Source organism: Bradyrhizobium sp. 482_C4_N1_8, assembly GCF_052075965.1.
GTDB classification, from domain to species: domain Bacteria; phylum Pseudomonadota; class Alphaproteobacteria; order Rhizobiales; family Xanthobacteraceae; genus Bradyrhizobium; species Bradyrhizobium barranii.
Genome location: NZ_CP197231.1, coordinates 2,254,619 through 2,312,289 on the forward strand (window position 1 = coordinate 2,254,619; position 57,671 = coordinate 2,312,289).

Sequence of the window (57,671 nt, forward strand, 5' to 3'; positions counted from 1 at the left end):
CATCGGCGACGGCATGTCGGTCGCCGAATCACGCACGTCGCGGATACCGGTTCTGATCGTCATCCAGATGTTGTAGGCGCCAATAATCGCACCGATCAGGAAGAGCAGGCCCCCGATGGCGCGCGCGATGTAGTAGGGATGCATCGCAATCAGCGAGTCGACGAAGGTATACGCGAGCGTGCCGCTCTCATTGTAGGTCCGCCACATCAGCCCCTGGATGATGCCGGAATTCCACATGGCGAAGACATAAACGACAGCGCCAGCCAGCGCGAGCCAAAAATGCATCTCGACGAGTCGCGGGGAGTACATGCGCTCGGTCTTCCAGAGCCACGGCACGATAGCGTAGATCGATCCGAACGTGATCATCGCCACCCATCCGAGCGCGCCGGCATGGACGTGGCCAACGGTCCAGTCGGTGTAGTGGGAGAGCGAGTTCACCGGGCGGATCGCAAGGAATGATCCTTCAAAGGTGGTGATGCCGTAGAACACCGCGGCCACCATCATGAAGCGGAGCGTCGCATCGTCTCGCACCTTGTCCCATGCGCCGTTTAGCGTCAGCAGCGCATTACCAGCTGACGCCCACGAGGGGATCAGCAGCATCAGCGAGAACGTCATGCCCAGCGTCTGCACCCATTGCGGCAATGCCGTGTAGTGCAGGTGGTGTGAGCCCGCCCACATGTAGAAGAAGGTGATGCCCCAGAAGCTGATGATTGACATTCGGTAGGAATAGATCGGCCGTCCGGCCCGTACCGGCAAGAAGTAATACATCATGCCGAGGAAGCCGGCGGTGAGGAAGAAGGCGACGGCGTTGTGACCGTACCACCATTCGGTCATCGCGTCTTGCACGCCGGAGAACAGCGAGTAGCTCTTGGCGCTGCCGAACGAGACGGGGACGGCGAGGTTATTGACGATGTGCAGGATCGCGATAACCAAGATGAAGGCCATGTAGTACCAGTTGGCCACATAGATGTGTGGTTCCTTGCGCCGCGCGAGCGTGCGCAGATAGATGGTGAAGTATACGACCCAGACCACCAACAGCCAGATATCTGCGTACCATTCCGGCTCCGCGTATTCCTTGGACTGGGTGATACCCATCATGTAGCCGGTAACGGCGAGCACGCAGAACAGATTGTAGCCGAGCAGCACGAACCACGGGCTGAGCTGATCGGCGAGGCGCGCGCGCGAGGTCCGCTGCAATACGTAGTAGGATGTAGCGATCAGTGCGTTGCCGCCGAAGCCGAAGAGTACGCTGGTGGTGTGAACAGGACGCAGCCGCCCGAAGCTGGCCCAGCCGGCATCAAGAGTGAAGTCGGGCTTCACCAGGAGCCACGCCACCCAATCGCCGATCAAGAAGCCGAACACAGCCCAGATCATTGCGAGAATGATGCCGAATTTCGTTGGATCGTCATAATAGCGGTTGAGGCGTTCATCGCCGGGTTCGGGATCGTAGTAGACCGAAATGACTTTGAAGATTCCGGCAAGTGCCGCGACTCCGATGAGCGCGCCGTGAACGCCGAGTGGATCGTGGTTGCCTGCTATGCCAAACATCAATCCGCATAGTGCGAGTCCGAGCAGGATCAATAGCGCGTACTGACGTTCAGTCTTGGTCAGTTGGCCGATCATTGTCTTTCTGCCCTCCAAAACCGGAATTGGTTTAGTCCGCGTTGGAAAATCAAAGGTCAGGAAGTGTTACAGGACGGAAAGCCGGTTCGACATCCAACGGCAGGACCCATGACTAGTTTGCTAACTGGATCTCAGCGTGACTCGGTAAGATCTGCGACAAAGCTAATCAGTTGTCGCAGTACACGACGAGCCGTTCCAATGATTGGCATGCATAGTTTCCATAGCAGCAGGTGCATTGGGGAGCGAGCCGGGATCGAGTTGATAGGTTGGCATCTCAAAAGCCAAGCCGTTCAAATGACCAACAAGCATATCCGCTATTTCTTAGAGTTGCTGGCGGAGTCGTCTCGCTCACGTCTCGTTCGACGCGCCGCTACTTCAACGTAGCAAGATAAGCAACGAGGTCCGTCCGATCTGTCGCATCCTTCAGCCCTGCATAGGGCATACTGTTTCCTGGGACGACCTTCTGCGGTGATTCCAGATACGCATCGAGAGTCTTCGTGTCCCAGACGATTGCGGAATTCTTCATGGCGTTGCTATAGCGGAAGCCCGGAACCGTACCCGCTTTCCTACCGACAACCTCTTCCAGACCCGGCCCGACACGATTGGCGTGGTCAGTTGCATGGCATGTCGCACAAGCCTTGAAGACGGCTTTGCCGTGTTGGGCGTCCTGAGCATGGCCCGGGCCAGCGACTGTGCACGTAAGCATGAGCACTGCGATAATCGCGCCGACAGTTTCCGTGTGCTTCATTGTTGAACTCCTTCTTTAAGATTTGGATCAATGCTGGCGCCGCCGCGCAAGGTAATCGTTGAGGTCGTGGTCGAGTGCAGGCGCGAGTATCTCGTCCGGAGCTCAGTGTGCCTGACGCCCGGTCGAGGTCGGGCCCGCCGGAGTCGCTCCATTGACCTAAGCGACTGTCGCCACGGTGCTGGCGACCAGCGAGACGGCGACAGCCAGGCCGACGGTCTTCGGTGATTTCATCGGGGACTCCTTTGCTGCCCGTTCTCGGCAAGGTGGCTCGGCGGAATGGCTTCAATCAATCTTGAGGAAGCCGCACGCCCTCGGCCGACCCAATGCATGTTAGTATCGGGCATAGTCGACGAAATTGGAAATTCCCTTTGGATATGCATTCGATAGTCCTGAGATATTGTCGCCTAAGAACGTTGTGCCCGCCGGCGAGCGAGCCTTTGCGACTTGGCGCGAGATCTCCACGACCGCCGCTATCGCTTGATCTCGAACTTCTGGGAATCGATTTCTTTCGGCTCAGAGGTCAATCAAATGTACGAGGCCGGACCGCGAGTTCGGAGTCGACTGTCCTGCGATGCCCTGCGTCATGGCTATACTCGCAATTCTGATCGCGGCGGGGCGTTCGCCGGCGCTTCTGCCTCACGACCGCGCTAGCGGCACTAGCGGTATTGCCGCGGAAGCCGCTGGTAAAGCTCTGATGTCGATAACCGCCCCTAATGCCGCGCGGCCGGCAGGATAACCAAGGGGAGGGACGTCTTCTCGGCCGCCAAGAGTGCCGCTTCGCAAGTCCTCGCAGCGAGACGCGGCGTACCCCGGGGCAGTGTCCCAGGCACCCTCAGAAATTCCTATAACGATCGGCTATCGACTTCATGGCGAGAGGTGATTTTCCTTTCGACCGTCAAAGACGCAATCTTCGAGCCACCGTCGCTCGTCCTCGTGTACGGGCCGGAGTCGGCATTCCGTTGAACGATCGCAGTCCAGGAGGTCCGACATGCAAATCAAAGAGGCAATCGTCGTTTCATTTCCCGGCTTTGTCGAAAGCCCACCGCTGGAGGATGTCGTCGTGCTCGCGGACGGCGCCGGCGTCGCGCTTGGAGTGCAACGTGCGTTGAGCGCAACGGTACAGGGCGTCCGCGATGGCGGTAGCGGCCTCATTGCGTCCAAGTGCGTGGAGATCCCGCTCGTCGGGTCCAACGGCGAGGTCTCGGGGGTTGGGCGTCACACCTGCGTGCGGTCCGACAGGGGTGACGTGGTCGCCCCTCGCGGACGGGAAAGAGTGAGCGCGATAGCGGACGTCGCGCCGTTCGTCGTCCATGATGTCAACAACCCTCTCGCCGTGATCGGCAGCGGCCGGCGACTGCTCGAGTGCCAGGACGATGCCGCCTACCGAAAGGCCATCGTCGGCAAAATGCAGGAGGCGATCACGCGAGCCGCGTTACTCGCCCTGCAGGTCCTTGACGCTGCGCGGCCGGGCTCCAAGTCGATCGACGGACTTGTCGAAGGCAGCCGCCTCGCAGCGATGGTGGGCTCGCTTGACCGGGCGTTGCGTCCGGACATCACGGTCCACGCCGAGATCGCCCCTGACTTATGGTCTTTCAATGCCGACCCGGAGGAGTTGTGCTTCGCTTTGTTGGACCTCTGCCGCAACTCGGCCGATGCTATGCCGAACGGCGGTGCGATCACCATCGTGGCGCGGAACGTCGAGTCTCTCGCTGGCGCGGCCCGGGAGCCGATCGAGATCATCGTCGCCGACGATGGAGAGGGCCTGCTCGAGGAGGTCCTCTCGCAGGCATTCACTCCGTACTCTACGACAAGGGCTCCGGATAGCGGAACCGGTCTCGGGCTCTCGCAGGTCGAGCGGCTCGCCGAAGGACGAGGCGGCGCGGTCTTTATAGAGAGCGAGCGGGGTGCCGGCACGCTCGTGCCCCTCTTGCTCCCGCGCGTGCACGCAGTTGGGCTTCCCAGCAGTATCGTCGGTACGGAGATCGCGTACACGGCGTCTTCCAACCGCGGCGAATTCCACGTTGTAAGCCCAGTGGCAACTATGCCGACGTCTTAGCCAGCACGAACACCTGGAGTCCGGTTCAGCGATGGAACTCATGATCCCGCCCGGCCGCCTCGACCGTCCGGTCGACCAAGAGACGGACCACGTGCTCGGCCCCGCCGATGCCGAGATCTCGCTCGTCGAGTACGGCAGCTATGCCTGCTCGCACTGCAGAGCTGCCAACGGGCGCATTGCGCAAGCGCGCGACCAACTCGGCGACCGCGTCTGCTATGCCTTCCGCCACCGGCCTCTCACGGACAACAGCGTTTCCTTTCGGGCCGCCGAGCTCGCTGAGCTTGCTCGGACGCCCGAGGCGTTCTGGTCCGCGCACATCAAGCTGATGACGAGGTCGATACAGCTCACAGAGGACGACCTCGTCGCGGTGGCCGCCGACCTCGGCGTGAACGCCGACTTCGAGCACGGCGACAGCGAAGCCATGCGGCGCGCGAGGGCGAGGGTGGAGGCGGACATCGCAAGCTCACGCGCAAGCGGCGTGAGACTCACGCCAACCTTCTACATCAACCGGCGGCGCTACGACGGGCCCTGGGATGAGAGCTCTCTCGTCGATGCGATGCTGGGCACGCTCGGCCACCGTGTTCGTACGGCGGCCCTGGACTTCGCGAGCTGGGGTCCGTCGGCCGGCATTTTACTTGTCCTCGCGACCGTGGCGGCGATCGTCTTGACGAACTCGCCGATCGGGCCGGCGTTCGAGGCGCTTTGGCGCCAGGAGTTCGGCGTGAGCTTGGGCAACGCAGCCTTTCGGATGCTGATCGTTCATTGGGTCAACGATGGCCTCCTGACGGTGTTCTTCCTCGTCGTCGGCCTGGAAGTGAAGCGCGAGATGACAGTCGGCCACCTCGCGAGTCGCCGCTCCGCCGCGCTTCCTATCGCGGCCGCGCTCGGCGGCATGGTCGTGCCGGCGCTTCTGTATGCGCTGGTCATCCCTGTAGGGACGTGGTCGTACGGATGGGGCGTACCGATGGCAACGGACACTGCGTTCGCGATTGCCTTAATCGCCTTGATGGGGGACCGCGTCCCCGTCGAACTGCGTATCTTCCTCACCGCGGCGGCCATCGTTGACGACATCGGTGCGATCGTCGTCGTCGCTGTGTTCTACTCTGGCGAGATCCACCCGGCCTACCTTGCCGCGGCCGCGGCGGTTGGGGTTGCGCTGGCGCTGCTGAGCCGATCGAAGGTCTACCTTCTCTCGCCTTACATCCTGCTGGGCGTTGGGTTGTGGGCTTTCGTCTACGCGAGCGGCCTTCATCCTACGCTGGCCGGCCTGGTGCTCGCGCTGTTCATTCCGACGCGACCGCCCGCCAACCTGGCTGCCCTGATGACCCAGGCCAGCACGATCATCGCCTCTGAGGCCCGGCACGACGGTGAAGTTCTCAGGCACGGCCCCTCCACCCCGGCGCTGCGCGCGCTCGACGCAATCTATGACAGACTTGAATCGCCCGCCGACCGGCTGCTGCGACACGCCGGCGCACGGTCGAGCTACGCTATTCTCCCGATCTTCGCACTGGCGAATGCGGGCGTAGCAATCAATCTGAACGTCTTTGTTGGGCATGGCTCGCTCATGGTGGCGATCGCCGCCGGCCTCGCCATAGGAAAGCCGCTCGGCGTCTTCCTCGCGGCCGCCGCGGCCGTGCGCGCAGGCATAGCTGTCAAGCCGGAGGAGTACACGTGGCGGCAGTTGGCCGGGGCAGGAGCCCTCGCTGGCATCGGCTTCACGATGTCGCTTTTCATCGCCGGGCAGGCGTTTCCAAACGCCACCGACTTCTCAGCCGCCAAGATCGCGGTGTTCGCCGCGTCGATTCTTTCCGCCGTCGTTGGGACTGCCCTGCTCTGGGGAGCTTCGCGCGAGGAGCTGATCGAAGAGACGCCGCAGAGCGCCGGCATGCAAGTATCATAGCCCGCCGATGTTTATACGAATCGTGAATGGGAGGTCTTTCGATGATTCTACCCACCGGTACGACAATAGCAGTCGCAGACGGCGACACGGTCCCCCTGTTCCACAACACAGGCGTGAACGCTGGGGTGCACTTGGTCGAGATCACGGCGGCTTCGGATGCGCGGCATCACACCGGCTCTGCTGACCCGATGGCAGGCGGCTCGTCGAGGACAACTTCGCGGCAGCGACGGCCGCGTTCCTGAACAAGCTCAGCCTGGACGGGACCACGAAACACCTGGTCGTCGTCTCCGACGCCAGGACCCTGGGGAGATGCGCAGGCACTTCGACAGCGACGCCAAGTCATAACTCGCGCAGATAACTCAAAGTTACCGACGACGATTACTGCTCTCGACAAAACTGAAGATTGGACATGAGGAAAAGCGAGAACGCGCCTGCGGTGACTTCCCGTCCGGCAGCGAAGCCGAGCAAGCGCGACGCTGCGGTTACGATTGAGAAGTGCGACCGAATACCTGATCGCGACACGATGGGCCGAGCGGGCGCTCAAGGCAGGCAATTGTGCGCCGTCCTTTCAATCGCGGGACCAGCACTGCCCCGAGGTCGCGTCGGAAACGCTGCTCAGACACAGCCCGCTGTTCCTTACCTTCTATACTGGCGCGGGGTGCCCGGCGTGCGACCGCGACTCGCAGGCGTTCGAGTCCCTCCAGCCATCGGTCGAGGCGCGTCTCTTGTGAGCGCCTCGCAGCAGACAGTCGCCGAGAACGCAAAAACGCGCGCGCATTTGAAGCCGGCTTTTACGATTTATCTCGGACCGAGGCGGCCGGATTGCACAGCTGTTGGCGTGCGCTGGCGCATTCCTAAGCCACGAGATGTGGGGATTGAGCCTCACTACTGCTTGGCAGCGCGCAATCTGCAAGGTGCGGAGATGACCTTATTTCCACTCATAATGACCTGGATGTGGTTTGAAATCTTCAAGACAGCACCGATTCCTTCTTTGGCACCTCGCGGTCGAGGACACCAGCAACGCTGAGGTATCGTGGCGAACCGTCGCATTTGAAGGAGGTTGAACATGACCCACGTATATTTCCACTGCTCGAACGTGAAGAACGTTTTCGTCGATCGGCGCGGCGCCCTGGTGGGCGATCTTGCTGAGGCGCGCGATCACGCGACCCGTGTCGTGCAATCACTCATCAACGAGCGCAGCTTCGAGGATTGGCGTGACTGGGTCCTGCATGTCAGCGACGACCAGGGCGATGAGCTCTTCGTTGTGCCCTTCACTTCCGTGCTCGGCAAGCCGAATTGAGGTCGCCATGCTCCTGGCGATTCTTTGGACCAAAGCGACGCACACACGCGAAGGCTCTCTTCAGCCTCGGCGCCGCAAGGTCGATGAGCGTGCGCATCTCGATCGGCAGAAACCGGTTGGTCGCATACGGGAGCGGAACGGCCAGCGGTGCAGGCTGGAATTCTTTAAGCGATCTCGGCCGACCCAGACAAAGGTCTGTCCTTCCAATATTCGGACCGTCACGCGTTCCTCGTTCCTTCGTGACCACCTACGTGGCTTCAACGTCGGCGTCAACAATCCCACGGGAGCGATCATGGGCGAGATTATCCGACTTGTCTCAAAATCCGAGCGCGAGCATATCCTTCTCATTCTAAAAGCGCGCGCGATATGCGACAGCGTTTTCCCGCCTGCCGATCCCATCGGCGAGCAGCGGGACAAGGGGCCGCAACTCTTGGGGCCCAGTGGCGCCAATGCTCAATGTAGCGAGGCTTTCTCGTGATCAAGATTTTTGCCGTGCTCTGCAGTCCAGTTACTCCGACGAATTTCCACGAGCAGACCGTCACCACCTCCGACCTCTCTGATATCTCCATGCAGTCCTGCTTGGAAGGTGTGCCGCAACTAGCGGAATGGATGAAGCAGCAACCGGCGGAGCGCCTTACGAGATGGCGCGTCATGATCGGAAATCAGGGTCGCGGGGGCGCATAGGAGGAAAGCAGAACACCTAACGCAGTGAACGTGCTCGATGCATTTGCGCATACACTCGCCGAGATTTGGATTACTTCACTCGCACTGTGCTCCTTGTCGCATTATCAATTTGCTTATCGGAGATAGACGACACTGCTAAGTGCCTGGCGCTCGGCGCTCCTTCCCTTCGCCGTGGCCTTCGCGGCCGGTCCTTTTCCACCCGGGGTCAGGCCGCCCCGTTCGCAGGGCCTTATAAGCGACGGTGTTGGATCGGAAGGGCATGGGGGAAATGTGGATCGGCGAAGTCCCAATCGTTGACCACAACCGGAAAGGAGATTTTGCTCCATGATCTATGATCATTTCTTCTCCGCGGTGCTTGCTCGCCTGCACGCCGAACGGCGCTACCGCGTGTTTGCCGACGTCGAGCGCATGGCCGGGCATTTCCCCCACGCAACATGGCATTCGCCGGACGGCCCGCGCCCGGTCGTGATTTGGTGTTCGAACGATTATCTCGGCATGGGTCAGCACCCGAGGGTGATCGGCGCCATGGTAGGAACCGCCATCCGCATGGGCGCTGGCGCGGGGGGCACTCGCAACATTTCCGGCACCAACCATCCGCTGGTTGAGTTGGAACGCGAGCTCGCCGGCCTGCACGGCAAGGAAGCGGCGCTAGTCTTCACCTCGGGGTACGTCGCTAACGAAACCGGCATTGCGACCATCGCCGGCCTGCTTCCAAACTGCGTGATCCTATCGGACGCCTTTAACCACAATTCGATGATCGAGGGCGTGCGGCGCGCCGGCGTGGAAAAGAAGATCTGGCGCCACAACGACGTTGGCCACCTCGAGGAATTACTGGCGGCGGAGGCGCAGGAGCGGCCGAAGCTGATCGTATTCGAGGCGCTCTACTCAATGGACGCCGACATCGCGCCGGTGAGCCGCATTTGCGACCTGGCGGAGCGCTACGGCGCCATGACCTATATCGACGAGGTCCATTCGGCCGGCATGTACGGACCGGCCGGCGCGGGCATTGCGGCGCGTGAGGGCGTCTTGCACCGCATCGACGTGGTCGAGGGTACCCTGGCGAAGGCGTTCGGCTGCCTCGGCGGTTACATCGCGGCGAGTGCCGATGTCATCGATGCGGTGCGCTCTTGTGCCCCAGGATTCATTTTCACGACCGCATTGCCCCCAGCAGTCTGTGCGGCTGCCACAACGGCGATCAGGCACCTGAAGGCCTCGCAATGGGAGCGCGACCGCCATCAGAACCGCGCCTCGCGGGTAAAGACCGTACTGAATGCCGCGGGCCTGCCGCTGATGACAACCGACACGCACATTGTGCCGGTAATGGTGGGAGATCCGGAGAAATGCAGGGAAGCGAGCGAGCTCCTGCTCGCCGAGCACAGCATCTATATCCAGCCGATCAACTATCCGACGGTCCCGCGCGGCACCGAGCGGCTGCGTATTACGCCGACGCCGTATCACGATGACGCGCTGATTGACGCGCTCGCTCAAGCATTGGTCAATGTGTGGAAGCGCCTCGGTTTGCCGCTACAATATCGGGAGCTTGCAGCGAAGTAGGTTGCCAGCACACGGAAGCATCGCAGAGAAGCGCTCAGGCTAGCAAGCTTTGCCGACGGTTGGTGCGCCCTCGGCGAGCAAAATTACCTTTTTGTCGCTCAAGATAGCCACCGAGTCTTCAAAGCAAGGGCGGAAAGCATCTGCCGGAAAGCGGCTCCGAGAGAGCAACCTCGCTGATGTCGACGGAGTCCATCAGCAAGTGAACGGAGATCGCGCCTACGAAGGGTTTAGTGTCGAAGCCTTGTTCACCGCCCTATCGAGCTGGCCGTCGGTGCGATATGAGGCGCGCGCATAGCATCCAATTAGATCCAGCTTCTGACAGGATTAGCAACCTCCGATTTATCCAAAAGGCCCACGAATTAAACCGAGGACACTGAGGCTTAACTGCTGACACTGCTCACAAGGGCACTGCGTCCGCGGGCTGGGAACAAACCAACGTATAATCAGACCATTCCGATTGTGGGATGCGATCCTCCCTCCGTACGATAAGGCGATACAAGTGCGCCATGGCCTCGGTTGTCGTTCTGAGATAGCAATAGTTAAATGGCTGGGTGCCGAGAATCGCAGCGGAATCGCATCCGCGAACCGGAAGTTGCAAGAAGAGGCCGGAGGCGTAACGCCCGTCGATCTTTCCCCAACTCCCCTTCGGATCATTGCGCGAGCAGAAGGGTCCTATGGTTATAGGATGGGTCGAATAGCAGCGACCGGGTAAGATGAGGGTCTCTTGAATGACAGACACTGAATAGCGCCGTTTCCCCGAGGTCGCCATGGATCAGATCTACCTCAGCATTAGTGTAATCGGTCTCACGCTGCTAGTCGGCATGTATGTGCTCGGCGTCGCGCTGGTGTAAAAAGGCCGCGATTCGGAATTGCGGCTGGCAGGTCATATCGTCACCATGGCCTCATTCTTTAAAAGCCGACAGATCGGGGGTTTAAGGATTACGCTTTGTTTCCGGGACACACCAACCCGCCTGCATCAAGGCCAAGCCCTGCGGGCGCTGCGCGGCTTTGACCCATCCGGCTTGGCGCGGTGAGGGGTTTGCCATGCGCTTAAAGCCGAGATGCGACTTGACGCGCTCGACACAAATTGCGGATGAGCGCTCGCGCGCTGGGCGCCAAAACGCGACCGACAGCTTTGCGTTTCGGGCGGTTGGCGCAGGTTTCGCGCCTTGCAGCTGTCTCGCTGAAGCGGATGCGGCGGTCTGGCGGTCTGCCAGTTATACTGGCTTCCCAAGAACATAAGGTCGTCATGCCCGGTAGCGAATTCAGATTGGCCTTTGCTCCTCCACGGTACGAGGCGCAGCCTTCAATATCTCCTCCGCACCTTGCTGAAGAAGTTTATGCCCGAGACTTCTGCCTATTGCGTCGGCTTGATCGGCCCGACCCACGCTTTCATTGGCAATCTTCGTTTGGCCATCCGGATGAGTCACCTGTCCTCGAAGCATTAACGTCCCGGCAAGCCATGTGGCAGAGACCCCGACGGGTAGGCTGCAACCCGCATCGAGGCTTCTCATCAACGCGCGTTCTGCATCCACTTCGGTGCGCGATCGCCGGTCTTCGATTTTTTGAAGCAGTGCTATGAGTGCCGTATCCCCCTCGCGAGCTTCGGCCGCGAGAGCGCCTTGGCCGACCGCATACGGGAAAACATGCGGGTCTAAAATCTGTGAGGCTTCATGTAGCAATCCTAGCCGGGACAACCCGGCCGCTGCCAATAGAGTCGCATCTATTCCCTCTCGGTTCTTTGCCTTACGCAGCCTTGGAGAAACGTTCCCACGGATGGGTCGAATATCCAGACCACTGCATAGAGCGAGAAGTTGAGCTTTGCGACGAATTGATCCAGTGCCGACGCGCAGTCCCGGTCGTAGCTGATCTAGTGTGACGCCACAAATCGCGTCGCGAGGATCCTCTCTTTTGGGAACGGCTGCCAATACCAAGCCGGGCTGCAATTTTGTCGGAAGATCTTTGAGGGAGTGAACGACCAGGTCAACTTCGTTGCGCAGAAGCGAGTCTTCGCTCGCCTTCGTGAATGCTCCGATGCCGCCAATCTGCTGAAACTCCGACCGTCGATCTTGATCGCCAACCGAACTAACGAAGACCATTCGTACCTCAGCGGTCGGCTCGACGCTACGAATAAGATCGGCGACGTGATTGGCTTGCCAGCGGGCCAAATCACTTCGCCTGGTACCCAGTCGAATTTCCACGATCAACCTCTTGCTTCTTGAGTAATTTGCCGACTTCTCAACAGCAGTAGGAGCACGCACGATTCGCAATAGGCCATAGGCGCCATGTTGGAAGGAGCGCTCCGCGCGGTGCTGGTCTGAACGCTGACGCCGACGGTGGTAAACGTCCCGAGATCGCGCCAGCGCCGTCCGAGCGCGATCGATTCATTGACCGAACCGCCGCTGGAATTGAGCACATCGTCGTACCGCAAAGCAGTCGGTCGCGCGCGAATTCATCGAAAATCCTCGGAGTATCGGCCGTCGCGATGCCGATCGCGCTGACCCAGCCTCCGCAATTCGACTGGCAAGCGACCCAGCTAAACTTCATTGGCAATTTGCGTAGTTCGAGAACGACACTGGCGCGCGCCGAACCACCGAGCAGCGCCGCCAGGCCGAGCAATGCGATGCAAAGGGCGGCAACGCCGAGCAGCATCCGGGTTGCCACCCGAGAAGCGTGAGCGCAGAGGCGAGGTCGCGGATGCGAGCAATTCCGAGGATTCTGTCCTTGAAATTGTCGCCAGATTGATCGAGAGCGAGAGGGCAAACAGGAAACCCCGCAACACGTCGGAACCTTGGCCCAGCTATCGGGCCGGGTTAGCCCCGTCGCAAGGGTGTATATCCATCGGCTGCGGCTGGTGCTGAGCGGGCGGCGATACGGCTTCAGAATGAAGTCGCAGCCAGGTCTGATGCTTGGCGCGCCGTCTAGGGCCGGGGCCACGCATGTCGTGCAGCCCGGGCCGGTAACAGTCGCGCACGTCCAGGATCAGATTGTGAACGACGCCGGCGAAGTCGGAGGCTGGCTTAGCCGTCTTGCGAGACATACCTGACAACTCGGTTGCATCTACGACTCTCATCGGTGAACTCTTGCTCTTGTCTCGCGGTTAGACACATCGGCGCGATTGTACCCAAGTGTAGTCACAGAGAAGTGGCCCAAACCATTGCATAGAAGGTTGATCCGTATGGTACTTCGGCTGAGAAGAGCATACCTAGGCTTAGGATCTGCGCACCTTAAGCCTTGCGACTGATTGGAACGTCGTACCTCGACCGAGCGACATCGATCGATCAGGAAGTGGCTCGGCGCAACTTCCAAAGACACGCGCGCGGGCTCGCGGACGCTATCGATATCTTGTTGATGAAGCCGGCTGTGTTCTATCGCTAAAGCAATCAGCTCCCGGGGCAGGCGCGCTATCAAGCGCGAGGTACCTCGCATGACGTGAAGCGTCATAAACCTTGGTGCCGGTCCCGCAATCCCTTTGGATGCCTGACTTTTCCTTACGTTCAATTGAGCCGTGGATCGCGATGCTCTTATGTGCGGCGCATGCGGTAGCGCCGCCGTCAGTCCCCAGGCCCCGCCGCTATCGCTGCCCTCCTTGGGCGCTTCCTCCCTAAACTTGGGTCCGCTTGTGGCAACACGGGCGGGCCCCTTTTTTTCGGTGCAGCTTCGTGTGCCGGTATTGCTCGTAACCTCTGACGAGACTGCGGCATCGCGTGGCCCACGCAAACGATCTTTTCAAAACCCATCGCCCGGCAGGAGAAAAAATCCGCGTTTTGCCTCGGGCAGCTTTACCACTTCGAGCGAGATCCCCTGCGCGGCGGCGTCCTCCACCGCAGCCTTATGCACGGATGATCGCTCGCGGGTGAGGGGCAATTTCGTCGTTTTCGCGCTGGTCTTTGGCGCGGAGAGCTTGGCCAAGTCAGCCGTCAGTGATTTGCGCAATCGAGGCGTAGCGAATTCCGTGAATCGCCGAAGCTTGAGGGGCAGGAGCGTCTAAAACACGCTTCGGCACACGCCGTTCGGCTTGCTGTTCTGGGATGAGCTTTTCGAATCCGGCCAGCTTCACAGAGTTTCGATTGGGTCCCACATTGCCTTCACGACCGGACCTTCCATCGACGGTTCGCCTCACAGATCGACGCTAAGCTCGCGGCGGTCAGGTCCAGATATGCGCTTCCGATCCTCGTGCGGAGCGTCACCACCAGATGGGGCCGGCCCAACGGAATCTTCGCTTGGGACCACGTGCAGATGGGCGCACTGCGTGCCTTGGTCGAAGGCGCCGGCGCGGACGGCTTGGCCGAGATTATTCGGGCGATGTGCGACGACTTCCGCGGCATGCGGGATGGCTTCCCCGACCTGATACACGTGCGCGACGGCAGTGTGTCCTTCGTCGAGGTCATGGCGGAGGGCGACGCCATCCGCCGCAACCAGCGGCATACCGGCCGAGATCGGCCGCGTGGACTATCGGTTCGACCCGGAGCAGGACTACGTGGTCGTCGACATCGAGACCACGGGAGCCTGGTCGTCCGGTGATCGCATCACCGAAATCGGAGCGGTCAAGGTCCGTAACCATCAGGTGGTCGACGAGTGGCAATCTCTTGTCAATCCGCAGCGGCCAATCCCTGCGAAGATCGTCGAACTGACCGGCATCACCAACCAGATGGTTCGGGATGCGCCCGTGTTCCACGAAGTCGCGGACAGTGTTATGGCGTTCATGGGTGACGGCATCTTCGTCACCCACAACGTGAGCTTCGACTATGGCTTCCTGTCGTACGAGTACGTTCGGCTCGAACGGCGTTTCCGCTTTCCGAAGCTGTGCACTTGCGCGGGAATGCGGCGTCGTTATCCCGGGCACAAATCGTATGGCCTCGGAAAGTTGTGCGCGATCTACGATATCGAGCTCGAAGATCACCATCGCGCGCTGTGCGACGCTCGGGCGGCGGCCCGGTTATTGAATCTCATTAACAAAAAGCGCGATGACGGTATCTCAGCGGAAGCGGCGCAGGCCGCTTAGTCGCACTCCGGACATGTATCGCCTATGCCCTCAATAACAGTCGCAGACTGCGGCGACCGCCGCTTGCGGCGAGATGCCGGGCGGTGGATCCTGCCTCGCAATATCGAAGGCGCGTTCGCGCGCGTGGGGATCAGCGCGATCCTGCGCCCAGCCGTGTTCCTCACACTCGCGGATAGCGCCGGTCTCCTGAAGGATACTTTGCGTCCATCCTTCCAGCGCGAGGATCGTTGGCGGTTGTTACTCCGTCATCAGCATTAGAAAAGGCTCCTGCCGGGACGAACTCTTGCTCCGGCTTGTAGTTCCGAGCGCTTGGCACAGAGCAGGGATTCGCAATCGGTCCTGGCCTATAATCTCACGCGGGTCATGAACATCGCCGGGGCCACTGATGGCTACGATCGTGGGCTGAGACTGAGCCGGTGCTGGCTTCTCACCGACTTCCGCGAAGGCGTTTTTACACAACCAAGATCCATTGCGGAAGTGGTCGGCTTTAAGGGGGAGCGCCCTAGACCTTCGTATCGTTCCGTCACCCCCATTGGATGCCGGACGGTTACCTACATTCAATTGAGCGGCTGATCGTAATCGTCTTAGGCTGCATGCGTTGGAAAGGCGCGCAGGCTCATCAAGTGCGACAGTGAAAAAGGATGATCGACGAATAGCTGCGATAAAGCCAAGAGGAGACTACAATGCTCAACTGCTCCGAAATCATTAAATCTGGCCGTGCCGCGCGATGCGCAGTTTGTGAAGGCAAGTTTGGTCTCGTCCGGCACTACTCGTGGCGAACAGCTCTTTGTTCCAAGAAGTGCGTCGATCGCTTCAGAGCTCGCAAGGAAAGTGACCGCAATTGGGTCCGCTGGCTCCGGGGCACCTTCAACCAGCTGCCAGAGCACCGCGCGAGGGCTTTGTGATGGTCCAGATCTCACAACGAGGCAAGGCATATTTAGAGACAGCGCGGACTTTGCTCCGCGCCGCCCAAACCATGACCGACTCAGCGATTGCGGGTCAGCTTAAGGCCCTTGCCGACGACTACGAGCGGCGAGCTGAGAAAGCTTCGCATGCTGATGCGGCCAAAGCATTCGCCCCATCGGCTGCTAGCGCCGAACGCGAATAGTGTGCATGACTTTTTTGCTGCTCCTCACCGCGTCGTATTGGAGACCCAGCAATGTGCCGCTTCCGGTTGACGTATACCCGGTTGAGATAATTCCCAACGTGCGCCCGAACTCAACTGGCCTGAGATAGCCAAAGGCCGATTGCGCTTGGATGCTCTCGGACTCTCGGAAAAGGCTCTCCATCGCGGCGTTCATGAGAGGGCTCGCGCAGTGTGGCGTGGCGCGTACGGATCTACTTTGCAAGAACCAATTCGTTGATTGGAAAAACGCTTCCGGTGCGTAAGCGCTGGGAGTGTTTGCGTCTGCGAGAACGAACGACGCCGGCAGCCCTATCACGTCGTACTCAAATGCCACCCCTTAGGGGTCATTCTCCTCGAACCGTTTCTGCGGCATCGACACTGGCGAAGACCTTGATTTGGTCGACGTCGCCGACCTGTTTGGCGGTGTTCACGTAGACGAAGACGGTCATTGATCCCTCTTCAGCTTGCGCCGGCTTGGGTCTTTGGAACGGATCGGACTTCCTGCGGGTTAAGCGCGACAACCCTGGGAGTTTGCCGTGAAACTAATCCTACTATTAGCAACCGGTTTGGTTGTCTCTATTGCTGCTGCGTCGGCGCAGCCCGCCGGCTCACCAAGCGGACGTGGTGCGGTCAATGGTGATCCCGCAGCCAGCTCGACGGCGCCGAGCAGAGACCCGCGTGGCACCACCGGCATGTCACCTGGTTCGAGTAGCGGAAGTGGTACGTCCACTTCTGGCGGCAAAGACGACAATGGAGATCAGGGTCGAGACAAAATGCCAGACAGCAACAAGACGGTCCGGCCCGAGAACCAGCAGCCGGCAAAGCCGCAGTAACGCCTAAATTCCCGCGTGGATCGACTCTCGTCCGAAGTTCTGGTGTCGCAATTCGGACGGAGCAAGCGACCTCAGCTTTGGAAGGGGGATAGCTGAGGCCGCTTGAGCTTCGGAACGGAGGCGAATCCAACCGACGCTCAGCGAGGGTAAGCTGCATCCATTCCCACGCATGGTCCACTTGTGAACAATGCCGCCGCGATGTTAGCGCGCGTGCTTTACGTCTCGTGAACGTCCTCCGTCTTGCGCGAAGGGCCTCACGTTGAACTTGCCGAATTTCGATAGGCTTCGGTATTTCAACGGAGGTGTGCTCGGCGTCATCCAGAACTATGTTGCCGCGCTCTGAAGTGAGCGAGGAAATGACGGGCCGCCGCAACAAGGACAATCCGCCTATCCTCATCTGCCAAGAATGTAGGCGACCGATGGTGTATCTCGCTACACTTCCGAAGATTGCTAGCCTGCCCGCAGTACACGCTTACTTGTGTCGACCATGCCAGCGGGTCGATAGCATTACGTTGAAGTAGGGCCGACGCAGGCATCTTTTAAGCTAGCCGTCCTGGTACCGAATGCCGAAATTGTCGCAGGTCAACGCAAAGGCTTCCTTCGCCTTTGCATCCTCAAAGCAGAAGCGAGTGCCGATGTCTGCGCGATCGGTCCACCACCCAATTTGGTGCCCTTCGCAATGCGAGCAGCTTCTCCGCGCAGCAAATCCAACTGTTTTCCAGCCGCGTGAACGACTAAGCAATTTTCCTTTGTCATGAATGCGGTCCTCAAAAATGAAGCAACGACACCATTTTGATTCCGACAAAAAATGAAAATAGTGTGGCGGCTGGGGTGCTAGAACGAAGGCCGCACCAGGGGGACTGCTGCGACCTCATTCTCGAAAAAAATCGGGTGAAATGATCTAAGTGAAATATGCAGCCATCCCCGGTGATCAACAACCTACCGCAGCTCGGTCGCAGCGCAATGTCAGCTAGGTCACACCGGGAAACCTATTTAATGCGCAGGCACGACTTGCTCAGAAGCCCTTCGCTTAGGCAGTCTGGACGGCTTCGTCGCGCGCTCCTCGTCATGACAATCCCTAATAATTCTTGACGGCCGGGCTAAACACCAGCCACAGCGCGACTGACACCAGCCCAAAGCAGCCGAGCAGCAGGAAGGTCGGGCCGTAGCCGATCCATTGCGCGATCCAGCCGCCGAGTGCGGGACTGAGGCTTGCGCCGATCCCCTGCACGGTGATCACGGCTCCCTGGCCGAGATTGATGCGGCCACTGCCGTTGAGCGAGCGCGCGACCATGCCCGGGACAGCGACAGTCTGCAGTCCGGTCCCGATGCCGTCGAGCACCTGCATTGGTACAACACCCCACCATCCCATGACGAAGAAAGCGAGCACGCCGCGAACAGGCAGCATCGTGAAAGAGACCAGCAGCACTGGCCAGTAGTTGCGCTTGCCCGCGACTTGCATGCCGACTAGCGATGTCGCGATCATCACGCCCTGCGCGATCACCACCGTGATTGCTACGAAGCTCGGACCGTCGGCCTGTGCTTCTGCGACGGCCGCAAGGCCATAGAGCGGGACGATCGCGGCGTTGCCGAGATGGAAGATTGCGAGCGCCAGCGCAAGCACGAGCAGCGGCTTGTGCTTGAACAGGATGGACAGACCACTCGGCGGGCTATCCGGATCGTCCTCCTTGCCGCCGCGCGCGGCGCGATCGTCGATCGCCTTGGCCGGGATCATCAATACGCAAGCCACCGCGATGGCGCCAAAAATCGCGGCGAGTACGAACACGGTCACGTAGCCGAATTTGTAACCGAGATAGCCCGACAGCGCCGCGCCGACCATGTTGCCGGCATGGTTGAATGCCTGGTTGCGTCCGTTCAGCGCATTAAAGCCTTTTTGATTAGCGATGCCGAGCGTGATGCCGGTTACTGCCGGCACAATCGCGGCACTCGCCAGCGATTGCGCAACCTGCGAGAACGTCACCGCCCAGAAATTCTGTGAGATCAGGATGATTGCGGATGCCAGAACGACACAGATGCCGGGGATGACGACCCACAGCCGCTTGTTGCGGCTAGAATCGATGAAGCCGCCGATCGGTGTCGTTACCAGCATGCCCGCGACATTGCCGATCGTCATCGCGGTGCCGATCAATCCGGTGGCCCAACCACGCTCCTGCAGGAATACGCCCACGAACGGCCCGATGCCCGACTGCATGTCGGCCATGAAAAAGTTGACGGCGTAGAGGGGCCAGATGCGGGAAGGGGAGCGCGATATCATAGAGAGGCCGAGCGTGAAGCTGCCGATCGAATAGAGTCTCGCGCAAGCGGACATGGCCCGCCGATGGCCGGAGCGGACTGGAAAATAACCTGTGCCCATCATGTTAGTTCCGCCGACCTTGGCGATTAGAGTGCAACGACGTCACCTCGCTAATGCCTCGCGCTCATTTCTGGATCTCTGCCATGCCTCTCTGGACCTGCGCGGACCCTCCCATGCGCGGTCCGTTTCCCGGCGAGAGGTTAGCTTATGGCGGCGAGCTCGAGGAGCTTCCGCGCGGCGGCCTTGGGTCCGGCGTTGGGACGTTCCCCGACGAGTTTTATATTGCGGCCAAATCTTCTTTCACGCCACGTGCCACGATTCGCAACGCGCCGTCTGCAAGCGGACGCTGAAGTTCTTTGGCTTCATCCCAAGGCGCCTTCATCCAAGTCTCAACTTCACCCGGCGTGGTCAAAACAACGGGCATCGCTTTCGGGTGGGCGGCGTATACCTCGGCGTTTGGCTCGGTGGTGAGAAATCCATCGAGGTCGTTGGTTGTCTCGCCTTCCTTGACCTTTCGCACTGAAGTCCAGTTCGTCCAGATGCCTCCGAACGCGAGCAGCGGGCGGCTCTCATCCGGAGCAAACCACACTGGCGCCTTCTCGCCGTCGATGGTGTCGTATTCGCTGAAGCTGGTGAACGGCACCAGACAGCGATTGTCTGGCCCGAGCCATCGCTTCCAATGCTTGCTGCTGGTGTTGCGGATGTTGGTCGTGCCACTGTCCGGCTCCAGCCGCAGCAGCTCCTTGAAGTCTACCGTCTTGCCCTTGGCTTCAAGTTTCTCTGCGCGTTTCCTGGTCGCATCCATGAGCGCCTGCGCCGAAGAAGGCATGCCCCAACGTGCCATGACGAGCTCGCGTCCCTCGGCCCCGTTGCGAACGATCGGCGCTGGGTAGTCCGGAAAGATGCCCGTCATCGACGGCAGGTTTCCGACGCGGCTGTTCAGCGCCCCGAACAAGCGGCGGATCGCATCTACGTTTTTGGTCATCGAATAGAGATTGCACACAGTCAGGTCTCCGGAACGGCCAGGCGGGAGCGCGATGCGAGTTGCAGAAGGGTAGCTGAAGGCCGGCGACCTGCTTTGCTACATTTGCTGCAGCGGAGGCGGCTCGCCAAGTCATGGACGAATGTGGTCGGTGGATGGCGCAGCGCCGCTAGGTCGACGTCTCGCCGGGTTTTGCACCGCGAGCACTCGATCTCAAGCCAGGCGTAACCGCCGTTGATGGCCTGATCGACGGTCGGCGATGGGTCGATCGGTCCTCCTTCGGCCCATATTTTCTCATTCCACGATTCGCAGAGCAGCTTGTCGGCTTGTCGGATGAGGATCTCGCCCTTGGCGCGGGCTTCGGCAGACTGGCCCGCGAGAATCGTCGTCATCGTGCGCGCCCTCCCCAATTCCTTGGTGAGCGCCTTGCGGTCGCCGCCGCTGAGGGGCGTCGGGTGATGTTTCGGTGCCATGGCAGCATCCAGTTCCGGCCGCGCCGGCGACTACTCGAACGCAGGCCAGCAGCCATCTTCCTCGTGGCGCCCGGTCCGCTGCGTGCAGGTATTGTCCAAGAGCCGCCGTCCGACATCCTTCCAGAGCGCCTCCCGACCATAAAGGCGGACGGCATCGACCTTCTGAATCTCGACGACCCTGGCGCAGCGCCGGCACCCCACCCTCAGAATATGTTGAGGAATCTGGCTCAACCGCAGCGCCCCTCCAGATGGGCCCGACCTGCTCTCTGCGCGAGGGTCGTCCAGAAGCGCCTGCCAGTATTCCGGCGGCAGATCAGCTTCCGGAGCCAATCCGGGCTCCCGAGGCACGTTTCTACCGACGAAAGCGGCCATCTTATCCATCTCCTTCGGGTTCGGCATGCGCCAGCTCACGGGTCGGTCCGTCATGCTTCAATAGAACATAACAGGAACAAAAGAGTCGATAGCCGGCATGAAAAATATCCTCTGGTGGGCCCGTCCATGCTGTCGGAACCATGCCCTGTCGTTCGTCTTGAATCCGAGCCGTCCCGAACTGGAGTTCTGCGTAACATGGCCCCGAGAGCCAACTGGAAAGGCTTCTTGCGTCTGTCGCTCGTCACCTGTCCGGTGGCTCTCTACCCGGCGACATCGGAATCCGAAAAGATCTCGTTCAATCAGCTCAATCGAGCGACCGGTCACCGGATCAAGTACGTGAAGGTCGACGCCGATACCGGTGACGAGGTCGCGAACGAGGACATCGTCAAGGGCTACGAACTCGACAAAGGACAGTACATCGAGGTCACCAAGGAGGAGCTCGAGGAGCTAGCGCTGGAGTCGACGCGGACCATCGAGATCGACGAGTTCGTCGACAAGGCAGACATCGACCCGCGCTATCTGATCCGTCCGTACTACCTGCGTCCCGACGGCAAGGTCGGTCACGACGCCTTCGCGGTGATCAGGGAGACCATCCGGGAGATGGACAAGGTGGCGATCGGCCGCGTGGTTCTCACCAACCGCGAACACATTATCGCGCTCGAGCCGTTGGAGAAGGGTCTCGTCGGTACGCTGCTGCGCTACCCCTACGAGGTCCGCTCCGAGCAGGAGTACTTTGACGAGATCCAGGACGTCAAAGTCACCAAGGACATGCTCGACCTCGCAAGGCACATCGTCAACCAGAAGACGGGCACGTTCGACCCCGAGAAATTCGAGGATCATTACGAGACCGCGCTGGTCGACCTGATCAACCAGAAGCGCGCAGGCAAGACCATTCGCCCGAAGGAACGGCCCAAAGGCGAAAACGTGGTCGATCTGATGGAGGCGCTGCGGCAGAGCGTCGGTCGGGAGGCTGCGCCGGCGAAGGCAGCAAAGCCCGCCGAGAAGCCGCGCAAGGCGGCGGCGGGCCAAAAAGAGATGCTGATGACGATCCAAGGCAAGAAGCCGGTGAAGGAAGTAGCGGCGAAGAAACCCGTGTCGGGCCAGCGGCGGAAGTCGGCTTAGGCGGGGTGACCGCCGCTTTTGACGGCGAGTTCAACCGATCGCTGGATGTCTGCTTTCGGGGGCAGACCAGATATAGCAAAGGGAAGCCGCCACTTCCGCTAATGACCCCATAGCGGACATCTCTGCCTCGCGAGACCCGCACTGCGTGACAGTCGTGCCACCAATGGTGGAGCAGTAAGGCCAAGGTTTTAAGCTATGCCACGCGCGGCCGCCGTCTCTCGCGCCGCCTTCTCCTGTGCGAGAGTTGCTTCCAGCCGCGCGATGTTTTCCTGGAGGCGCTGGTTGTTTTCCAGCAGACGCTGACTGGTGAGGAGGAGGATGTAGTAGCCGAATTGCTGATTACTTTGAAAGTAGATTTCAAGCAGCCTTTCATAAGTTATAGTCAGGACTTGTCCGTCTTCTATGCACTCGACCGTTCCGGTTCGCCAGTTATTGGGCGTAAGGAAGCCAAGTTCTCCCATGAGGCGTCCGGGCGGGATCTCGACGTTGATCTCTTTGACCAGAAAATTGCCCGTCACGGTCAAGAACATTTCGTTGGCGGTGTCATGAATCTTGAATAGGGTATCGCCGCGGCGATATTTGCGTTCGGTCATGAACGGCTTGATCCACTCCATCGACATGTCACCTTGCGTCGCGTTACGTGCCTTCTTAACGAGCCTGAGCAGTTGGCGGAGACGAACGGCATTGACCGGCAGCAACAGCAGATAAAGCAGAAAGGTGGCGACGCTTCCGGAAAGCGCGCCAGAGGTTGCGAAGAATGCACACCCGACCATATTCGCGACCCGCAGCGGCACCATTCTCTGCATCAACAAAGTAGCGACAAAGAAGATTGCGCCGACCAAGGCAAACATGTTGGCGAGCGTGATATTGGCCAACACAATTTCTAGCAGCCGATCAAACAGTGCGTCGTAAGTGATATTGTTGGGATCAAGCCCCATTTGAACGAGAATCTTGGCGATCCTGAGATTATCCGCCGCCGTATCAAGAATGCGGTTTAGAATTGTCGAAAGATCTGCACTGGAACTCATCGGATCACCCCACGCAAAGCAGTCGGTTATTTTTCGGACCTCGCTCTTTGCTGACGTTGCTGAACGAGTCCGACACCCTAGTTGGATCAATCGGATCGCAGGCGGCGCCTTTATTCGGCGCAGAGCGAGTGCGTGTCGCAATCATACCATTCCGATGACGGGCCATTTACTCCGTCCACGCTGTATCTTGTGCATCGCACAAGAGAACCTTATTCGATCTCCGGAAAGTGCGAAGGCAGAGGTTTTAAATAGGAAATCGGCGCCCCTCGACGAGGGTGCTCAAACAGCCGTAAAGTGCCGGTTGGCCCAGAAGTATCAACTCCGTAATGGTTTTGAACGCGGCAGGGTGTCGTTGGGAGGCTGACGATCGTACGTTGATCGACCTGTTCGGATCGGCAATGTGTTGAGATGATCGACCGCAAAAATCCAAAGGCAGATCAAGAGATTTTGTTTGGTCCTTTCCGTTTGTCCGGTTCGCGGAGAATTCTGGAAAAGGAGGGCGTTCCGATTGAGGTTGGGGTCCGAGCCTTCGAAATTCTGGCCGTTCTGGTCGAGCACGCTGGGAAAGTGGTCGGCAAGAAGGATTTGATCGCTCAAGTATGGCCCGGCGTCACGATCGATGAAGTAAACCTTCGTGTTCAAGTTGCCATGCTCCGTAAGGCGCTCGGCGAAGGAGACGCCGGAGCGCGCTATGTGGCAACAATTCCGGGCCAGGGCTATTGCTTCGTGGCGCCAATCTCTCGCTCGGGGCCGCTGCAAGCCGACGCTCCGCACAACCCAGCCTCATTCATCGCTCGAAAGTTGCCGCCTCGTTTGACCCGAATGATTGGTCGCGATGAAGTGGTCCACGAGATATCAGGTCAGTTGTCGGAGCGACGCTTTGTGACGATGGTCGGCCCGGGCGGCATAGGAAAAACAACTGTTGCTGTCTCGGTGGCTCACGGATTGTTCGAAGAGTTTGCAGGTGCCGTATGCTTTGCCGACCTCGGTCCTCTGAATGAGCCGTCTCTGGTGGCCAGTGCGATAGCTTCGGCATTAAGACTCGGGGTTCGCTTCACTGATCCCAGCAAGGGACTTGTGAATTTCCTTCGAGACAAACGGGGCCTATTGATCTTCGATAGCTGCGAGCACGTGATCGGGACCGCCGCAGCAATAGCCGAAGAGATCTTCGCGAGCGCGCCGCAGGTGCATATCCTCGCAACAAGTCGGGAATCGCTAAGGGTTGAGGGCGAGTATGTCTATTCGCTGGCAGCTCTGGGTAGCCCGCCAGGAGATGCCGACCTCACAGCGGCGCGGGCACTCGCCTTTCCGGCGGTGCAGCTTTTTGTGGAACGAGCCGCCGTTGGGCGGCAGTATTTCCAACTGCACGATGCCGATGCCTCGATAGTTGGTGATATTTGCCGTCGACTAGACGGAATTGCCCTCGCCATTGAGCTCGCCGCCGGCCGCGTCGATGCTTATGGCATTCGGGAAACGGCGGCACTGTTGAACGACCGCCTTAACCTCCTTGGCGAAGGTAAGCGCACCGCGCTCGCGAGGCATCAGACCCTAAGCGCAACCCTGGACTGGAGCTACGACCTGCTTTCAGAATCTGAGCGCTTGATTCTTCGCAGGCTCTCGGTCTTCGCGGGCAATTTTACTCTCGAAGCGGCTCGCTCGATCGCTGTTGGAATTGACCTGGATGACGCGCAAGTCGTCACCGGAATTGCCAGCTTAATCGGAAAATCGCTCCTCGCGACGGATGGCGACAACAAAGCGGCGCGCTACCGATTGCTCGACACCACCCGAGCTTATGGCTTGGGAAAGCTCGCTGGGAGCGGAGAACTAGACTACATCAAACGGCGTCACGCGAGCTATTACAAACGGATTTTTGAGCGAATCGACCACACATCGTCCGGGGTCGAAGGCCTTTCAGCGTACGCCGAGCATCTCGATAATGTGCGGGCAGGGCTCGAATGGTGTTTCTCTGACCCCGGTGACATTCGGGTTGGCATTGCACTCGCGGCTGCGACAGTGCGGTTGTTCTTGGAGATGTCACTATTAACTGAATGTCGTCGTTGGGCCGAGCGCTCGATCACCGCGTTCGATGAATCGGATCGCGGGAGCGCTCGCGAGATGGAGTTGCGATCAGCACTTGGACTTTCACTAATGTTTGCCACGGGAAACAGCGACGAAGCACGAGGCGCTCTTTTAAGAGGGTTGAAACTCGCCGAAGAGCTCGGAGATTTGCGGAATCAGCTGCGGCTTCTCGAAAAGCTGCATGTATTCCATCAGAGGATAGGAGACTGCCACGAAGCCTTCGCCCTTGCGCAGCAGAGCGAGGACGTCGCCGCAAGTCTTGGCGATAGCTCGAGTGTCGCGATAGCGAATTGGACGCTGGGGTTTTCCCACTACTTCGCGGGAGACTGCAAAAGCGCACAGACGAATTGGGGGGCGCCAATGCCAAAAGGCGATAGTTCTCGATCGTACGGGACCAATGTTGCTTTTGATCGTGACATCCAAGCGCGTACGCGATGTGGTTTGGGATCCGTTCTCTGGGTGCGTGGCTTTCCGGATCAGGCCATGAGGATCGGCAGGGATATAATCAAGGAGGGCGCAACTCTGAGGGACCCGTCAACATTCTGCATTTGCCTGATTTTTACGAGTTTCACATCTCTTAGACTTGGCAATCAGGCGGACGCGGCGGATATGATTGGCCGTCTCCTCGCTCACGCCAGAAAGCATTCTCTTGGGCCTTACGAAGCGATCGGCATTGGTCTTAGGGGGACTCTGCTGATTAATCGTGGTCAGGCCAAAGAAGGGGTCGGCATGGTGCGTGATGCTATCGAAACCCTGCATGTTGGCAGGTATGAGTTGCACAACCCTGCGTTCCTCGCCGCTTCCGCAGAAGGGTTGCGGATACTGGGCCAATATGAGGAGGCGCTCAGACAAATCGACGAAGCCATCGCCCGCATTGAAAGAAACGGGCAACTGCTCTTTCTACCGGAGTTCCTGAGGATCAAGGGGACTATCGTCATGGCCGCTCGGCAAACAGATTTGTCCCAAGCCGAGGCCCTTTATCTGCGCGCACTCGCGGTTGCGGGCGGGCAGTCTGCTTTGGCTTGGGAACTGCGGGCGGCGACAAACGCGGCCAGATTGCGAGCTATTCAACGTCGTATCGACGATGCTCGAGCTATACTTGCCCCGATCTATAGTAGGTTTACCGAAGGTTTTGAAACGACCGATCTGAAAGACTGCAAGGCAGTATTGGACAGGTTAGATTAGTCTGAGCGGATCTGGCGAGTTGCGTGGGTGGACTGCAACGAATTGTGCGTGCCGGGGGCAGGTCGCCACACATGGAAAGTAAGAGGCAGCAATGACATTATTTCGAGCGGCATTGGCCTTTGTATTTTTGGTCTACGGCAGCTCCCTCGGGCTAGCAGACAGCGTCATGGGCGAGATCCGCATCGGCCAAACGCTACCGTATAGTGGGCCGCTATCCAGCTTTGGTATCATTGGTCGGGTCCAAGAAGCCTACTTCGCCAAAATCAACGCGGAGGGCGGCATCAACGGCCGAAGGGTAAAATTCATCAGCGTGGACGATGCCTACTCTCCTCCCAAAACCGTCGAGCAGACGCGTAGATTGGTGGAGCAGGAGGGGGTGTTGTTGATGTTCGGCTCGCTAGGAACTGCGACCAACAGTGCAGTTCATCGTTACCTCAATGCGAAGGGCATTCCGCAGCTGTTCGTGCTCAGTGGGGCCACGAAATGGGCTGACCCAAGAAATTCTCCATGGACCATGCCAGGAATGCTCGCCTACGAAACCGAGGGGGCCATATACGCCAAGCACATCCTGCAGAACATACCTCACGCCAAGATCGCAATACTGTCACAGAACGACGATTTTGGCCGCGACTATGTGACGGGTTTCAAACGGGGCCTGGGAAACGAAGCAAAAGCCGCAATCGTCGCCGAAGAAAAATACGAGACGAGCGCGCCAACGATTAGCTCTCAATTGGCGACGTTGAAGGCATCTGGCGCTAATGTGTTGTTCGGCGTCACGATCGGAAAATTCACGTCGCAGCTCATCAAAGGAGTGGCCGAACTCGGCTGGAAGCCGGACGCCTTCTTTGTTCCGGCGTCGGCCTCCTCGATCTCGTTTCTCGAGCCAGCGGGTCTCGAAAATGCGATTGGGTTGATTTCGTCGAGCAATCAGAAGGACACGATCGATCCTCAATGGGCCGGTGACGCCGGTGTGAAGGACTTCCTGGAATTCATGAAGAAATACCTGCCCGGGGCAGACCTAAACAATTCCAACTATTCCGCGGGCTATCATTATGCGGGACTTTTGACGAGAGTTCTGCAAGCGTGCGGGAAGGATCTCAGTCGTGAAAACATCATGCGCCAGGCCGCATCACTTCGTGAGATTGCGCTGCCGCTACTGTTACCCGGAATAACGGTAACGACCAGCCATGAGGATTACTTGCCGTTCCAACAATCGCAGCTGCGTCGCTTCAACGGAAAGAGCTGGATTGGCTTCGGTGACACACTAGACGATCGGTAAGCGCGTCTCGATCGCGTCGATCCACCGACCAATCTGCCGGCATATCCCAGTCTGGGACCAGCTGCCGCTGAACGTTCATAAAATCAAGCTACTGGCAAGAATGGGCCGCGTTGTGCGCGTTTCAGTGCGATCGAGTCTGCGCTCGGCCACGGCACTTCGGCGGCACGAGTTGGAACTGTAGCAATACGCTCGGACGTGACCGATCGGGTCGAGCGTATGGCCGCTTCGTCGCCGAACCAAATATTGTGTGGGCGTGGGAAGGAGGACACGGCTTGCCGCCGAGCCGGAAGATGCAAGCAACAAGTTTTTTCGGAGGTTAACGAGCAATTACGGGCCTCTTTGCGAAGCAAATCCTATGCTGCGTGCTATGGCAACTGCCAAAAGCGACCTTGTCTGATGGGAGACATCAATGCACGCGTGCGCATTCAAAGACAGCTACAGCCTGCCGACTGCAGTTCCGTCCGCCACGGAACTATTGCTCTACCGGAAAGACCGCTTTCGCCTCCGCGCTGAGAGAAGTTGGCGTTGTCTTCCTGACGTTGAAAGCGACCCCCGGATCGATGCCGATATTGTCGTCTCGCGCTGGACCGATATTCGCGCGGTATGCCGACAGGTGCGGGCGCCGTTATCTCTCCGGCATGTGATCTCGGTCGCCCTCAAGCCAACACATGTCAAAATTACGAGAGATTCGTTGACAGTGTTCGACGGACCAATGCTAGCGGGGACGATACACATCGCAGGACCGGGCAAGGCCTTGGTTGCTGAATTTCGAGATCCCTGCGATTTTCTGCATTTGCATGTATCGTCCGGTTATCTTCGTAAATGCCGGGAGCAGGCTGGTCTCAGTCGGACATTGGGGGTATTGAACGACCTCGTCATTCGCGATCCACTAGCGGAATTGCTTGGCCAAACGCTGATCGCGAATGCCGCGGCAAGTGATGGCGCTTATGCGGATTGTTTTTGCCAGACATTGACAATGCACATTGCGCGGTTAGGGAACGCGCGAAAAGCTGAAAATGCTCTACCTAACTGGCGCCTCAAGCGTGTCCGCGAATACGTCGATGAGCATCTCGCGGAATCCATCGGCCTCGCCGATCTCGCCGAGGCGGCTGGCCTATCGCGGATGTATTTCGCGGCACAGTTTCGGGTGGCTACCGGCTACCCACCGCATCATTATGTGCTTCACCGGCGAATTGACCATGCCAAAGAGCTTCTCTCGGGCACCAATCTGCCGCTCGTTGAAGTGGCCCTAGCCGTGGGCTTTCAAGAGCAATCGCATTTCTCAACTGTTTTCAAGCGTTTCACGGATGAAACTCCAGCGCGCTGGAGGAGAACTGCCATGGCTGCGATATCTGACCGGAGCCGTCAAAGGCCCCTGGTCAGCCCGCGTCATCAAGAAGGGGCGCTCGTATAATTCGCGGCCGTCCGAACTGTCAGGCAATTAGCGACGACGTTGCCAGCAAAAATCCGAGGGCGATTCCTTCTGCAATCTTCGTCAGGTGCTCCTGCTACGTCAGCAGGCTAGTTTTGGAATCAAGCTGGTATCGGCTCGACCTGATGCTTCACGCATTGCTGCATGGTGCCGACGGTGCCCGAGCCGAAGCCGCCCTTGACGGCATTGCCGGGGTCCACTGCGGGCTGCGCGACGTCGCTAGCGTAAGCCTTGGCTTCGTCCTGGTGGAGGTACGCATCGATCGGCTTCGGCCCGACCACGCCGGTCGCCAGACCTGGCCGATCTGCTTGACGTTGGCGACGCGGGTTGACCAGCCGGCGCCGAAAGTGGACCAGGTGTTGAGGTGCTGAGCCGCCCGGTTTGGGGACTTTGAGCAGCGACGATACAGGACCGCAGGGCCTCAACGGGGCGCCGGTCGCGCTCGCAGGAAAGCGAGGAGGCAGGTTGGCTGTGCGTACTGCCTATCGCCTAAATCAAGCATTCGAGTGGGCCAGGTGCTCACGACCAACTTCACGCGTGGCTTACCTTCGAAGGCTCATATCGCTTGTTCGCAGCATTGCGTCGCCAGCGTGCCGGAGTGTCACCCACGCGTGCTTTGAAGACAGTCGAGAAGTGCGCCTGCCCCTGGAAGCCGACGAAGAGAGCGAGCTCCACGATTGGCATATCGGTGCTCGATAGAATCACCTTCGCGCGTTCGATGCGCCTGTGGAGAAGGTAGTCGTGTAGCCCGTTGCCCGTCGCTCTTCGAAACTGCGCAGCGAAATGGCTTTGCGACAATCCCGCCACACCGGCCAATGTGGCTAGCGTTGGCGGATCGTCGAGGTGCGCGTCGACGTACTCTTGTACGCGTTCCAAGCGCGAGGGCAGAAGAGGTACATCTGGTGGACATGGTCGCTCCAAAGTTGCGATATGCGTGACTAGACTGCGGCCGACGCTCTCGGCGTACCGCGGGTCGTCTGCGTGGCAACTAATTAATTCACGCCCAAGGAGCCTTGCCAGCGGATCGGAGACGACGACATCGCCGAGATCCGGCACTAAGGGGCGTTTTCCACGGAGTGGGGCTCCTTGGAGCGCTCGAAAGTAGCCGTCCGACACATATAGGTGCAAAAAGTCGAACGGGTCGCGAAACTCAGCGGTCATACGCTGGTCGGGAGATGTAATATGCAAAGTTCCTTCAGACATTGCGCCATCGAAGATCAGGCGCTGCCCTCGAACGAGCTTCAACCGCGAGTCCCTTAATGCGATCCGAATGATATGTCGATCGTATGGAGACGCCGCGGCTTCCCGGCGAAACCCATTTTCGAGATCGGTCCAGCGTGAGATCAGAATGTCCCCTTTGATGAGTTGATCCCCGGAATCGTCGATAGGGCGATGCCAATCTCGCTCTTCATAAATCGAGCCAGAGCGTCTGGAACATTGTTCGCAGGGCGCCTGTTGCGCAAATCCAGGCACGCCTCCCGAGGTAGATGCTGCTTTGGTGCTTCGGTGCCGCATGTCGTCCGCAATTGCTGAAAAGAAGTTGTGGGGGACGCGGGGCCGCTGAACGTCCATTTATCGGCCTTCCGGCGTCCTGTGTCGTCCATCATGAACCTTGCTCCAGGCCGATGTTAAACGCGAATAAAAGTTTGAAAATCAGACGAGATGGGTTCGCTCGCGCGTCAATTGGCGGTCGCGCATGTCAGCCGAACGGGCCCTCAGCGAGACAGTGGTGGCTGAGTGCGATCGTCCTATCGGCAGGAAGAGTGGTCGTGGCGAGGACGGCGTGCATTTCCACAAAGTCACTTTCGTCCGAAAGAAGAGTTATGCAAACGACGATAGTGATAGCTGATGCTAGCGAGAAAGGCATTCCTAGAGGTGTCGCCTTGGGACGTCTGCAATCATGAAATGCCTGAGACCGGGGATGTCGCGGCCAAGAGATTACTCTGGCGCGATTGCGAATGCTCCAGTCATGGAGGCCGTCCTTATCGGCCAGTCGGGTTCGTAAGTCGAGCGCTACCCGTCACAAGTACTGTCGTGTCGAACCAATTCCATGGAGGTTGAAATGAGAGTCACCCAGTTCATGCGCCGTATGTCAGCCGTCAATCGTCGTCGTGCGGTCTTGGGTATGTTCGGAGCGATCGTTGCTGCAGCGTTGCCAAGTCATGCAAGAGCAAAAGCGAAACGCGCTTCGCCGGGTGCTCTCCCGGCTTATCCAGTGACGCACTATCGAAAAAAGACAATCGATCGCGTTAATGTATTCTACCGTGAGGCCGGCCCCAAGAATGCGCCAGTGGTGTTGTTACTCCATGGATTCCCAACCTCGTCGCACATGTTTCGCAACCTCATTCCTGCGCTTGCAGACCGCTATCACGTGATAGCGCCGGACTATCCCGGTTACGGCCAGAGCGATATGCCGAACCGCGCCAACTTCGCTTACACGTTCGATCATTTTAGTGAGCTAGTAGATAATCTGCTCGTTCAACTTGGCGTCGACCGCTATGCGATGTACGTCATGGACTATGGCGCTCCAGTTGGCTGGCGCCTGGCATTGAAACATCCCGAGCAGGTGGCAGCTCTGATTGTTCAAAACGGCAACGCCTATGAAGAGGGGCTGCAGGAATTTTGGGATCCGATCAAGGCATACTGGGTCGATGGTTCTGACGCGCACCGACAAGCACTCATGAAGCTTGTGACGGTGGAGACGACAAGGTTTCAGTATACCGATGGAGTGTCGGACCTTAGCCGAATTGCCCCCGATAATTGGGTGTGTGATCAGGCACTTCTCGATCGGCCTGGAAACAGTGATATACAGATGGATCTGTTCTACGATTACCGGACGAATCCGCCGCTATATCCCGCCGTGCAATCGTACTTCCGCAAACATAAGCCGCCTACGCTGATTGTTTGGGGCAAGAACGACAAGATTTTCCCCGCATCCGGTGCGTATCCCTTCAAGCGCGATCTCCCCCAGGCTGAGTTTTATCTCATAGACAGTGGACATTTTCCGCTGGAGGACAAGTTTAGTGAGATGGTGCCGCTGATCCGCGGGTTCCTCGATCGAAGCCTTTTGCGCGGCTGATTGGGAGAACGCCCGGCGCGCCTGGCGCTCTCAGCATTTGAGAGTATCAACGAGGATGCGGTGGAGACGTGTTCCGTGAAGGCAGTTACGAACAGAAGCGCACAAGCCAAAGCCAGCCGGATGGGAGTTGGCTCTTGGGTGGTTATAATCGTGCTTCTGCTATTCTTGTTGGCGGCGGCGGTCCCCATCTACCATAGCTCGAGGCTTGGGAATGGCGCGGGCTTGCCGCTGTCGACGTATATCGCGATGGCGCTCGGAATCGTGTTCTCGCTTGGCGTCGGCTTTGGCCTGATGGCGTTGCTGTTTTATAGCAGTCGTAAAGGCTACGATGAGCCGCCGGTGTTAATGGACGAGAGCGAGCGCGCGGAGAGCGCGAACCTGCCAACGGAGAGTACGGAGCAGGTGACAGGCCACCATGAGTCTCAATAATTAGCCGGAGTACTGGCGATTAGCGGCTAGTGTCGGCCGGTTTGTATGAGACGACGTGTCTCCGCCAGCACAGGGTGCGTTGCAAGCCTGATTGCGACACGCGGGGAGTGTTAGATCCCGGCAATCTCCACGAACGCTAGCGTTGCGCTAGGAGGCCGATCCCCGTGGGTGTCATCGGCTTCGGATGGCCTGTCTCCGTGCCGGCCGCGATTGGCTGCATATCGTTGGATCACCTCTCGCCAGGCGTATCCGAATGTGGGTCGAGAGCCGATTATTGATCACGTGCAATTCCCAAAAGCAGCCAGAGCTCGAAAGAAGAGTGGGAGCTCCTCACGTACGCTGGTGATGCCGACGGGGGTAATGCAGGCCAATCTCGGACAATCAAGGAGAAAGAGCGTGAGTGCATCCATCATCGCTGGAATCAAGATTCCGGACTCCAAGCTGGCGCATCATACCACGGAATTCATCCGCGATTCAGAATCGCCGCTGCTTTACCATCACTCCAGGCGGACGTTCCTGTTCGGCATGCTTCACGGTGAGCGACGCGGTCTGAAGGCGGATCCGGAGCTGCTCTACGTAGCGACGATGTTTCATGATCTAGGTCTAGTCGAGGGACACCGACACATGGATCGGCGATTTGAAGTCGACGGCGCCGATGCGGCTCGCGAGTTTCTCAGGTCTCATGACGTCCCTGAGGATGCCATCCGCCGGGTCTGGTCGTCGATCGCCCTCCACACCACGCACGGTATTCCGGAATTTATGGAGCCAGAGATAGCTCTCGTAGCTGCCGGAGTGGAGACCGATATCGATGGAAGAGATTTGAAACTGCTCGATGCTGCCACGGTCAAAGAGATCCTTGCGGAGCATCCACGCATCGACTTCAAGCGTCAGGCATTCAAGGCCTTCACCGAAGGTTCTAGAGATCGACCAGACACAGCTTTCGGCACCATTACAGCCGACGTCCTCGAGCATTTTTCTCCCGGCTTCAGGCGAAAAGACTTCGTCGAGGTGGTCATGAACAATGAATGGCCGGACTGAATCCTGATCAGGAGCCGCTTTCGGTCTGAGCTGGGGTCTCCTTGGCGCGTGAAAGGCGATTCAGCAACATGCGACAATACATTGATCCGATCCTCCATCGCCGGCGCGAACGTTTGGTCAGAGTTATCGCGCTGGCAACATTCGTCGTCTTCTTTCAAGCGTACATGGTGGCTCCGATTATTCCCGTTCTCTCCAATGCCTTTGGGGTATCGGACGAGAAGATTGGCCTCGTCGTACCGGCTTACTTGATCCCATATGGCGTTTCGACATTGGTATACGGAGCGTTGGCTGACCGTATTGGTATTGCCCGTGTCATGTTCACGTCGCTGCTGGCCTTCTCGGCACTTACGATGCTGACTGCGACCGCACGAACATACGAGCAACTGCTCCTGTGGCGCGCCATTACGGGAGTTGGCGCGAGCGGGATCGTTCCCCTTGGGTTAGCGCTTGTGGGGCGGCTGTACCCCTATGGGCAGCGCGGTCGCCCCCTTGGCTGGCTTTTCGGCGCTATGGCCGGCGGGATGGCGTTCGGATCTCCGTTGGGAGCGCTGATCATTCCCGTCGCGAACTGGAGCGGGTTGTTTATCGTTGTCGGCTGGTTCGGCCTGTCGCTGCTGCTCCTTCTCTTGCGCTATCTCACCGTTATCGAAACTACGGTGCCTCCGTTGAAGGGCACAGTTTACCAGGTTTTCGATGGCTATAGGCGTCTCTTGGGAACGCCGCGTGGCCAGCGGACCTATGGCTACGTCTTTCTCAACTCAATGTTTCACTCGGGCGTGTTCACCTGGTTAGGTGTCTATCTCGAGCGTCGCTATCATCTTGGTCCCGCAACGATCGGCCTCGCGCTGCTCGGCTACGGCATACCGGGATTTCTTCTAGGGCCGTTGATCGGCAGAGCGGCAGATCGCTGGGGCCGTGCGAGGCTGATTCCAATTGGTCTAATCTTGAGCTCGTTGGCGGCGATGGCGTTGGCGCTTGGCACACCGGTGATGTTCATCCCGATCGTCGCAATCATACTGTCCTTGGGGTACGATATGACCCAACCACTTTTTGGTGGAATCGTCACGTCTCTCGGGGAAGGCCGAGCCGGCCAGGCCATGGGCCTAAGCGTATTTATGCTTTTTGTCGGCTTCGGGCTCGGGAGCCTGATCTTCGGCGCACTCATGCAGTACGGCTTTACGGTCGCATTTGCTGCATTCGCGATGATCGAATTGCTAATCGCCCTGATGTCCTTTGGGCTATTTCGTTCAGAGGTGGTTCTTGCCGGCCTGATCTTGCTTTGCTTGGCCGGGTCAGGCGTGCTGCCCCGACAATCTCCGCCAACCGTGCAGACGCTGCCATCCACCAACTCCGAATCGAGATTGGCCGAACTTGGAGAAGCATCGTCGAATTCGCCGCGTGGATAAAGCAGTCGAAATCTCAATCAGTCAGTTTTTGCAGATAGGAGAAATCGGCATGAGGCCGGCATTTGAGAACTTCCCAAGTGAGGCCGCCGAAGACGCAGTGTCGCGTCGAAGATTCTTGACAGGCGCTTCCGCTGGGATCGCGGGGAGTGTCGTCGCAGGGAGAGCAATGGCTGACTCGTTGGCCGATGTGCCGCCGCGGGAAGTTGGCTCCGATCTCAGCGGCCACAGCGAGCGATCAAAGTACGTTCATATCGAGCGGATTCCCGAGGCGGGGCCAGGACGACGCCACGTCGACCCCGGCGACGCGATCAATTCGAAAACGCCCCTGGACAAACTGGTCGGCGCGATCACGCCGTCGGACCTTCACTACGAGCGCAGCCATGCGGGTGTACCCGAACTCGACCCCGCCAAACACCGTCTTCTGCTGCATGGCATGACGCAGAAGCAACTGGTTTTAACATTGAACGATCTCAAGGCGATGCCGTCGATTTCGCGGATGGCCTTTATCGAATGCACCGGTAACGGGTGGGAGAACTGGAAAAACGCGGACGAGAACCTCACCGTGCAGAATACCCATGGCCTCGTCAGTACGAATGAATGGACCGGAGTGCCATTAAAGTTCCTGATCCAATTGGTCGGCAAGAACTCCGGGGCCACGTGGATGCTTGCCGAGGGTGGCGATGCCGCGGGCGTTGCGCGTAGCATTCCACTCACGGACGAGATCATGGACGAGGCTTTCGTCGCCTACGGTCAGAATGGCGAGCCGCTCAGGCCTGCTCACGGTTTCCCGATCAGACTTATCATGCCCGGGTTCGAGGGAAATCTAAACATCAAATGGCTTCGGCGTCTGAAGTTCGGCGATCAACCCTGGATGACCCGCTGGGAAACCGCTCGCTATACGCAGCTTCTGGCAGACGGAAAGGCGGCCCAGTTCCAGCTCAGGATGGAGACCAACTCTGTTATCACCTCGCCATCCGGAACGATGGTGATAGAGCCTGGATACAATCGCATCACAGGCTTGGCCTGGAGCGGTCATGGCAAGGTCGAGAAGGTCGAGATCAGCACCGACGGCGCGAAGAGCTGGAAGCAAGCCGAGTTGAGTCATCCAGTACTTCCAAAAACCCAGACCCGATTTCAGATGAGCTGGATCTGGGATGGCCGAAGCACAAAGATCGTAAGTCGTTCTACCGACGATAAGGGCAACGTTCAACCAGATCGCGCTGCACTTATCGCACTCATGGGAACAAACGCGCTCTTTCACTACAATGCGCAGCAGACCTGGAGCATCGACGCAGCAGGGAGAGTCCGCAATGTTCTTGCATAAGCTCTTCTTGCGAATTGCCCTTGCCAGCTGCTTGGTGACACCGGTGCTGGCCGAAGAATTCGGGCGTCCTGCTAGGCCTGATGAGATCGAACTATGGGACATCGACGTGAGGCCGGACGGCAAGGGCCTGCCAGAAGGCAGTGGCACGGTGGCGCAGGGTAAAGCGATATTCGAAGACAACTGCTCAGGCTGTCACGGCACGCGCGGCCAAGATGGCATCAAGGATCGCTTGGTTGGTGGTCAGGGCACGCTCGCTTCCGAAAATCCCATCAAGACCGTCGGCAGCTTCTGGCCCTATGCCACAACGTTGTTTGATTACATTCACCGGGCCATGCCTTACCAGGCACCCGGTTCGCTAGGTGTCGACGACACCTATGCCGTCGCTGCCTACCTGCTTAGCCTGAACGGGATATTACCCATGGATGGGAAGTTGGACAAGCAGAGCCTGCCTAAAGTTCAAATGCCGAATCGCAACGGATTTGTTCCGGTACCGGAATTCGACTACCCGCAGAGCCACCATAACTGAGCTGGACGTCATGAAGGAAGCGACAACGACTGCCTCCGATGCGCATGCGTCGAGCCGAGGTTCGATTATTGGTGTGGTCGTTGCCATCTGCTTGTTCGGATTTGAAGGAGTAAAGGCGATGTCTATAGAGGGATTGATTTCGATCAAGAGCAACTACGGCCCAGAGGAAACGATGGAGCGGCTCGAGGCCGCGATCAAAGCCACGGGCATGACGGTGTTTGCCCGAATTGACCATGCGGCTGCGGCTGCCGCTGCCGGCATGAAGTTGCGCCCGACAAACCTTTTGATCTTTGGCAGCGCCAAGGGGGGGACGCCCCTAATGCAAACGGTGCAGACTATCGGCATAGACTTGCCGCTCAAGGCTCTTATCTGGCAGGACGAAGCGGGGGCGACCTGGATCTCATACAATGATCTGATTTGGCTCGCCAAGCGACACAAGGCAGAGACCAAATCGAAGGCGGCCATCCACGCTATGTTGATCGCGCTTGACGCAGTGGCTTCCACAGCCACCACAGCCAGAGTGGCACCGAACTGAGCGGTCGAACTCTGATCAGCGGCGAGGCCCACCCGGACGTTCAAGCGTCATCAGGAACGATGCGGCGATCTTATGGAGAGGCATTGCCTCGAGAGCCGCGGGCGAAATTTTTCGGCCAGCGGGTAGGTGACTTCCCGCGCCCGGGGCACCGGTGGATGAATCAAGTGTCTCACGTTTGCAAATTGCCACGCTGTGGCTGGTTCGCTCGAATGGCTACGTATCCTTTCAAACTCTTAGTCGTTTCGGGAGGCCTTGAAAGATCAACCTCTCAACCATCGGCTTGCGTTTATGACTGATATTCGGCGCTCGCGCCGTCCCGAGGCCCGCCGGTGGGCATTTCCTCCCCAGACCCGCCCCACGGCCAATGCCATCGGGCGCCTTTCAGGTACGTTCGATTGAATTCACCTTTGTCGATCAAAGGCCCGGAGTCGCCCTTAACTTGCCGAGCAACGCCTTTGCGGCCTTGAGATCGGAGCTATCGAATCCTTCCGTGAATCGGTTGAACACAGCAGCCAATAGACTGCAGCCGTCTGATTGACGACCTTGGTGTATCCACAGTTCGGCAAAGCTCATCGCGGTTCGCAATTCCCAAGAAAGAGCATGTTGCACGTCGGCCAATTTCAACGATCTCTGAAATAGCCGTTCCGCGCCCGCTAAATCCTCTTGATCTGCCGACGCTAAAATGACGCCTTTGATACGCAGCAGCTCTGGCAATATGAATGCTTGGCCGTTGTCTTCAACTCGGGCGATTGCATCGTCGATGGTCGCTGATGCGTCGTCACTCCGCCCGAGCTTAGCGAGGCCTTCGGCCAAGCTGCCAAGTAATGCCGGATGATGCAGTTCGTACCGGTCAGCTTGCAGTGCGCTGATTGCGCCACCCAACATCTCGACGCCTTCCTCTGCGTCGCCATGGTGAATATCCAACACACCTTTCAAGCCGATACCAACTGCACGGTGGGGACCGAGTGAATGCCTTTCGCAATGAGCGATAAGTCGCTCGATCACGCCGCGCGCCACGGGGACATTTCCGATGCGAACGAACATGAAACCAGAAAAGACCAGGCCGGTGCTCAATGTGACGGGATGCTCTATATCCGTGCGATCGTGGATTGTCTCCAGCGCCATCTTGACGGCCTGGTCGGGGAATCCCCTAAACCACCGAATTGCGGCCAACGCACACCGAACGCGCGTCTCCGTATGACTATCGAAGCCAAAATTACTCGACTGGTTGCGAGGAACGCTGGGATCGGCGAGAAGGCTCTCGCAACTTCTCTCGGCAGAAAGCTGGTTGCCGGCGAAATAGTTCGAAAGCCCGAGCATCCAATTCGCTACAGCAATGGGGGCTGGATCGTTCGTTTTTCGGGCGACCTCCTCATTGCGTTGCGCAAGTTCAAATGACTTGCGGAAATCCCCAATTGCAATGTGGAAGTTGTGAAGGGAGCGAAGCATCCGCATTTGGAAGTACGGATCGCCAAGGACCTCGGCCAAATCCAGTGCTCTCATCAGAGCGATCCGCGCATCCTCGCTGTAGCCTTCCGTAAGCATCAACGATGATCCCAGCGACGCCTGCAATTCCATCTCTCGTCGCGTGGCGCGATCAGGTTCGCCGATTACTCCCAGCGCTCGCCTCGTTAGGCGATGACATTCGGCCAATAACGAAAGCTCAGACAGGAAAGGTGCGACTAAGGCCGCCAGAGAAACTCCGACTTCGGTGTGGTTCGCGGACGATAGGCTCCAATCGAGTGCGCCGCGCGCGTTACCGAGCACTTCTGATCGCAGGCTCAAGTCTCGAGACATTGTGAGCGAGCTGGAATCGTGGCGTTCAAGGACTTCTCGATAATGGATCGCGTGACGCTGCTTCGTCGGGTCGAGCTCCCCGCTTTCTCCCAATTTGATTGCAGCATAGGTGCGGGTGGTATCAAGTAGTCGGTACCGCCGTTTTGTCCCCCCTTTGTCGACCTCAACAAGGGATTTTCCAACCAGAGCGGCGGTGGCCGCCGCGACACGTATGTCATCAAGATCTTCATCTGCTGCAACTGCGCACGCTGCCTCAAGTGTGAAGGTGCCGACAAAAACGGAAAGCCTGCGAAGAACCAAGCGTTCTTCCTGCGGCAGTAAATCATAACTCCAGTCGAGCGTTGCTCTCAGTGTGTGATGACGTGGGCGCGCCGTACGCCGTCCCTCCCATGTTAGCTCGAACCGATCCTTCAAGAGTGACAAGGTGCCCTCCATCCCATAGGCGTTGGCACGGGCAGCGGCGAGTTGAATGGCGAGGGCGATTCCGTCTAGCCGACGGCAAATTTCCCCGATTATGGGAACATCAGTATCGGTCAGCGTGAGTTGTCGTCGTCCGCCAGCGATAGCGCGTTCCATAAATAGCTGCACGGCGGGGAAATCGAGTACCTGCGTAGCGGTGAGGCGTACGTTATCGGGTGGACTGGCGAGCGGCGGTAGCCGATGAATATGTTCGCCTTCGACCCGCAAGGATTCCCTGCTGGTCGCCAATATGTGCACTTGCGGTGCGTTCGCGAATATTCGCTCAGCTAGCGTCGCCACGGTTTCTATTACGTGCTCACAGCTGTCAAAGATCAAAAGCGTTCGTTTGTCCCGGAGATGGTTAATCAAGGCAGTAGTGAGATCCGCGGACTGAAGCGGAATACCAAGCGTCACGGCAATAGTGCCAGGTATGAGAAGCGGATCACTCAGCAGTCCAAGATCGAAAAGATATACGGCGCCGCCAAACTCGTTGTTCAGCTCGTGACCGACTGAGACAGCCACCGTGGTCTTCCCAATGCCGCCCGGTCCCACGATCGTGAGAAAGCGCTCGGTCTTCAACCGGATAACGATTTCCCCGACCGTTTGATCACGTCCGAAAATCCGCGTAACCTTAGGCGGAAGATTGTAGTCCGGATCAAACGCCTGATTGGTCGATGCTGGGACCCCCGCGCGAAAAATCGGCGCGACGAAGCAATAACCCGTCCCGGGAATTGTACTGATATAGCTCGCACTCGTGGCTCCGTCGCCGAGTGCCTTCCGAAGCGCGGCGACCTGGACGCGAATATTGGCCTCGTCGACGGTGATCCCAGGCCAGGCTCGCGCGATCAGGTCACTCTTGCTGACTACCTTGCCAGCTTCTGCGACCAGAACGACAAGGATGTCGAGGGCTCGACTACTCAGACGAACCGGTGTGCCGTCACGTTCGAGGAACCGTCTCGCGGCGAACAGCCGGAACGGTCCAAACGAAACGACTTGATCGTGCGTCTCGCTCGATTCATGTCGACCTTCGTGTTGACCGCGATCAATGGGTAGGCCGGGCATTGTAGAGCCTAAGGCTTTTTGTAGGGGGAGCCGGCTGCTGGAAACAATCCTCGATTTATGCTGGTCCGAAATCAAGTTAGTTTATTGCCGCAGGCAAGGCCTCTGCCCGAAAAGCCGTGCAAGGACATTTCGATACGGTTGTAACGACCGGGCGGTCAGCGTCGATCCAAGCAACTCTTTAGCGTCGATCCAAGCAACTCTTTAGCGTCGAGCCAAGCAACTCTAAGGTGTGGCCGGGTGGCTCAATGCCGTCCGCGGAGCATGCCACTTTGCGTTCGATCTCAAAACACAGTCCGAATTCGAAAGATGATACCGCGAAAGCGTCGCAGAATACGGAGCGAGGTCTCAATCCTTGTCATATGGCTCATACAAGACGGCGGAGCATCTCTTGAACACCATAGCGCGGCCCAAGATCCAATTCTCAGAGCAACTGCTTCTGCACGAGTTTACTCATAGAATTAACAACGAGTTTGCGTCGGCGATTCAGGTCGTATCCTCGACCGCGGCTAGATCGTCAAACGACGATGTGAAGACTGCACTGGCAAATGTACTGGAACAATTGCACGCCTACGCGCGGGTTCATCACGCGCTGCAGATGCCAACGCAAAGCGATCTTGTCGATGCCTCGAAATATCTGCGCGAGCTGTGCCTCTCGATAACTTGCTCCAAGCTCGTAAATGCGGGCATTGAGCTAATTCTTGTCGATCAGCCATTCCGATTGTCTGCCGAACGCGCGTGGTTGATGGGATTGATAATTTCAGAGCTCATTACGAACTCCGCTCGCCACGCGTTTGATCAGCGAGGTGGCGTGATTCGGGTTGATTGTCTGGTGTCACAAGAGTCCGTGGTGTGTCGAGTGTTGGACAATGGATCTGGTTCGATGGCGCAGCCAAGGAATGGAGGCGGCATGCGAATTATTAGCGGACTTGCGGAGGCCCTCGGTGCGACATTTGCCTTCAATCTTGGCGAGGCTGGTGCTGAAGCTATCCTTGATCTTCCGCTTGAGACGGTGTGCCTACTTCAGACACCGACGTGAGCTCAAATGATCTGGTGTCAGTGAGGGATTAGGGTCGCTCCAATCCGTTGAGCCGCACGGACGGTTCGGCCGTTTATGGGCTCCATGTGGAGCATTGGAGGCAAATCATGACAATCACTCCATCGCAAGTGTTCTCCAGGCGACGTTTTTGCTCCTGCTGTGTCGCGGGCGCGGCGCTTTCGACCGCTAGTCGTTGGCTTTCGCCGAGTGAGGCATTTGCCGAAGCACGCGGACTCGTAAGCGCTATCAAAGATGCCGCCGCGGTCTCACCGATCGTTACCCACAAGTTGCGTAACAATATCAGCGTGCTTGAAGGTTCGGGAGGGAACATTGCGGTTCTCGCGGGGGCAGACGGCAAGGTGCTCGTTGACGCTGGTATTGGAATCTCGCGACCGCGCCTTGCCAGGGCTCTTGAAGAGTTGGGTCCCGGAGCCGTCACACATGTCATAAACACGCATTGGCATTTTGATCATTCCGATGGAAATACCTGGTTGCATTCGACCGGTGCGAAGATCATCGCGCATGAAAAGACCCGAGAATATCTCTCAAAGGTGCAGCGAGTGGAAGACTGGGACTACAATTTTCTGCCCCCATCTCTGGATGGAATGCCCAGCGAAGTCTTCACGGAAGAGTACGATCTTCAATTCAACGCATCAAATCTCCACTTATGGCGGTACGCTTCCGCACACACTGACAGTGATATCGCCGTTACGTTTGCCGAGGCGGATATTGTTCATGTCGGCGACACGTTCTGGAACGGAGTCTATCCGTTCATCGACTACTCGACGGGAGGCAGCATCGACGGAATGATTGCTGCATCTGATGCCAACCTGACAGCAACCACAGACGCAACGATCATCGTCCCCGGCCACGGAAAGCCTATCGGCAATCGATCCGAGTTGAAGGAGTTCCGCGAGATGCTCGTAGTTGTTAGAGATAGCGTTGCAACTCTAAAAGAGCGAGGATTATCTCGCGACGAGACCGTTGCCGCGAGGCCGACCGCGGCCTTTGATGACAGATTCGGCAACTTCGTCGTCGATGGAGGCTACTTCACCAAGTTGGTCTACGAGGGCGTATGAGCGTGGTCTATCATGAACCTCCGCCGCCTATAACGCGCGCATTGAGCGCACCATCACCGAGATGTGGGTCAATCAGCGATTTGCGATCTATCAGTTCGTGCAAATTCGAAGCGCTTGCGCCCTTCGCTAGTGGCCCAAGACGGACATCGAACCATCCGACTTCAACGTCGTTTTCTGTGCGCATACCGGAGGCGACAACTTCCAGCGACACGCCTTCATGCATTGGTGTGGCCGACGCGCAAGCGAGCCGGGCAGGGCAGTCATTTTCGGGATTGGTTTGCGGTAACCTCTGTACCCTCTGCGGTCGGGCATCGTGTCTTTTCGGAATATCATGCGCTTCGTGGAATACACGATCGATGGACCACTGTAGAATTCGGGAGCACCGCTCGTGAGATCGCGGGTATTCACGGATAATTGCTGTCGATCATGAGCGATGGATGCGGGTCATAAGCGACATACGGCGTTTCACTTCCGTTCGGGTTTTGGCCGAATGACGGTTGCGTTGCTCGCGCAAAATGGTGTTCGCGGGCGATTGGCCGTCTCCGAACTGTCATTGACAGCGTAGTCGACCGATAAGGAAGAACAAATGAGACAGGCGAAGCCCGCAACAATCGCCCTGCGGCGCAGGGAGTTCCTTGCCGGAACGGCCATGCTGCTGTTCAGCGCGACGACCGTCAAAGCGGCCACGATCGCGGGGAGGTTGCCCTGGGTTCCCAATGCAGGAAATCCGCCGCCGCCAATCAAGCTTGGGCCGTGGGAGTTCTTCAACGGCGAAGAAGGCAGAGCCATGGAGGCACTCGTTGATTGCATCATCCCGCCGGATCCGGAGACGCCGGGCGGCAAGGATGCCGGCTCCGCCGTGTTCATCGACCGGCAGCTGGCTGGGCCTTACGGCCGGCAGGAGGGATTGTATGTGCGCCCACCGTTTCAGCCCGGCCTGAAGAATCAGGGCCATCAGTCGGCGAACGGTCCGGCACAGGATTATCGGGACGGTCTCGCTGCATTCGATCGTGCGTGCAAGCAGCACAGTGGTGGAAAGCCCTTCGCCGAGCTCTCCGGCGACGACAGGATCGCGCTTCTGAAGGCGGTCGAGAAGGGCGAGCTCAAGCTCGACGGCGTCGACGGCAAGGCGTTCTTCACGCAACTCGTCAAGGACGCGCAGATGGGATTTTTCGCGGACCCGATCTATGGCGGGAACCGCGACATGGTCGCGTGGAAGATGATCGGCTATCCGGGCGCGCGCTACAACTATCTCGATTGGGTGAACCGCCACAACGAGCGCTTTCCGCTGCCGCCGGTTGGCATGACCGGCAACGCGCAATGGACGAGGTCGTAGCATGTCCCGAAGGCTTCCCAGGAAAGACGTCGTCATCGTCGGTTTCGGCTGGACCGGCGCGATCATGGCTAATGAGCTGACCGACGAGGGGCTCGAGGTCATCGCTTTCGAGCGCGGTCCATGGCGCGACGCGCCGACGGATTTTCCGCCGGGCTACATGCAGGACGAACTTCGTTATCGCATCCGGCACGAGCTGTTCCTGCGTCCGGACCAGCTGACGTTCACGTTCCGCAATAAGATGGACCAGACGGCGCTGCCGATCCGGAGCTGGGGCGCGTTCATGCCGCCGAACGGCGTCGGCGGCGGGGGCGTGCACTGGAATGCCGAAATGTGGCGGTTTCTCCCGTCGGATTTCGTGCTGAAGACACATCTGACCGAACGCTATGGCGCGGCGTTCCTGCCCCCGGATATGACGATCCAGGATTGGGGCGTGACCTATGACGAGCTCGAGCCGCATTACGATCGCTTTGAATATCTGTGCGGCACGTCGGGGACGGCCGGAAATCTGAGCGGCAAGATCATGGACGGCGGCAATCCGTTCGAAGGGCCGCGGTCCCGTCCTTATCCGACCCCGGCGCAGGCCCAGCCGTTCAGCCATACGCTGTTCGGGAAAGCCGCGCGCGAGCTCGGCTACAAGCCGTTCCCGCAGCCTTCGGGCAATCTCTCGCAAGCCTATACGAACCCGCTGGGCATGCGCCTTGGCCCCTGCACCTATTGTGGCTTCTGCGAGTGGTTTGGCTGCGGCAATTATTCCAAGGCCAGCCCGCAAACAACCATCCTGCCGCATCTCATTCGAAAATCGAACTTCAGCCTCCGCGACAATTCAGAGGTTGTTAGGATCAATGTCGATCGTTCAGGCAAGCGCGCTACCGGCGTGACATTCGTGGACTCGAGCGGCGAAGAATGGGAGCAGCAGGCCGACCTCGTGATCCTGTCGGCTTACACGATGTTCAACGTGCAGCTTCTTCTGCATTCGCAAATCGGGCAGCCCTACGACCCCGTCACCAACACTGGGGTCGTCGGCCGAAACTACACCCACCAGACGATCTCGTCGGTCAATGGCTTCTTCGACAACAAGAAGTTCAACTTCAACCCGTTCATCGCATCGGGTTCGATCGGGATGTGTATCGACGAGTTCAACGGCGACAATTTCGATCACGGGCCGCATGGTTTCGTCGGCGGCGGCTATGTCGGCCAGGTGCAGACAGGTGCTCGTCCGATCGAAAGCACCCTGGTGCCGCCGGGAACGCCGGCATGGGGCGCCGACTGGAAGAAGGCGGTGAAGGACAATTATCTCAGCACGGTCAAGCCCGGCACCGGTGTGCATGGCAGCTTCTACGCCTACCGCGACATCTACCTGGATCTCGACCCCACCTATAAGGACCGGTTCGGGCGTCCGCTGATGCGGATCACGATGGATCTCAAGGAGAACGAGATCAAGCAGAACAAGTTTCTCACCGACAAGTTCGCCGAGATCATCAAGGCGATGGGCGCTGAAAAGCTCGCCGTGCAGTATCGAACCGCGCCATACGACATAACGACCTACCAGACGACGCATCTCAACGGCGGTGCGATCATGGGGGCCGATCCCAAGACAAGCGTCCTCAACAAATATCTGCAGAGCTGGGATGTCCCGAATCTGTTCGTGATGGGGGCAAGCGCCTTTCCGCAGAACGCCGGCTACAACCCGACGCTCACGGTCGGCGCGCTCGCTTATTGGTCGGCGGCCGCGATCCGGAACCAGTACCTCAAGAATCCCGGAAGGCTGGTCGATGCGTAGGATTCCTCGCGTATGCACGCTCGTTTGCGCGGTGCTCGTTTCGGCGTCGCTGGCTGGCCGCGCGCATGCCGGCTCCGCAAACATGCAAGAGTTCACCCAGATCGAACGCGGGCGCTATCTGTCGATCCTGTCGGACTGTGCCGGCTGCCATACCGTTCCCGGCGGCAAGCCGTTTTCGGGTGGGCGGCCGATCGAAACGCCGTTCGGCAAGATCATATCGCCCAATGTCACGCCCGATCTGGAAACGGGCATTGGAGCCTGGAGCGACGATCAATTCGATGCCGCGGTGAGAAAGGGTATCGGACGAACCGGCGCGCATCTCTATCCGGCCATGCCTTACAATGCGTACACCCGGATGTCGCGTGACGATGTGATGGCAATCCGGGCCTATCTGACTTCGCTGGAGCCGGTCCGAAATTCGCGCAACGCGGATACGCTTCCGTTTCCATTCAATATCCGCTCAACGATGATCGTGTGGAACGCGCTCTACTTCACGGCAGGTGAATACAAGCCGGAACCGACCAAATCCGCCGAATGGAATCGCGGCAAGTTCATCGTCGACGGGCCGGCGCATTGCGGAGCCTGTCACACGCCGAAGACGCTGCTCGGAGGCGATCGAACCGATCAATATCTGCAGGGAGCAAATCTCCAGGGCTGGTCGGCGCCTGACATCACCAACAACCGGCGGACAGGACTGGGCAGTTGGACGGCAGACGATGTCGCGCTCTACCTCAAGACGGGGCACAATCGCGCTACCGCTGCGACAGGGCCGATGGCGGAGGCCGTCGAGCTGTCGACGTCCAGGATGAAGGATGAGGATACGAAGGCTATTGCGACGTATCTGAAATCATTGCCGGGCAACAAGGATGAGGCGAGGCTTGCCCCGGTGGGTGCGAACGTGATGGCGGCCGGAGGCGCGATCTACCGGGACCAATGCTCCGCCTGCCACGGGATCGAAGGCAAGGGCGTTCCCCACCTATTTCCCGCCCTCGCAGAGTCCACGATGGTGCGCTCGAATGATCCCACAACGGCAATCCGAATCGTGCTCCGCGGTGCGCGAAGTGTAGGTACGATGGCCGAGCCGACGGCGCCCGGGATGCCCTCCTACGGATGGCAGCTCGATGACCGCGAGATCGCGGCGGTCCTCAGCTATATCAGAAACAGTTGGGGGGCGGCGACTGCCCCGATCGACGCAAAGGACGTGACGCGCGTTCGGTCCGACACGGCGTCGCGCAACGATTGAGCTGACCGATCTCGGATTCGCCGGCCTATTAAAGTGGTAGGCGGAGTCCGTGCTGGTTCTGGCCTGATCATGCAGTTCGAGCTCGCACCACGTTTCTTTCACGCGTCCCGCTCCAACGCGAAGAAAGTGTTCCTCGATCACCACGGCGCCGTGGTGAACGATCTCGCTGAGGTGCGCGTTCATGCGACCCCGCTCGTGCGATCCTTCACCAACGAGCGCAGCCTCGAGGATTGGCGTCACTGGGTGCTGCATGTCAGCGACGACCAGGGCGTTGGGCTCTTCGTCGTCCCTTTCGTCCTCGTGCTCGGCAAACGGCATTGAGGTCAGCATGCGCGCAACACGATGGGCGACAGTACCGCTTCACCGAAAGGTGAACGACGTCGCCAGAGAACGCGATTACCGCGGCGACTTCCTCGGGTTCGCACACGCGGCCTAACGGGATCCGCTCGGCGAACTTCGCCAGCAGCTTCTTGTCATCCATCATGTCTTCCGTCATGCCCGTACGCGTCGGGCTGGGACAGAGTCATCGCCTTCAGGAGCCGGAAACTCCCATATACATCGATGCCCTGTTGGCGGATCAGCACCGATCTGCGGGTTAGAAGGGCCGATGTTAGGATCAGCGAACTTCCGGGTCCTCACGATTGACACGACGCGAAGACGTCGCCGGCCTGGAGCGCTCTTGACGCTTGCGATGCGGTGCTCCGGCAGTCCTCGGCCCAGCATTGCATGTTCCGCACGCCATGATGCCCGATCGATGTGACGGCTTCTCCGATCGGGCGCGGCCAAGTCTCCCGAAAACATCCGGAAAACACCGCTTCACCCGCCGCGCCGAGGCGCTGGCGAAGCGAGGATGGTCGTCCGCCGATCGGACCAAGGTCCTACGACCATGGTCGGCCGAAGCGCCAGACCTCGGTCCCACGAGTTCGTTGGACCTTGTACCCTGTCCCGTTGTTCACAGAAAAATCTAACCTGAGCCCATAGGAGCCATCCGACGCGGACGGCTCGCAAAAATTTCAACGGCTCGGCCGCCGCGGCGGACCGTGCGCCACAACAGGTGAGGCCGCCATGGTTGCGTACATCAGGAGCGATCTGGATTTCATTCTCGCGCAGATCAAGGTCGCGGAGAAGCACGCCGCCTATATCGTCAATCCGCTCGACCCGAACGCCGCGCCGCTCTACGGAGCCGGTCTGGCCGGCCAGGTCGGCTCGGTCCCATCCTACAACCTCAGCATCGGTCTTCGTACCGTCGACGGACAGAACAACAACCTGCTGCCCGGCCAGGAGAAGTGGGGCGCCGCGGACATGCCGTTCCCCGAACTGCTGGATCCGACCTTCAGGCCCGCGGAAAACGTACCGGGCAATTTCCTGCCGCCGGGCGCGCCCGCCGTGCCGACGTCTTACGCGCCGTCCAACAACCCGGGTTCGATGGTGTTCGATTCGAGCCTGCGCACCATCTCTAACCTGATCGTCGATCAGACGCTCGCGAACCCGGCGGCGATCATGAAGGGCCTGCAGTCCGGCGGGATCGTCGAGGCCACGCTGGCTAACGTCGCTCTCGTGCAAGATATCTACAACGCCTTCAAACCCGCGCTCGACGCCGAGTATCAGGCCCGCGTGGTGATGCAGAACGCCAAGGCGGCGGCGAACCAGCTGAGCGACGGCGACGAGTCCACCGTTCCCGGCGCGGCCGAACAGGCGGCGATCGACGCCTTCGCGGCGGCCACGGCGGTGCACAACGACATGCTCAACGATCTGGCGGTGGCGCGCGCGGTCCGCGATGCGGGCCTCGAGCCGTTCGGGATCACAATGGACGGCGACAACGTCCAGGTCGTCAACGTCTCTCCGGACGTCGGCCTGTCGGCCCCGTTCAACTCCTGGTTCACTCTGTTCGGCCAGTTCTTCGATCACGGTCTGGATCTCGTCAACAAGGGCGGCAGCGGCACCGTGTTCGTTCCGCTCCAGCCGGACGATCCGCTGTACGTGCCGGGTAGCCCGACCAACTTCATGGTCCTGACCCGCGCCACCGTCAGCCCGGGCGCCGACGGCGTCATGGGGACGGCCGACGACGTGCGTCCCGTCAACACCACGACGCCGTTTGTCGACCAGAACCAGACCTATACGTCGCATGCCTCCCACCAGGTTTTCCTGCGCCAGTACGCGCTCGACGCCAACGGCGTCCCGCACGCTACCGGCCAGCTGATCGAGGGCGGCGGAGACCAGCCGGGCGGCATGGCCACCTGGGGCGAGGTCAAGGAACAGGCCAAGATGCTTGGCATCCTCCTGACCGACCAGGACGTCGGCGCGGTGCCGCTGCTTCGCACCGACCCGTACGGCAACTTCATTCCGAATGCCGCGGGCTTCGCCCAGGTGATCACCGGCGTCGGCGCCGACGGCATTCCGAACACTGCGGACGACATCGTCATCTCCGGCACCTCGACGGCGCCGGTCAGCGTCGCCACCGCGATCCGTATCAACGCCGCCTTCCTTGCCGACATCGCGCACGACGCCGTGCCGAACGGCATCGCCGACGGCGACATTGAAATCGGGCTGCTCAACCCCGGCAACAACCCGGCGGTCTACGACAACGAACTGCTGGACGCCCACTTCATCGCCGGCGACGGCCGCGCCAACGAGAACATCGGCCTGACCGCGGTCCACCACATCTTCCACTCCGAGCACAACCGGCTGGTCGAGCACACCAAAGAGATCGTCCTGGCCTCGAACGACCTGGCCTTCCTCAACGAATGGCTGGCCGTCGACCTCGCCGCACTGCCGACGACGCCCGCTCAGATCGCCGCCCTCGTCTGGGATGGCGAACGCCTGTTCCAGGCCGCCAAGTTCGGCACCGAGATGCAATACCAACATCTCGTCTTCGAGGACTTCGCCCGCAAGGTGCAGCCCAACATCGACTTCTTCGTCGTGCCGGACGGATACCACGCCGACATCAATCCGAGCATTGTCGCCGAATTCGCGCACGTGGTCTACCGCTTCGGCCACTCAATGCTGACCGAGACGATCGACCGGCTCGACCCGACCTTCACTAACGACCAGATCGGGCTCATCGAGGCCTTCCTCAACCCGATCGAATTCGACTCGGGCCACACCGTCGCGGACAGCGTCGCCGCCGGCAACATCATCCGCGGCATGACGCGGCAGGTCGGCAACGAGATCGACGAGTTCGTCACCAGCGCGCTGCGCAACAATCTGCTCGGGTTGCCGCTCGATCTGGCTACCATCAACCTGGCCCGCGGCCGCGATGCCGGCGTGCCGTCATTGAACGCTGCGCGCCGCGACTTCTTTGAGGCAAGCAGCCACGCCGAAGAGCTGCGGCCCTACGCGAGCTGGGTCGACTTCGCGAGCCACCTCAAGAACGAGGCTTCGATTATCAACTTCGTCGCCGCCTACGGAACGCACACGCTGATCACCGGCGAGACGACGGTCGAAGGCAAGCGCGACGCGGCCATGGCGCTGATCTTCGGCACCAGCTTCGGCGACGTCGTCGTTCCGACCGACCCGGCCGAGCTCGCGGCATTCAATGCCGACCGCATAGCCTTCCTCAACGCGACCGGCATCTACGCCGGCGGCTCGCTGGGCGGCCTCGAGAACGTCGATCTCTGGATCGGCGGTCTCGCCGAGAAGGTCATGCCGTTCGGCGGCATGCTGGGCTCTACCTTCAACTTCGTGTTCGAGGTTCAGCTCGAAAAGCTGCAGGACGGCGACCGCTTCTACTACCTGCAGCGGCTCGACGGGCTGCATCTGTTGTCAGAGATGGAGAACAACACCTTCGCCAAGGTAATCGGCCTCAATGCCGACGCCGGCCATCTGCCTTCGGACGTGTTCTCCACGCCCGGCCTCATCCTCGAAGTCGACCAGACCCGGCAGTGGAATCCGGGGCTCAATTCGGCCGATCCGACCGGTGGCACGATCCTGACCCCGCTGGTCCTGCGCGACAACCCGGCGACCGATGGAGCCGAAGCGAACTACCTGCGCTATACCGGCGCCGACCACGTCCTGTTGGGCGGTACCGACCAGGCCGACACGCTGATCGCCAGCGAGGGTGACGATACCCTCTATGGCGACGCCGGCAACGACCGCATGGAGGGCGGCGCCGGCAACGACCAGTACATCGGCGGCGACGGTGACGACATCATCACCGACCAGTTCGGCGACGACATCATGCGCACCGGCCGCGGCCACGACGCGGTCAACGCCGGCCAGGGCGTCGACCTGATCGTCGCCGACGAGGGCAATGACTTCATCGTGCTCGGCGCCGACAGTCTCGATGAGGCCTTCGGCGGGGTCGGCAACGACTTCGTTCTCGGCAGCAAGACCACCGAGCAGACGCTTGGCGGCGAAGGTGACGACTGGATCGAGATCGGCGCCTGGACCGGCGCGGTCGGCGACAATTTCGACGACCAGTTCCAGCTCGATGCCGTCAAGGGCCACGACGTGTTCCACGGGGACGGCGGCTTCGACGAATTCATTGGCGAAGGCGGCGACGATATCTGGTTCGGCAGCCTTGGTCGCGGCAAGTTCGACGGCATGTCCGGCTACGACTGGACGACCTACGCCAACATGAATCTGGCGGTCGACGTCGACCTCAACCGGGTGATCCTGCCCGGTCTGCCGGTGCTTCCGGGCAACGCGGCGCTCGACAGTTTCACCCAGGTCGAAGGCGCGTCCGGATCGGCCCACAATGACGTCATCCGCGGTTCCGACGTCACCGCCGACCTCGTGCCGACCGAAGGCTTCCGCGGCAGTGCCCTGGATGCCGAGGGCATCGCCCTCATCACGGGCCTGCAGGCGCTTCTCGCCGGCGCGGGACCGGCCTCGTTCGATGCCAACGGCAGCTTCGTCGGCGGCAACATCCTGCTCGGCGGTGCCGGCAGCGACCTCATCGAAGGCCGCGGCGGCGACGATATCCTCGACGGCGACCGATGGCTGCGGGTGCGCATCGCGGTGATGTCCGACTTCGACGAGAACGGCCCGGTCGGCAACACCGTGCTCGAGTTCCACGACAGCATGACGACTCTGGTCCAGAAAGTGTTCTCGGGTCAGATCAATCCTGGCCAGCTCAAGATCGTCCGCGACATCGTCTCCGACGGCGCGGCGGCATCGGACATCGACACCGCAGTCTACTCCGACGTCCGCGCCAACTATTCGTTCTCGGCGCGCGCCGACGGCACCCTCGTGGTCTCCAACACCGGCGGCCTCGATCCGCTCGATGGCACCGACCTGCTGCGCAACATGGAGAGGTTGCAGTTTTCCGACGGCACTCTCGGTATCGTCGTAGGCACCCCGTTCAGCGACAATGGCCTCGCCCCGCAGGGCCCGCCGTCCGACAACCGTCCCGTGCTGAACGGTTCGGCGACCGACGACATCATCGTCGGCCTTGCCGGAGCCGACGTGCTCAACGGTCTCGGCGGCAACGACATCCTGGTCGGCGGTCCGGGTTCTGCGACGGGAACGATTGCCGACAACTTCAATTCGGGCGGCTATTCCGGCAACGATGGTAATGCTGCAAACTTCGCCGGAAACTGGACGGAAAACGACAACAACAGCGCCACGAGCGGCGACATCGAAATCGATGGCAATCGCCTTCGTTTCAACGAGACCGTCGATGGCGGCGAAACCATCGAACGCTCGATGAACCTGGCGGGGGCTACGGCCGCAACGCTGTCCTTCAGCTACGAGGATGACAATCTCGGCGTGGGCCAGAGTGTCATCGTCGAGGCCCGCAACAGCGGCAGCGGCACCTGGGAAGTTCTCGGCACGCTCGGCAGCACCACCGCGACAGGCAACGGCAATTTCAGCGCGACGCTGACCGCTGCCCAGATCGGCGCGAACTCGGGAATCCGCTTCCGGACAACCGGCGACGGCAACAACTGGGACAACGGTGACAATTTCTACGTCGATAACCTGACGATCACGATCGTCAGAGCCGGCATCAACGGCGGCGTTGACACCCTCAACGGCGGTCTCGGCAACGACACCTACGCGTTCGGGCTCGGCGACGGCAACGACCTCATCAACGAAGCTGTCAATGCCGCCAGCGGCGGCACCGCCGACCGCATCTCGATCCAGGCTCCGAACGCGGTCGATGCGTCCGGTCAGCCCATCATCGACCCGGTGACCCTGCTTCCGGTACCGACGATCACCGCGTTGGACGCCTTCGACAGCAGCACCGCGACCCAGACCGGCGACCTGGTCATCAATTACAGCCTACCGACCGGGCCTACGGGCTCCGTCGCCCAGTCCATCACGGTGGCAGGCCACTTCACCGGCAACAACGCGCAGACCGGCGTCGAACGCATCAACTTCAACGGCGCGACTTTCGCCGGCTATGCGCTCGGCGCGGAGGATTACTTCATCAGCCGCTCCGATCCGGCCGACCGGGCAGGCGGCGACGTCGACATGTCGCTGAATGCGGTGACCAACACTCAGGCCAACTTCGTGGTGGGCGAGCAGGGCGTCGACGACGAGATCACTGGCGGCGGCCTCAACGACCTGATCTTCGGCGGCACCGGCAACGACGACCTCGTCGGCGGGCTCGGCGACGACCTCCTGGTCGGCGGTGCGGGCAACGACGATCTCGACGCCCGGCTGAACCTCGCTGGTGACGACTTCGAAGGCGCCGTCGGCGCCGACACGATGGTCGGCGGTGCGGGCAACGACACCTACGGCATCGACGATCTGCTCGATGTCGCGATCGAGGCCCAGGACGAGGGCACCGACACCGTCGAGACCTTCCTGGCCGAGCTTTCCATCGCGAGCATGGCCAACGTCGAGAACCTCACCTACCGCGGCGTCGACGCCGACCAGTTCATCGGCACCGGCAACGCCGGCAACAACGTCATCACCGGCGGCGATCTGGCCGACACGCTGAGCGGTCTGGCGGGCAACGACACCCTGAACGGCGGTCTGGGCAACGATACGCTCGACGGCGGCGACGGCAACGATACCCTCAACGGCGGCGACGACGTCGACACGCTGACAGGTGGGCTCGGGGCCGACACCCTCAACGGCGGAGCCGGGGCCGACGTCATGGCCGGCGGCGCCGACAACGACATCTACGTCGTCGACGATGCCGCCGACGTGGTGACCGAACTTGCGGCCGGCGGCACCGACACGGTGCAGTCCTCGGTCTCATACACAGTCGGGGCCGAAGTCGAGAACCTGACGCTGACCGGAGGCGACGCCATCAACGGCAATGGCAACGCGCAGGCCAACACCATCGCCGGCAACGGCGCCAACAACCAGATCTTCGGCGGTGGTGGCAACGACACCATCGATGCCGGCAACGGTACCGACCTGGTCGACGGCGGTACTGGCGACGATACGCTGAGCGGAGGCACCGGCGGCGATACCGACACCATTATCGGCGGCGCCGGCAGCGACACCATCAACGTCAGCGATGGCAACGACGTGGTGGTCTACAACGCCGCCGGGTTCGGTGCCGATACCATCACCGGCTTCGACTCGACCGCGGCCGGGGGCCAGGACCTGATCAACCTCAGCGCCCTCGGCATCACGGCCGCCAACCTGGCGACGCGTGTTGTCGAGACCCAGGTGGGCGCCAATACCGTGCTCACGGTCAGGGATGCGTCCCTGGCGACGATCGGCACCATCCAGGTCAACAACACGACGACGGCCGCGATCGACGCGTCCGACTACGTCCTTGCGCAGGCCGCGCCGGCGCCGTTCGGCACGGCGAGCGCCAACGCCGACGTCATCACCGGCAACGGCGGTGCCAACCTCATCGACGGCCTCGGCGGCAACGATACGCTGAGCGGCGGCGGTGGCGACGATGTCATCCTCGGCGGCGAGGGCGCGGATACCCTCAACGGCGACGACGGCAACGACACGTTGACCGGTGGCACCGGCAGCAACAACGGCGCTTACGTCGACAGCTTCGGAGCCGCGTCGTATTCGAACAGCAACGGCACGCTCGCGTTCACGGGAAACTGGACCGAAGGCGGCGGCGAGACGACCAGCCCGACAGCAGGCGACATCTCGATCACCGGCGGCCGCCTTCAGTTCAATCAGGGCGTCGATGGCGGCGAGACGATCGAGCGCGCCGTCAACCTCGCCGGCGCGACCGCGGCGACGGTGTCGTTCACCTACGAGGACGACAATCTCAACGGCGGCCAGACCGTCATCGTCGAGGCACGGAATGTCAACACCAACGCCTGGGAGGTCTTGACCGGCGGAACGCTGGGAGGCGGTGCCAACGGCACCTTCAACTTCAGCGCCGCCCTGACGCCCGCCCAGATCGGCTCGAACTCGGCCATCCGCTTCCGGACTACCGGCGACGGCAACAACTGGGACAATGGCGACAACTTCTACGTCGACAATTTCACGGTCAACGTCACCGCGCCGGGCCTCAACGCCGGGGCAGACACGGTCAACGGCGGTGCGGGAGACGACACCATTGTCTGGAACGCCAATGCGACGGCGGTCCCGACCGATGGCCGCGACATCGTCAATGGCGGCACCGAAGGCACCGCGGGCGACACCTTCGTCATCAATGGCAACACCTCCAGCGAGGCCTACACGATCTATACGTTGGCCGCCTGGGATGCCGTTGCCGGCAACGACATCGCGAGCTTCGGCGGGCGTACGCCGGAAATCGTCGTCACAAGAGGCGGTTCGGCCTTCGCCAACGTGATCGCGGAACTGAGCGAGATCGAAGAGATCCGCATCAACGGCATCGAACCGACTGGAGCGACGGGCGGCGCGGGAGCAGGCGATACGTTCACGGTCGTCGGCGACTTCACCGCGACCAGCCTGCGCCTCAACACCATCACGATCGATAGCGACGAGGGCGACGACACGATCGACATTTCGGCCCTCACCTCGGCCCATCGCATCGTGTTCAAGTCCAACGGCGGCAACGACACCATCATCGGCGCCCTCCAGGCCGAGGACGTGATCGAGCTTCCGGAAGGGGCGGATCCGGCGACCTACCACCTGGTCGAGAACCAGGACGGCACCAAGACCATCTCGAACGGAACCCATTCGGTCACCTTCTCGGGCATGGTGCCGCCCCAGTTCGAACCCAATGAGCCGGACGAGGACGACGAGGAAGAAACCGAAACGCCGAACGAGGATGACGAGGCGCCAACGGCGGGCGGTGACGACGAAGAAGAGACCGAGACCGCAACCGACGGCGTGGTCCGGAACGGCACGGCGCAGTCCGATACGCTGGTCGGCACACCCGGCGACGACAGCATCGTCGCCTTCGCAGGAGACGACATCGCCGTCGGCCATGCTGGCGCCGATGCGATCTCGGCCGGCGAGGGGGCCGACTTCGTCAACGGCGGTGCTGGCCGGGACGTGATCTTCGCTGGCGCGGGCGACGACCACGTGTTCGCCGGAGCCGACGCGGACATCGTCTACGGCGATGCCGGGGCGGACCGCATCTTCGGCGATCAGGGCGACGACCTGATCAACGCCGGTGCGGGCGACGACACCGTGTTCGGCGGGGCCGGCAACGACCTGATCGTGGCCGAGATTGGCGATGGCAACGACGCCTATTTCGGCGACGAAGGCGCCGGTGGGTCGGGCACCGACACGCTCGACATGTCAGCGGCGAGCACGGCCGTCACCGTCAACCTGGGTTCCGGCCCGCTCGCGAACGGCAGCGCCTCGAGCTCGCAGACCGGCAACGACACGCTGTGGGGCATCGAGAATGTCACCACCGGCTCCGGCAACGACGTCATCGTCGCCGGCACCGCCGCCAACGTGATGAAAGGAGGGCTCGGCGACGACACCTTCCGCTTCAGCTCGGTGGAAGCGGCCAAGGGCGACACCATCGTCGGCTTCGAGCCGGGAGACCGCATCGACCTCAGGGGCATCGACGCGAACTACGCCGTCGACGGCAACCAGAGCTTCACACTGGTTTCCGATGCCGCGTTCACCGCGGCCGGGCAGCTCGCGGTGAGCTACGAGACTCACAACGGTCAGGAATTCACCGTCATCCAGGGCAACGTCGACGGCAACGCCGCCGCCGACTTCAAGATCGAGATCGCGGGCCACCAGAACCTCGGCTCCAACGTCACGCTCTAGCCTCACGACCCTATGCCGGAACGGGAGACCATCTTTCCGTTCCGGCCAGATTTCTGTTCCTCGCACCTGAGGGCATCCAAACAAATGGCTAAACCGAAAGAGCTCACACCCGCGAAGCGCCGGCGCCTGGCCGAGCTGACAAGGGGCTTCCGCAGCATCGTCCTGTTTCTGTTCGTGGTCTCCGGCATGATCAACGTGCTGGCGCTCACCGGCTCCGTCTACATGATGCAGATCTACGACCGCGCGCTGACCAGCGGCAGCATCCCCACCCTGGTGATGCTCTCGGTGCTCGCGATCGGGCTCTATCTATTCCAGGGTGCCTTCGACGTCGTCCGCTCCCAGGTGCTGGTGCGGGTTGGCGCCCGGATCGACCGCAAGA

General features: G+C 59.9%; 37 protein-coding genes and 3 pseudogenes (2 of these 40 running past the window's edge). 26 read left to right on the forward strand and 14 right to left on the reverse strand.

What is annotated here, in order from left to right; translation table 11 throughout:
- Together ccoN and AB7Z56_RS10580 are read right to left on the reverse strand one after the other, a co-directional pair.
- Positions 1–1,623, reverse strand: partial view of a cytochrome-c oxidase, cbb3-type subunit I gene (ccoN, locus tag AB7Z56_RS10575; protein WP_441256218.1) — the 5' portion only. 36 nt of this gene lie to the left of the window's left edge; only the first 1,623 of its 1,659 coding nucleotides appear in the window; it begins with the start codon at positions 1,621–1,623; its stop codon lies off the left edge, out of view.
- Between the two features lie 370 nt (positions 1,624–1,993).
- Positions 1,994–2,371 carry a c-type cytochrome gene (locus AB7Z56_RS10580; protein WP_354244031.1) on the reverse strand — a complete coding sequence of 126 codons (378 nt, stop codon included), beginning with the start codon at positions 2,369–2,371 and terminating at the stop codon, positions 1,994–1,996.
- Positions 2,372–3,359: 988 nt separating this feature from the next.
- Here AB7Z56_RS10580 and AB7Z56_RS10585 point away from each other — a divergent pair.
- The 5 genes from AB7Z56_RS10585 to hemA all read left to right on the forward strand — a co-directional run bounded on the left by AB7Z56_RS10585 (position 3,360) and on the right by hemA (position 9,865).
- A complete protein-coding gene (locus AB7Z56_RS10585) occupies positions 3,360–4,427 on the forward strand; it encodes an ATP-binding protein (RefSeq protein WP_354265581.1) in 1,068 nt (355 codons plus the stop codon).
- Positions 4,428–4,458: 31 nt separating this feature from the next.
- Positions 4,459–6,327: a Na+/H+ antiporter NhaA gene (gene nhaA, locus AB7Z56_RS10590; RefSeq protein ID WP_441256219.1), complete on the forward strand. Its 1,869-nt coding sequence runs from the start codon at positions 4,459–4,461 to the stop codon at positions 6,325–6,327.
- A gap of 1,066 nt (positions 6,328–7,393) precedes the next feature.
- Positions 7,394–7,627 (forward strand): DUF6894 family protein, encoded by a 234-nt coding sequence (locus tag AB7Z56_RS10595; protein ID WP_212102310.1) that lies wholly within the window; start codon positions 7,394–7,396, stop codon positions 7,625–7,627.
- Positions 7,628–7,634: 7 nt separating this feature from the next.
- On the forward strand, positions 7,635–8,105 hold the full coding sequence (locus AB7Z56_RS10600; protein ID WP_376707386.1) for a hypothetical protein: 471 nt from the start codon (positions 7,635–7,637) through the stop codon (positions 8,103–8,105).
- Between the two features lie 530 nt (positions 8,106–8,635).
- Positions 8,636–9,865: a 5-aminolevulinate synthase gene (hemA, locus tag AB7Z56_RS10605; RefSeq protein WP_354265583.1), complete on the forward strand. Its 1,230-nt coding sequence runs from the start codon at positions 8,636–8,638 to the stop codon at positions 9,863–9,865.
- 1,265 nt (positions 9,866–11,130) lie between these two features.
- On the opposite strand, the gene hemC is transcribed toward hemA, so the two are convergent.
- Both hemC and AB7Z56_RS10615 read right to left on the reverse strand, forming a co-directional pair.
- A complete protein-coding gene (hemC, locus tag AB7Z56_RS10610; RefSeq protein ID WP_212102338.1) occupies positions 11,131–12,066 on the reverse strand; it encodes a hydroxymethylbilane synthase in 936 nt (311 codons plus the stop codon).
- A 1,460-nt stretch (positions 12,067–13,526) separates the two neighbouring features.
- Positions 13,527–13,681 (reverse strand): annotated as a pseudogene (locus AB7Z56_RS10615) (IS5/IS1182 family transposase); the annotation flags it as partial.
- Between the two features lie 423 nt (positions 13,682–14,104).
- Here AB7Z56_RS10615 and AB7Z56_RS10620 point away from each other — a divergent pair.
- Positions 14,105–14,389 carry a VRR-NUC domain-containing protein gene (locus tag AB7Z56_RS10620; RefSeq protein WP_354265585.1) on the forward strand — a complete coding sequence of 95 codons (285 nt, stop codon included), beginning with the start codon at positions 14,105–14,107 and terminating at the stop codon, positions 14,387–14,389.
- Positions 14,313–14,870 carry a 3'-5' exonuclease gene (locus AB7Z56_RS10625; RefSeq protein WP_441256220.1) on the forward strand — a complete coding sequence of 186 codons (558 nt, stop codon included), beginning with the start codon at positions 14,313–14,315 and terminating at the stop codon, positions 14,868–14,870. Before AB7Z56_RS10620 ends, AB7Z56_RS10625 begins: the two co-directional genes overlap by 77 nt.
- Here the strand turns inward: AB7Z56_RS10625 and AB7Z56_RS10630 are convergent.
- From AB7Z56_RS10630 to AB7Z56_RS10650, 5 genes and pseudogenes are all read right to left on the reverse strand, one after another.
- Positions 14,867–15,095, reverse strand: a pseudogene (locus AB7Z56_RS10630) (hypothetical protein). The gene AB7Z56_RS10625 and the pseudogene AB7Z56_RS10630 sit on opposite strands and share 4 nt — an antisense overlap.
- A gap of 2,812 nt (positions 15,096–17,907) precedes the next feature.
- Positions 17,908–19,104 carry an MFS transporter gene (locus AB7Z56_RS10635; RefSeq protein ID WP_063986161.1) on the reverse strand — a complete coding sequence of 399 codons (1,197 nt, stop codon included), beginning with the start codon at positions 19,102–19,104 and terminating at the stop codon, positions 17,908–17,910.
- A 316-nt stretch (positions 19,105–19,420) separates the two neighbouring features.
- Entirely contained in the window at positions 19,421–20,146 is a 726-nt protein-coding gene (locus AB7Z56_RS10640; RefSeq protein ID WP_063981715.1) for an SOS response-associated peptidase, read from the reverse strand.
- A 2-nt stretch (positions 20,147–20,148) separates the two neighbouring features.
- Complete coding sequence (locus AB7Z56_RS10645) at positions 20,149–20,598, reverse strand: hypothetical protein (RefSeq protein ID WP_063981716.1); 450 nt, start codon at positions 20,596–20,598, stop codon at positions 20,149–20,151.
- Positions 20,599–20,628: 30 nt separating this feature from the next.
- Positions 20,629–20,997 carry a hypothetical protein gene (locus AB7Z56_RS10650; protein ID WP_245328570.1) on the reverse strand — a complete coding sequence of 123 codons (369 nt, stop codon included), beginning with the start codon at positions 20,995–20,997 and terminating at the stop codon, positions 20,629–20,631.
- Between the two features lie 168 nt (positions 20,998–21,165).
- On the opposite strand from AB7Z56_RS10650, the gene ku reads away from it, so the two are divergent.
- A complete protein-coding gene (gene ku, locus AB7Z56_RS10655; protein ID WP_063981718.1) occupies positions 21,166–22,092 on the forward strand; it encodes a non-homologous end joining protein Ku in 927 nt (308 codons plus the stop codon).
- Between the two features lie 188 nt (positions 22,093–22,280).
- On the opposite strand, the gene AB7Z56_RS10660 is transcribed toward ku, so the two are convergent.
- Positions 22,281–23,120 (reverse strand): Crp/Fnr family transcriptional regulator, encoded by an 840-nt coding sequence (locus tag AB7Z56_RS10660; protein WP_063981719.1) that lies wholly within the window; start codon positions 23,118–23,120, stop codon positions 22,281–22,283.
- A gap of 408 nt (positions 23,121–23,528) precedes the next feature.
- Between AB7Z56_RS10660 and AB7Z56_RS10665 the strand changes: the two genes are divergently transcribed.
- From AB7Z56_RS10665 to AB7Z56_RS10675, 3 genes are all read left to right on the forward strand, one after another.
- A complete protein-coding gene (locus AB7Z56_RS10665; protein ID WP_441256221.1) occupies positions 23,529–26,384 on the forward strand; it encodes an ATP-binding protein in 2,856 nt (951 codons plus the stop codon).
- A gap of 91 nt (positions 26,385–26,475) precedes the next feature.
- On the forward strand, positions 26,476–27,663 hold the full coding sequence (locus tag AB7Z56_RS10670) for an ABC transporter substrate-binding protein (protein WP_063981721.1): 1,188 nt from the start codon (positions 26,476–26,478) through the stop codon (positions 27,661–27,663).
- 409 nt (positions 27,664–28,072) lie between these two features.
- Complete coding sequence (locus tag AB7Z56_RS10675; RefSeq protein ID WP_441256222.1) at positions 28,073–29,077, forward strand: helix-turn-helix domain-containing protein; 1,005 nt, start codon at positions 28,073–28,075, stop codon at positions 29,075–29,077.
- Positions 29,078–29,196: 119 nt separating this feature from the next.
- On the opposite strand, the gene AB7Z56_RS10680 is transcribed toward AB7Z56_RS10675, so the two are convergent.
- Positions 29,197–29,376 (reverse strand): hypothetical protein, encoded by a 180-nt coding sequence (locus AB7Z56_RS10680; RefSeq protein ID WP_063981723.1) that lies wholly within the window; start codon positions 29,374–29,376, stop codon positions 29,197–29,199.
- A 250-nt stretch (positions 29,377–29,626) separates the two neighbouring features.
- Entirely contained in the window at positions 29,627–30,667 is a 1,041-nt protein-coding gene (locus tag AB7Z56_RS10685) for an AraC family transcriptional regulator (protein ID WP_084795007.1), read from the reverse strand.
- Between the two features lie 490 nt (positions 30,668–31,157).
- Here AB7Z56_RS10685 and AB7Z56_RS10690 point away from each other — a divergent pair, with 490 nt between their 5' ends.
- The 7 genes from AB7Z56_RS10690 (at position 31,158) to AB7Z56_RS10720 (ending at position 37,432) form a co-directional block, all read left to right on the forward strand.
- On the forward strand, positions 31,158–32,174 hold the full coding sequence (locus tag AB7Z56_RS10690) for an alpha/beta fold hydrolase (protein ID WP_063986163.1): 1,017 nt from the start codon (positions 31,158–31,160) through the stop codon (positions 32,172–32,174).
- A 222-nt stretch (positions 32,175–32,396) separates the two neighbouring features.
- Positions 32,397–32,603, forward strand: a complete 207-nt coding sequence (locus AB7Z56_RS10695) for a hypothetical protein (protein ID WP_245328572.1) — start codon at positions 32,397–32,399, stop codon at positions 32,601–32,603.
- A 396-nt stretch (positions 32,604–32,999) separates the two neighbouring features.
- Positions 33,000–33,641, forward strand: a complete 642-nt coding sequence (locus tag AB7Z56_RS10700) for an HD domain-containing protein (RefSeq protein ID WP_441256223.1) — start codon at positions 33,000–33,002, stop codon at positions 33,639–33,641.
- Between the two features lie 68 nt (positions 33,642–33,709).
- Positions 33,710–35,047: an MFS transporter gene (locus AB7Z56_RS10705; RefSeq protein WP_441256224.1), complete on the forward strand. Its 1,338-nt coding sequence runs from the start codon at positions 33,710–33,712 to the stop codon at positions 35,045–35,047.
- Between the two features lie 49 nt (positions 35,048–35,096).
- Positions 35,097–36,371 carry a sulfite dehydrogenase gene (soxC, locus tag AB7Z56_RS10710; protein WP_063986166.1) on the forward strand — a complete coding sequence of 425 codons (1,275 nt, stop codon included), beginning with the start codon at positions 35,097–35,099 and terminating at the stop codon, positions 36,369–36,371.
- Positions 36,358–36,897 (forward strand): c-type cytochrome, encoded by a 540-nt coding sequence (locus AB7Z56_RS10715; RefSeq protein WP_084795009.1) that lies wholly within the window; start codon positions 36,358–36,360, stop codon positions 36,895–36,897. The genes soxC and AB7Z56_RS10715 overlap by 14 nt, the downstream gene beginning before the upstream one ends.
- 10 nt (positions 36,898–36,907) lie before the next feature.
- Complete coding sequence (locus AB7Z56_RS10720; protein WP_063981725.1) at positions 36,908–37,432, forward strand: DUF302 domain-containing protein; 525 nt, start codon at positions 36,908–36,910, stop codon at positions 37,430–37,432.
- A gap of 414 nt (positions 37,433–37,846) precedes the next feature.
- Here AB7Z56_RS10720 and AB7Z56_RS10725 read toward each other — a convergent pair whose 3' ends face one another.
- Positions 37,847–40,825, reverse strand: a complete 2,979-nt coding sequence (locus tag AB7Z56_RS10725) for an ATP-binding protein (protein ID WP_441256225.1) — start codon at positions 40,823–40,825, stop codon at positions 37,847–37,849.
- Between the two features lie 313 nt (positions 40,826–41,138).
- On the opposite strand from AB7Z56_RS10725, the gene AB7Z56_RS10730 reads away from it, so the two are divergent.
- The 6 genes from AB7Z56_RS10730 to AB7Z56_RS10755 all read left to right on the forward strand — a co-directional run bounded on the left by AB7Z56_RS10730 (position 41,139) and on the right by AB7Z56_RS10755 (position 47,545).
- A complete protein-coding gene (locus AB7Z56_RS10730) occupies positions 41,139–41,786 on the forward strand; it encodes a sensor histidine kinase (protein ID WP_063981727.1) in 648 nt (215 codons plus the stop codon).
- A gap of 107 nt (positions 41,787–41,893) precedes the next feature.
- Positions 41,894–42,865 (forward strand): MBL fold metallo-hydrolase, encoded by a 972-nt coding sequence (locus AB7Z56_RS10735; RefSeq protein ID WP_063986167.1) that lies wholly within the window; start codon positions 41,894–41,896, stop codon positions 42,863–42,865.
- Positions 42,866–43,451: 586 nt separating this feature from the next.
- The gene (locus AB7Z56_RS10740; RefSeq protein WP_063981728.1) at positions 43,452–44,201 is read left to right on the forward strand and encodes a gluconate 2-dehydrogenase subunit 3 family protein; all 750 of its coding nucleotides are present in this window, start codon (positions 43,452–43,454) and stop codon (positions 44,199–44,201) included.
- Between the two features lies 1 nt (position 44,202).
- Positions 44,203–45,981: a GMC family oxidoreductase gene (locus tag AB7Z56_RS10745; RefSeq protein WP_063981729.1), complete on the forward strand. Its 1,779-nt coding sequence runs from the start codon at positions 44,203–44,205 to the stop codon at positions 45,979–45,981.
- Entirely contained in the window at positions 45,974–47,224 is a 1,251-nt protein-coding gene (locus AB7Z56_RS10750) for a c-type cytochrome (RefSeq protein ID WP_063981730.1), read from the forward strand. Before AB7Z56_RS10745 ends, AB7Z56_RS10750 begins: the two co-directional genes overlap by 8 nt.
- A 69-nt stretch (positions 47,225–47,293) precedes the next feature.
- Positions 47,294–47,545 carry a DUF6894 family protein gene (locus tag AB7Z56_RS10755; RefSeq protein WP_063981731.1) on the forward strand — a complete coding sequence of 84 codons (252 nt, stop codon included), beginning with the start codon at positions 47,294–47,296 and terminating at the stop codon, positions 47,543–47,545.
- On the opposite strand, the pseudogene AB7Z56_RS10760 reads toward AB7Z56_RS10755, so the two are convergent.
- Positions 47,478–47,732, reverse strand: a pseudogene (locus AB7Z56_RS10760) (hypothetical protein); the annotation flags it as partial. The gene AB7Z56_RS10755 and the pseudogene AB7Z56_RS10760 overlap by 68 nt on opposite strands.
- Before the next feature lie 557 nt (positions 47,733–48,289).
- Here AB7Z56_RS10760 and AB7Z56_RS10765 point away from each other — a divergent pair.
- Together AB7Z56_RS10765 and AB7Z56_RS10770 are read left to right on the forward strand one after the other, a co-directional pair.
- Positions 48,290–57,292, forward strand: coding sequence for a peroxidase family protein (locus AB7Z56_RS10765; RefSeq protein WP_441256226.1), 9,003 nt, complete (start codon positions 48,290–48,292; stop codon positions 57,290–57,292).
- An 84-nt stretch (positions 57,293–57,376) separates the two neighbouring features.
- Positions 57,377–57,671, forward strand: the 5' end (the start) of a protein-coding gene (locus AB7Z56_RS10770; protein ID WP_063981733.1) for a type I secretion system permease/ATPase. Its footprint extends 1,463 nt past the window's final position; 295 of the gene's 1,758 nt are visible here — the first part of the coding sequence; the start codon lies at positions 57,377–57,379; its stop codon lies beyond the right edge, outside the window.

What these genes read in the sequence shown, in the direction of transcription:
- AB7Z56_RS10720 (WP_063981725.1), top strand. Translation starts at nt 36,908, where the DNA reads ATGAAGGAAGCGACAACGACTGCCTCCGATGCGCATGCGTCGAGCCGA.
- AB7Z56_RS10665 (WP_441256221.1), top strand. Translation starts at nt 23,529, where the DNA reads ATGATCGACCGCAAAAATCCAAAGGCAGATCAAGAGATTTTGTTTGGT.
- AB7Z56_RS10740 (WP_063981728.1), top strand. Translation starts at nt 43,452, where the DNA reads ATGAGACAGGCGAAGCCCGCAACAATCGCCCTGCGGCGCAGGGAGTTC.
- soxC (WP_063986166.1), top strand. Translation starts at nt 35,097, where the DNA reads ATGAGGCCGGCATTTGAGAACTTCCCAAGTGAGGCCGCCGAAGACGCA.
- AB7Z56_RS10635 (WP_063986161.1), bottom strand. Translation starts at nt 19,104, where the DNA reads ATGATATCGCGCTCCCCTTCCCGCATCTGGCCCCTCTACGCCGTCAAC.
- AB7Z56_RS10650 (WP_245328570.1), bottom strand. Translation starts at nt 20,997, where the DNA reads ATGCCGAACCCGAAGGAGATGGATAAGATGGCCGCTTTCGTCGGTAGA.
- AB7Z56_RS10750 (WP_063981730.1), top strand. Translation starts at nt 45,974, where the DNA reads ATGCGTAGGATTCCTCGCGTATGCACGCTCGTTTGCGCGGTGCTCGTT.
- AB7Z56_RS10685 (WP_084795007.1), bottom strand. Translation starts at nt 30,667, where the DNA reads ATGGACGTTCAGCGGCCCCGCGTCCCCCACAACTTCTTTTCAGCAATT.
- AB7Z56_RS10690 (WP_063986163.1), top strand. Translation starts at nt 31,158, where the DNA reads ATGAGAGTCACCCAGTTCATGCGCCGTATGTCAGCCGTCAATCGTCGT.
- AB7Z56_RS10735 (WP_063986167.1), top strand. Translation starts at nt 41,894, where the DNA reads ATGACAATCACTCCATCGCAAGTGTTCTCCAGGCGACGTTTTTGCTCC.
- AB7Z56_RS10600 (WP_376707386.1), top strand. Translation starts at nt 7,635, where the DNA reads ATGCTCCTGGCGATTCTTTGGACCAAAGCGACGCACACACGCGAAGGC.
- hemA (WP_354265583.1), top strand. Translation starts at nt 8,636, where the DNA reads ATGATCTATGATCATTTCTTCTCCGCGGTGCTTGCTCGCCTGCACGCC.
- AB7Z56_RS10755 (WP_063981731.1), top strand. Translation starts at nt 47,294, where the DNA reads ATGCAGTTCGAGCTCGCACCACGTTTCTTTCACGCGTCCCGCTCCAAC.
- AB7Z56_RS10765 (WP_441256226.1), top strand. Translation starts at nt 48,290, where the DNA reads ATGGTTGCGTACATCAGGAGCGATCTGGATTTCATTCTCGCGCAGATC.
- AB7Z56_RS10660 (WP_063981719.1), bottom strand. Translation starts at nt 23,120, where the DNA reads ATGAGTTCCAGTGCAGATCTTTCGACAATTCTAAACCGCATTCTTGAT.
- AB7Z56_RS10580 (WP_354244031.1), bottom strand. Translation starts at nt 2,371, where the DNA reads ATGAAGCACACGGAAACTGTCGGCGCGATTATCGCAGTGCTCATGCTT.
- AB7Z56_RS10585 (WP_354265581.1), top strand. Translation starts at nt 3,360, where the DNA reads ATGCAAATCAAAGAGGCAATCGTCGTTTCATTTCCCGGCTTTGTCGAA.
- AB7Z56_RS10595 (WP_212102310.1), top strand. Translation starts at nt 7,394, where the DNA reads ATGACCCACGTATATTTCCACTGCTCGAACGTGAAGAACGTTTTCGTC.
- ku (WP_063981718.1), top strand. Translation starts at nt 21,166, where the DNA reads ATGGCCCCGAGAGCCAACTGGAAAGGCTTCTTGCGTCTGTCGCTCGTC.
- AB7Z56_RS10620 (WP_354265585.1), top strand. Translation starts at nt 14,105, where the DNA reads ATGGGCGCACTGCGTGCCTTGGTCGAAGGCGCCGGCGCGGACGGCTTG.
- AB7Z56_RS10645 (WP_063981716.1), bottom strand. Translation starts at nt 20,598, where the DNA reads ATGGCACCGAAACATCACCCGACGCCCCTCAGCGGCGGCGACCGCAAG.
- AB7Z56_RS10670 (WP_063981721.1), top strand. Translation starts at nt 26,476, where the DNA reads ATGACATTATTTCGAGCGGCATTGGCCTTTGTATTTTTGGTCTACGGC.
- AB7Z56_RS10745 (WP_063981729.1), top strand. Translation starts at nt 44,203, where the DNA reads ATGTCCCGAAGGCTTCCCAGGAAAGACGTCGTCATCGTCGGTTTCGGC.
- nhaA (WP_441256219.1), top strand. Translation starts at nt 4,459, where the DNA reads ATGGAACTCATGATCCCGCCCGGCCGCCTCGACCGTCCGGTCGACCAA.
- AB7Z56_RS10705 (WP_441256224.1), top strand. Translation starts at nt 33,710, where the DNA reads ATGCGACAATACATTGATCCGATCCTCCATCGCCGGCGCGAACGTTTG.
- AB7Z56_RS10675 (WP_441256222.1), top strand. Translation starts at nt 28,073, where the DNA reads ATGCACGCGTGCGCATTCAAAGACAGCTACAGCCTGCCGACTGCAGTT.
- AB7Z56_RS10715 (WP_084795009.1), top strand. Translation starts at nt 36,358, where the DNA reads ATGTTCTTGCATAAGCTCTTCTTGCGAATTGCCCTTGCCAGCTGCTTG.